Raw genomic sequence first — 55,230 nt, forward strand, 5'->3', positions numbered from 1 at the left:
GAGCGGCGTGATGGCCCGAATGCTATCAGGTACCAGATTTGATCCGGGTCCAGGCGCGGGTCCGGGCTCGCTCGGCATCGCGCGCCAAGGGCTTGAGGGTGTACAGCGTTTGCATCGCCTCAGCCGTCGGGTACAGGTTGGGGTTGTTGCGAATCGCCGCGCTGACCTTCTCGGTAGCGTCTTTATTGGGGTTGGGGTAACCGACAAAGTCGCTGATTGGCGCGATCACTTCCGGGCGCAGCAGGTAGTTGATGAACGCATGCGCGTCATCGGCGTTGGCGGCATTCTTCGGAATCGCCAGCATGTCGAACCAGATCGGCGCGCCTTCTTTCGGCAGGCGCATATCCACGACTACGCCATTGTTGGCTTCCCGGGCACGGTTGGCGGCCTGGGAGAAGCTGCCGGAATAGCCGACCGCGACGCAGATATCGCCATTGGCGATGTCAGCCATGTACTTCGAGGAATGGAAGTAGGTGATATACGGGCGAATCTTAAGCAGCAACGCTTCGGCCTTCTTGTAGTCCTCGGCCTTGTTGCTGTTGGGGTCCAGGCCCAGGTACTTCAGCGCCAGCGGCAGCACCTCGGACGGCGAGTCGAGCACGGCCACGCCGCACTGCTTGAGCTTGGCCAGGTTTTCTTCCTTGAAGATCAGGTCCCAGCTTTCCACCGGCGCGTTGTCGCCCAGCGCTGCCTTGACCTTGGCCGGGTTGAAGCCGATCAGCACGGTGCCATACATATAGGGCACGGCGTACTTGTTGCCGGGGTCATTGGCTTCGATCAGCTTCATCAAGGCCGGGTCGAGGTGCTGCCAGTTGGGCAGTTTGCTGCGGTCCAGCGGCTGGAACACGCCGGCCTCGATCTGCTTGGCCAGGAACACGTTGGACGGCACTACTACGTCATAGCCCGAGTTGCCGGTCAGCAGCTTGGCTTCAAGCGCTTCGTTGGTGTCGAAGATGTCGTAGATCAGTTTGACCTGGCTGTCTTTCTGGAAATCAGTGAGGGTCTGCGGGGTGATGTAGTCGAACCAGTTGTACACGCGCAACGTGCGCTGTTCGGCCTGAGCCTGAATTGTGCTGCTGAGCAGGCCAACGGCGAGCAGCGGGGCGAGCATGTGCTTGAGGGTGATCATGGTCAGGCTCCTGGCTGGGCACGCTGGAAACCTTCCAGCACGTTGACTGCGTTGATGCCGATTTCTTCCACAGCGTAGCCACCTTCCATCACGAACAAGGTCGGCTTGCCCAGCCGTGCAATGTGCTCGCCCATCTCCAGGTAATCCGGGCTGTCGAGTTTGAACTGCGAAATCGGGTCATCCTTGAACGTATCGACGCCAAGCGAGATCACCAGCACATCCGGTGCATAGCGGGCGATGCGCTCGCAGGCCGCCACCAGCGCCTGCTTCCACGCCGTCCAATCACTTCCGGCGGGCAGCGGATAATTGATGTTGCAGCCCTCGCCGGGGCCTTCGCCAAGCTCATCGGCATAGCCGAGGAAGAACGGAAATTCGTCCTGCGGGTCGCCGTGGATCGAGGCGAAGAACACGTCGTCACGCCTGTAGAAGATGTCTTGAGTGCCGTTGCCGTGGTGATAGTCGACGTCAAGGATCGCCACTTTGTTGTGGCCCTGGTCGAGGAATGCCTGGGCGGCGATGGCGGCGTTGTTCAGGTAGCAGTAACCGCCCATGACTTCGCTGGCGGCATGGTGGCCCGGTGGCCGGCACAGCGCAAAGGCGGCATGGGCGCCTTGCTGGATGGCGTCCTGGGCGGTGAGGGCGACCTGCGCAGCGCTGTAGGCGGCCTGCCAGGTGCCGGCGGTAATCGGTGCACCGGCATCGAAGCTGTAGTAACCCAGCTCACCATGCAGCCCCGTCGGTTTGACCTGGCGCAGAGTGCGCGCCGGCCAGGTGAATGGCAGCAGGTCGCCGTCGTGGCCCAGTGCGGCCCAGCGTGCCCAGGCGCCTTCGAAGAAATTCAGGTAGTCGGCGCTGTGGATGCGCTGCAACGGTGCGCGGCCAAAGTCGCGAGGCGCCTGTACCGGGCCAAGATTGCGCGCCTTGACCCGCTCAAGCACATGATCGGCGCGCGAAGGCATCTCGAAGCAGGGCATCAGCTGCCCGTCGATCAGCTCGCAACGGCCGTGGTGCAGGCGGTGATCATCGGAATAGATCGTCAGCATTTTGTTGTTCTCCGAAGTAACTGGCGTGACCCATTGTCAGGGGCGGGCAGCTGAGGGAGAACGGCAGGCATGGCCAAAAGGGGATCAATGTGGCCAAGCTCGCTGGCCACGCTGGGCTAACCGCGAAAGTGGCTCGGCGCTACACCGCTCCAGCGTTGAAAGGCATGGCGGAAACTCGCCGTCTCGCTGAAGCCGAGGGTTTCGGCGATTCGATAGATGGGCATCTGGTCCTCGGCGAGCAATTGCTTGGCACGCTCGAAGCGCAGGTTGTCGAGGATCTGCTGGTAGCTGCTGCCCAGCAATTGCAGGTGCCGGCGCAGGGTCCGCGAGGAGCAGTTCATCTGCCGTGCCAGGCCTTCCAGCCCGGGTGCAGCATCCAGTTGCTGCAGCAACAGCTGGCGAATCCGCCCCAGCCAGGCCTGGCGCCCGGTGAACTCCAGGTTCAGCTGGCGGCAGCGCTCGCTCATGGCCTTGTGGGTAATCGGGTCGGCCAGCGGCAGCGGCGTGTCCAGCCAGCGCCGCTCGAAGGCGAAAGCGTTGTCACGGGCGGCAAAGCCCAGCGGGCAGTCGAAAGTCTCGGCATACAGCCCGTGATAGCCAGGCGCTGGCTGAGCGAAGCGGGCCGCCAGCAACGGCAGCGGCTGGCCGAGCAAGTCTTCGCAGATGGTTTTCAGTGATACCAGGCAGAATTCGGCATTGAAGCTGGCTAAGGCCGGGCTGTCGGCATAGTCACTGGCACTCAGCCACAGCCGCTGGCCATCTTCGATCAGGCGCAGGCTGAACACGGTGCCCAACAACGCCGGGTAGCGCAGCGCCAGGCGCAGGGCGTCACCCAAAGTGGCACTGGAGAGCAAGGCGTAACCGAGCATGCCGTAGCACGACACATGCATGCGCCGGCCGAGCTCCAGGCCGATGTCCTCGCGCCGGGCCACGGCGTTGGCACACACCTGCAATTCCTGCTGGGTGGTGATGCGCGCATCGGCATGGCCAAGGTCGGCCGGGCCAATGCCGCTGCCGGCCAGCAGGCTCGAGGCGTCGTTATGCTCTTCCTGAAAAACCTTGAGGATCAGCGAAACGGCATTGAGGGTGGTCAGGTGGCTGTGCAGCATGCTCGTCTATCCCGTGGCTTGGGAGGGATTAGCGAGCAAGTTGTGTGCCGCACCGCAGGCTGATACCCCGCGGCGGCAAAGCGCAGATAAAAAAAGGGCCCGATGCATGCGCTCGGGCCCTTGAAAGGTCGAGAGGTGTCTAGTCCCTCAAACCTGGTGAGACGGGTTACAGCAGCCGGTTATGCCTTGAGTGGCACCAGGCGTGGAGCAATCATGTTTTCCGGACGCAGGATGTCGTTGAGCATCGCTTCGTCGAGCAGCTTCTCTTCACGCACCAGTTCCAGTACGCCGCGGCCTGTTTCCAAGGCGATGCGGGCGATACGGGTGGCGTTTTCGTAGCCGATGTACGGGTTCAGTGCGGTGACCAGGCCGATCGAGTGCTCGACCAGTTCACGGCAACGTTGTTCGTTGGCAGTGATGTCGACGATGCAGTGCTCGCGCAGCATGTCCATGGCGCGCTGGAGCAGGCGGATCGAGTCGAAGATCTTGTAGGCGATCAGCGGCTCCATCACGTTCAGCTGCAGCTGGCCACCTTCGGCAGCGATGGTCAGGGCGAGGTCGTTGCCCATGATCGCGAAGGCGACCTGGTTGACCGCTTCCGGGATAACCGGGTTGACCTTGCCGGGCATGATCGAGCTGCCTGGCTGACGCGCTGGCAGGTTGATCTCGTTGATGCCGGTACGTGGGCCGCTGGACAGCAGGCGCAGGTCGTTGCAGATCTTCGACAGCTTGACCGCAGTACGCTTGAGCATGCCCGAGAACAGCACGAAGGCGCCCATGTCGGAAGTCGCTTCGATCAGGTCGGCAGCCGGTACCAGTGGCTGGCCGCTGATGGCCGCCAGGCGCTGCACGGCGAGCATCTGGTAGCCCGGGTCGGCGTTGATGCCGGTGCCGATGGCGGTGCCGCCGAGGTTGATTTCGGTGAGCAGCTCAGGTGCCAGCGAGCGCAGACGGTTGAGGTCTTCGGTCATGGTCGTGGCGAAGGCGCGGAATTCCTGACCGAGGGTCATCGGTACGGCGTCCTGCAGCTGGGTGCGGCCCATCTTCAGTACGTGGTTGAATTCCTGACCTTTGGCAGCGAAGGCCTGGATCAGGCTGTCGAGGCTGGCCAGCAGAGCGTCGTGACCCAGCAGCAGACCCAGACGGATCGCAGTCGGGTAGGCGTCGTTGGTCGACTGCGCCATGTTCACGTCGTTGTTCGGGTGCAGGTACTGGTATTCGCCCTTCTGGTGACCCATGGCCTCCAGCGCGATGTTGGCGATGACTTCGTTGGCGTTCATGTTGGTAGAAGTACCAGCACCGCCTTGAATCATGTCGACCACGAACTGCTCGTGGTAGTCACCACGGATCAGGCGGGCGCAAGCCTCGCTGATCGCAGCATGCTTGGCATCGCTCAGGTGCCCCAGCTCACGGTTGGCATCAGCAGCAGCCTGCTTGACCATCGCCAGGCCGACTACCAGTTTCGGGTAGTGCGACAGCGGGACGCCGGAGAGGTGGAAGTTGTTGGCAGCGCGCAAAGTCTGGATGCCGTAGTAGGCATCAGCAGGGACTTCAAGGGTACCAAGCAGATCTTTTTCGACGCGGAACGATGCAGCGGAGGACATGATAGATATCATCTCGAGTTTGACCCGGCACCTGCCGGAATGCCGCCAATCCTAGGCTGGAGCGCATTTGTCGGCCAATGCTGTTAGGCGCTATCCTATGCACAAACGGCATAATGATTGATGTGACGTCAACTGACATTCGAGCGTGTTCCATTTTGGTGCATGCCGGGAGATGGCTGCATGAACCTAGAAAGCAAATGGCTGGAAGATTTCAGCGCGCTGGCCTCGACGCGCAGTTTTTCGCAGGCGGCCGAGCGTCGCTTCGTTACCCAGCCTGCATTCAGCCGGCGCATCCGCAGCCTTGAAGCGGCACTCGGGCTGACCCTGGTAAACCGCTCGCGCACGCCGATCGAGCTGACTGAAGCCGGGCAGCTGTTTCTGGTCACGGCGCGCACTGTTGTCGACCAATTAAGCGAAGTTCTCCGCCATTTGCATCATTTAGAAGGCGGGCAGGGCGAGGTTATCCAGGTGGCTGCGGCGCACTCACTGGCTTCGGGGTTCTTCCCACGCTGGGTGGCCCAGTTGCGCAACGACGGCCTCAACATCGCCACCCGGCTGGTCGCGACCAACGTCGGTGATGCCGTGCACGCCCTGCGCGAAGGCGGCTGTGACCTGATGCTGGCCTTCTACGACCCGGACGCTGCGCTGCAGATGGATGCCGAGATCTTCCCGTCACTGCACATGGGCACCACCGAGATGCTGCCGGTTTGCGCAGTCGGGCCGGATGGTCAGCCACTGTTCGACCTGGAAGGTGAAAACAGCGTGCCGTTGCTGGCCTACAGCGCCGGGGCGTTTCTGGGCCGTTCGGTGAGCCTGCTGCTGCGTCAGCGCAACCTGCGCTACACCACCGTTTATGAAACGGCGATGGCCGACAGCCTCAAGAGCATGGCCCTGGAAGGCATGGGCGTGGCCTGGGTGCCGCGCCTGTCGATGCAGGGTGAGCTGGCCCGCGGCGAGCTGGCGGTATGCGGCAGCAGTGCCTGGCATGTGCCGCTGGAGATCCGCCTGTACCGCTGCGCACTGGTGCGCAAGGCCAACGTAAGGCTGCTGTGGCGCAAACTGGAAGGCGGCACAGTTGACCCGAAAGTCAGCCAAACCCCCGAAAAATAGGCTCGACAGTTGGTCGCCAGGGGTGCCGGGATGCGCTTGCGTTACGTTATACTGCGCGGCCCCTGGACCGGATAGATATTCCGGTCGTGATCAGCATACAAGCCACGCCGGTCGTCCCGCGTGGCTTGTTGTTTTTTGACGCGCCTGCGGGCGCACAAGCGAAGAGGCTCGACGATGAGTGCACTGGTTGGCGTGATCATGGGCTCCAAGTCCGATTGGTCCACCCTTAGCCACACCGCCGATATGCTGGAAAAACTCGGCATTCCCTACGAAGTGAAGGTGGTTTCTGCCCACCGTACTCCGGATCTGCTGTTCCAGTATGCCGATGAGGCCGATGGCCGTGGCATCGAGGTGATCATCGCCGGTGCTGGTGGCGCTGCCCACCTGCCAGGCATGTGCGCCGCCAAGACCCACCTGCCGGTACTCGGCGTGCCGGTCCAGTCGGCCATGCTCTCGGGCGTCGACTCGCTGCTGTCGATCGTGCAGATGCCGGCCGGCGTACCGGTCGCGACCCTGGCCATCGGCAAGGCTGGCGCGATCAACGCCGCGCTGCTGTCGGCGAGCATCCTCGGTGCCAAGTACCCGCAGTTCCACGCAGCGCTCAAGCAGTTCCGCGTAGAGCAGACCGAAACCGTCCTGGACAATCCTGACCCGCGTCAGGTTTGAGGCTTAGCACATGAAGATCGGTGTAATCGGTGGCGGCCAGTTGGGCCGCATGCTGGCCCTGGCGGGTACTCCGCTGGGCATGAACTTCGCATTTCTCGACCCGGCCCCGGACGCCTGCGCCGCGCCGCTCGGCGAGCATCTGCGGGCTGACTATGGCGACCAGGACCACCTGCGCCAGTTGGCCGACGAAGTCGACCTGGTAACCTTCGAGTTCGAAAGCGTCCCGGCCGAAACCGTGGCTTTCCTCTCGCAGTTCGTGCCGGTGTACCCGAGCGCCGAAGCGCTGCGCATCGCACGCGACCGTCTGTTCGAGAAGAGCATGTTCCGCGACCTGGGTATCCCGACCCCAGCCTTCGCCGACATCCTCTCGCAGGCTGACCTCGACGCGGCTGTCGCCAGCATCGGCCTGCCGGCCGTGCTCAAGACCCGTACCCTGGGTTACGACGGCAAGGGCCAGAAGGTGCTGCGCACAGTTGCAGATGTGGTCGGTACCTTTGCCGAGCTGGGCAGCGTGCCGTGCCTGCTCGAGGGCTTCGTGCCGTTCACTGGCGAAGTGTCGCTGGTGGCGGTGCGTGGTCGCGATGGCGAAACGCGCTTCTACCCGCTGGTGCACAACACCCACGACAACGGCATTCTGCGCCTGTCGGTCGCCAGTGAAGACCACCCGTTGCAGTCGCTGGCCGAAGACTACGTTGGCCGCGTGCTCAAGCAGCTCGACTATGTCGGCGTGATGGCGTTCGAGTTCTTCGAAGTCGACGGTGGCCTCAAGGCCAACGAAATCGCCCCGCGCGTGCACAACTCCGGGCACTGGACCATCGAAGGCGCCGAGTGCAGCCAGTTCCAGAACCACCTGCGGGCCATCGCCGGCCTGCCGTTGGGTTCAACTGCCAAGGTCGGTGAGAGCGCCATGCTCAACTTCATCGGTGAAGTGCCGGCGGTGGACAAGATCGTTGCGGTCGACGACTGCCACCTGCATCACTACGGCAAGGCCTTCAAGGCCGGGCGCAAGGTCGGCCACGCCACTCTGCGCTGCGCCGACATGGCCAGCCTGCATGAGAAAATCGCCGAAGTAGAGGCGTTGATCGCAGGCTGAGGGAACCTCTGCCGGTTGCCTGCCCTCTGAGATGGCAACATGCCAAAGCGCTGTCTAGGCTTTGGCATGCCTCATCTTCAAATGCAGAGGGATTGCCATGGGCATCATCGGAACCATTTTCATCGGCCTCATCGTTGGCTTGCTGGCGCGCTTCATCAAGCCAGGCGACGACAGCATGGGCTGGATCATGACCATCCTCCTGGGTATCGCAGGCTCCCTGCTGGCGACCTACGGCGGCCAGGCACTGGGCATCTATCAGGCCGGTCAGGCTGCAGGCTTCTTCGGTGCGCTGGTTGGCGCCGTGGTCCTGCTGGTGATCTACGGCATGATCAAGAAACGCTGATTGCACGGTAGAATGCTCGGCAATTCTCCCCGAGTTGCCGAGCGTTCTCATGCGTGCGTTGTTCCTCCTTCCCCTCCTGCTGGCCAGCACCCTGGCCCATGCCGAGCTGCCCGAAACCGACTGGTTGGAACTGATGCCCAAGTCGGACCAACTGGCGCTGGAGCAGATGCCAGAAATCGACCACGACTCGCCTGAAGCTACCGGTACCTTTACCGACAAGGGCGGCCTCAAGCAGAGCAAAGGCTTGCCGGCAGTGATGTACTCGAGCAAGACCGTGCCGGCCATGAACGGCAAGCAGATTCGCCTCGGTGGTTATCCGGTGCCGCTGGAAAGCGACGCCAAGGGCAATAGCACGTTGTTCTTCCTGGTGCCGTATCCAGGCGCCTGCATCCACGTACCACCGCCACCGCCCAATCAGTTGGTGCTGGTGCGCTATCCGAAAGGTCTGAAGATCGACGATATCTACACACCGCTGTGGGTCAGCGGGCGTCTGCAGGTGGAAAAGGTCAGCAATGATCTGGCGGATGCTGCCTATGCGTTGGAGGCCAAGCAGGTGCGGGTCGTGGAAGATGCGGACCTGTGATGTAGGCCACCAGGATATTTGCAGCACCGCAGAATTTTGGGGCCGCTTCGCAGCCCTTTCGCGACACAAGGCCGCTCCTACAGGGATCGCGCACTACCTGGCAACGCGGTCCCTTGTAGGAGCGGCCTTGTGTCGCGAAATGAGGGCGCAGCCCTCACCGGGGCCAGCAGATCAGAGCGTTTCGCTGGCGATCTGAACGCTCAAGACATTGCGCTCACCAGGCTTGAGCTCAACAACGTCATCCCAGACATTCGCCGTCTCGATGCACAGCATGCGCTGCCAGCCATCGTCTGCCATGTCCGGCAATTCGCGGGCGCGGTCGGTCCAGGGGTTCCAGATCACCGCCGAGCGCGAGCCGCTGCTGGTCAGGCTAATCCGTCGCTGCCAGTGCGGGTCGACAATGCTTAGCTGCTCAGGGCTATCGAGGTAGATGCGGTCGGTTTCGCCGCTGAACGCCAGCGCGCCCTGCTGCGTGCGCTGCTCCCAGTCAGCCAGGGTTTCGATGTAGCTCAGCCCTGCAACACCCTCGACCTGCGCCTGGCGCACATCGCTTACGGCAAAGTAGCTGTGCAAGGCCTGGCTGATGGTGACGCTGTCATCCCCGAGGTTGTGACTGGTGAGGGTGACACTGAGCTGCGCGCCAACTTCGATCAGCAGTTTGAGCTCGACCTTGTGCGGCCAGCCCGGCAGTTCGCCGTTGGCAGCCTCAGGCAGCGAGAATTGGATCTGGACCGTTTCGCCAACCTGCTCGATGCCCAGCAACTGCCAGTCCCGGCCACGCACCAGCCCATGAGCCGGGGCCTCTGTGCCGCTGTACATTTTTTGAACAGGCTGTGGGTTACGTTGCAGGTTGCCAAACCACGGCCAGCATACCGGAACCCCGGCACGCACCGATTTGCCCTGACGAAACAGCGCTTGTTCACTCAACCACAGCAGCGGCGGTTGGCCGATGCGCTGGTAGCTGAGAATCTGCGCGCCTTGCTGAGCAATCAGCAGTTCCGCCTGCGGGCAGCTGACGCGCCAGCAAGCAAGCTCGCCGTGGGTTTCGGTTTCGACCTGAAAGTTAGCCATACGCTCATCTCGTTGTTTGCACCTGGGTTTTCGACCCTGTGCTGTGCAACGAGTTTAACCCCGGCGTGGCTCAGCGACGAGGGACCGAGCGGGTGCGGCCACTGCCATCGATGGCGACGAACACGAACACCGCCTCGGTGACCTTGCGCCATTCGCTGGACAGCGGGTCGTCGCTCCACACTTCGACCATCATCTGGATCGAGCTGCGGCCGATTTCCACCGTTTGGGTGTAGAACGACAGTTGCGCGCCAACCGCCACCGGGACCAGAAAGGCCATGCGGTCGATAGCTACGGTTGCCACCCGGCCACCGGCAACGCGGCTGGCCATGGCGGTACCGGCGAGGTCCATCTGCGCGACCAGCCAGCCGCCGAAGATATCGCCAAAGCCATTGGTTTCGCGGGGCAACGCGGTGATCTGCAGAGCCAAATCGCCTTGCGGAATAGGATCTTCTTGTTCGAGCTCAATCATGCCGTGGGGCCTCTGACCCGTGACGCTTCGTTGGTTGGCGCAATCAAGGTCGCCGTGAAAACGATCAGCTCATACTACGCTGATTTCGTTTTGGAGGGCGGCCGCAGGGAAACTCTGCGAAACCGCCTGAGCATAATGACCGGCGTTTTCGCACAACATCCCACAACGGGAGCATTCTTTTCATTCGAATGGGCAGTATATAGACGCCTGCCGCCAGGCACGACCATGCATTGATGAATATCGAGAGAGTTTTTCTGCCGCTATGAGCGCCGGCAGGCAATTTGTTATCTTCCTCCCTCAACTATCCAGAAGCCGCGTTACAAGCGGCCTGCACGTCCTACAAGAGACCTCCGATGACCTCCGTGCCGAGCAGTATCGAGCAGCCTTCGCGGCCGCTGACCCGCAGTGACTACAAGACGCTCTCGCTGTCCGCCCTGGGCGGGGCGCTGGAGTTCTACGATTTCATCATCTTCGTGTTCTTTGCCACCGTGGTCGGCAAGCTGTTCTTTCCGCCGGACATGCCCGAATGGCTGCGTCTGATGCAGACCTTCGGCATCTTTGCCGCGGGTTACCTGGCCCGGCCCTTGGGCGGCATCATCATGGCGCACTTCGGTGACCTGCTCGGGCGCAAGAAGATGTTCACCCTGAGCATCTTCATGATGGCTCTGCCGACGCTGATCATGGGCCTGCTGCCGACCTACGCGCAGATCGGCCTGTGGGCGCCGATCCTGTTGCTGCTGATGCGGGTGATCCAGGGCGCGGCGATTGGCGGGGAAGTGCCCGGCGCCTGGGTGTTCGTCTCCGAGCACGTGCCGGCGCGCAATACCGGCTACGCTTGCGGCACCCTGACCGCCGGGCTGACCGCGGGCATCTTGCTCGGCTCGCTGGTGGCAACCCTGATCAACACCGTCTACACCCCGGTGGAAGTGGCCGATTACGCCTGGCGCATCCCGTTCCTGGTCGGCGGTGTATTCGGCCTGTTCTCGGTGTACCTGCGCCGCTGGCTGCACGAAACCCCGGTGTTCGCCGAGATGCAGCAACGCAAGGCCCTCGCCGAAGAGCTGCCGCTGCGGGCAGTGCTGCGTGACCACCGTGGCGCGATCGTGCTGTCGATGCTGCTGACCTGGCTGCTGTCGGCAGGCATCGTGGTCGTCATCCTGATGACCCCGGCGCTGCTGCAGACGCTGTACCAGGTCAGCGCGCTGGATTCGCTCAAGGCCAACAGCGTGGCCATCGTCCTGCTCAGCCTGGGTTGCATTGCCGCCGGTAGCCTGGCCGACCGCTTCGGTGCCGGGCGTGTGTTGGTGATCGGCAGCCTGGCGCTGCTGGCCAGCTCGTGGAGCTTCTACCACAGCCTGCCCAACCACCCCGAGCTGCTGTTCCCGCTGTATGCGGTCACCGGTCTGTGCGTGGGCGTGATTGGCGCGGTGCCGTATGTGATGGTCAAGGCGTTTCCAGCGGCGGTGCGCTTCAGCGGCTTGTCGTTCTCCTACAATGTCGCCTATGCGATCTTCGGCGGGCTGACGCCGATGGCGGTGACCGGTCTGTTGAAGATCAGCCCGATGGCGCCGGCTTACTACGTGGCGGTGCTGTGCACGGTCGGCCTGCTGGTGGGCTTGTATCTGCTGGCGAAAAAACGCTGACAAAGGCGTTTCAACTCGAGCAAAAGTGAAAGGCCATCTCGCGGGTGCGATGATGGCCTTTCATCCAATTGTCACATTGAAGTCATAGAGTGTTCATGCGCCCTGCAGATACTGGGGCCCGTTCCATCCAGCACACCCCCTATTCCTGCTAGGAGCAAGGCATGAAACTGAAGCGTTTGATGGCGGCCCTCACGTTCGTCGCCGCTGGCGTTGCAACCGCCAACGCGGTGGCCGCTGTCGACCCAGCGATCCCGACTTACACCAAGACCACCGGTGTATCGGGCAACCTCTCCAGCGTCGGTTCCGATACTTTGGCGAACCTGATGACTCTGTGGGCCGAGGCCTACAAGAAGGAATACCCCAACGTAAACATCCAGATTCAGGCTGCCGGCTCCTCGACTGCGCCACCCGCGCTGACCGAAGGCACCGCCAACCTCGGCCCGATGAGCCGCAAGATGAAGGACGTCGAGCTGCAGGCCTTCGAGCAGAAGTACGGCTACAAGCCAACTGCTATCCCAGTCGCGGTCGACGCCCTGGCAGTCTTCGTGCACAAGGACAACCCGATCAAGGGCCTGACCATGGCGCAGGTCGATGCGGTGTTCTCGTCGACGCGCCTGTGCGGTGCCAAGGCCGACGTGAAAACCTGGGGCGACCTCGGTGTGACCGGCGACCTGGCCAACAAGCCGGTGCAGCTGTTCGGTCGCAACTCGGTATCCGGCACCTACGGCTACTTCAAGGAAGAAGCCCTGTGCAAAGGCGACTTCAAGCCTAACGTCAATGAGCAGCCTGGTTCGGCTTCGGTGGTACAGTCGATCAGCAGCTCGCTGAACGGCATTGGCTACTCGGGCATCGGCTACAAGACTGCCAGCGTCAAGACCGTGCCGCTGGCCAAGAAAGAAGGTGGCGAGTTCATCGAAGACAACGAAGAGAACGCCCTCAACGGCAAGTACCCGCTGTCGCGCTTCCTCTACGTCTATGTCAACAAGGCGCCGAACAAGCCGCTGGCTCCGCTCGACGCCGAGTTCATCAAGCTGGTGCTGTCGCAAGCAGGCCAGCAGGTTGTAGTAAAAGATGGCTACATCCCGCTGCCGGCCAAGGTAGCTGCCAAGGCGCTGGCTGATCTGGGCCTGTCGCATGCCGGCAACGTTGCCAAGCATTAAGTAACACTGGACGGGGTTGGCCTGCGGGCCGGCCCTGTCAGCTATTTTCGGTCCGGCGCCAGGCTTACTGTGCGGCGGGCTTTGTTGCGTCAACGCACTGTCATGTTTTTGTAATATGGGACCGCTAGGGTGTGCGCATGAATGATCTGGCCAACTCCACCATGAGCGACAAGGCTCCGCCGGTGCGCATTGACTTCAATACGCCCGAGTTGCAACGCAAGCGCCGCATGCGCGCCCTCAAAGATCGCCTGACCCGCTGGTATGTACTGGTGGGCGGGCTTGCCGTGCTTGCGGCGATCACCTTGATCTTCTTCTATCTGGCTTACGTGGTGCTGCCGCTGTTCCAGGGCGCCGAGCTGACCCGCAAGCAGGCGTTGCAGCCCACCTGGCTGCAGCAGGATGCCGGCAAGCCGCTGTTGATCGCGCTTGAAGAACAAAACCTGGTTGGCCTGCGCGTGTCCGACCAAGGTCAGGCGTTGTTCTTCGACAGCAAGACCGGTGCCGAGCTGAAACGTGTTGACCTGCCAGTCCCGGCCGCTGCGCACGTGACCTCGATCAGCGCTGATCAACCGGGCAGCCCGCTGATCGTGCTGGGTCTGTCCAACGGTCAGGCACTGGTGTTCAGTCACACCTACAAGGTCACCTACCCGGACAACAAGAAGACCATCAACCCGGGCATCGACTTCCCTTACGGCGAGACGCCATTCGTGCTCGATAGCGCAGGCCGCGCGCTGGAACATGTCAACGTCAGTCTCAATGGTGAGTCGCTGATCCTGGCCGGCTCGCACGGCTCGCAGTTGCTGGTCAGCCAGCTGACCCGCGAAGAAAACATGATGACCGGCGAGGTCAGCAGCGAGCAGACCAGCATCGACCTGCCGCAGATGACCGAAACGGTCAAAGCGATCTATGTCGACCCGCGTCAGCAGTGGCTGTATGTGGTCAACGGTCGCGCCCAGGCCGATGTGTTCAGCCTGCGCGACAAGAATCTCAACGGTCGCTACAAGCTGCTCGAAGACGGCCAGGCAGAAATCACCGCGAGCACCCAGCTGGTGGGCGGTATCTCGCTGATCTTTGGTGATTCCAAGGGTGGCCTGAGCCAGTGGTTCATGGCCCGCGACCCGGATGGCGAGTCGCGCTTGAAACTGATCCGCAGCTTCCAGCTCGGTACCGCGCCTGTGGTGCAGATCGACGCCGAAGAGCGCCGCAAGGGCTTCATTGCTCTGGACAGCGCCGGCCAGCTGGGCGTGTTCCACAGCACCGCGCACCGCACCTTGCTGGTCGAGCCAGTTGCCGATGGCGCAGGCATTCTGGCCCTGTCGCCGCGCGCCAACCGCATCATCATCGAGCAAGGCGGCAAACTGCTGCCGTTGAGCCTGAAGAACCCGCACCCGGAAGTGTCCTGGAGCGCGCTGTGGGGCAAGGTCTGGTACGAGAACTACGAGGAGCCGAAGTACGTCTGGCAGTCGACTGCCTCGAACACCGACTTCGAGCCCAAGCTGAGCCTGTCGCCACTGACCTTCGGCACCCTCAAGGCAGCCTTCTACGCGATGATTCTGGCGGCACCGCTGGCCATCGCTGCTGCGATCTACACCGCCTACTTCATGGCTCCGGGCATGCGCCGCAAGGTCAAGCCGGTGATCGAGTTGATGGAGGCGATGCCGACGGTGATTCTCGGCTTCTTCGCCGGTCTGTTCCTCGCGCCGTACCTGGAAGCGCACTTGCCGGGCGTGTTCAGCCTGTTCCTGCTGATGCCATTGGGTATTCTTCTGGCCGGCTTTGGCTGGAGCCGCCTGCCTGAGTCGATCCGCCTGCGCGTGCCGGACGGCTGGGAAGCCGCGATCCTGCTGCCGGTGATCCTCTTCACTGGCTGGCTGTCGCTGTCCATGAGCCCGTTCCTCGAGAGCTGGTTCTTCGGCGGCGACATGCGCCTGTGGATCAGCAATGACCTGGGCATCACCTACGACCAGCGCAACGCCCTGGTGGTCGGTATCGCGATGGGCTTTGCGGTCATCCCGAACATCTACTCGATCGCCGAAGACGCCGTGTTCAGCGTGCCGCGCAGCCTGACCCTGGGTTCGCTGGCGCTGGGCGCAACGCCCTGGCAGACCCTCACCCGAGTGGTGATTCTGACGGCCAGCCCGGGGATCTTCTCGGCGCTGATGATCGGCATGGGCCGCGCAGTCGGCGAAACCATGATCGTGCTGATGGCCACCGGCAACACGCCGGTGATGGAGATGAACCTGTTCGAAGGCATGCGCACCCTCGCGGCCAACGTCGCGGTGGAAATGCCGGAGTCGGAAGTCGGCGGCAGCCACTACCGGGTACTGTTCCTCGCCGCGCTGGTGCTGCTGATGTTCACCTTTGTGATGAACACCCTGGCCGAGCTGATTCGTCAGCGTCTGCGCAAGAAATACTCGTCGCTTTGATAGAAAGGTAGAGATCCGTGAAAAAGGATTCCCTCAAAGGCTGGTTCAAGAGCGGCGCTCCCGGCGTTTGGATCAGCGGTGGCGCCGTCGCCATCGCCGTGATCATGACCGTTGGCCTGCTGGCGGTGATCGCCGTGCGCGGCCTTGGCCACTTCTGGCCGGCCGACGTGATCCAGGCCACCTACAAGGTGCCAGGGCAGGCCGAGCACATCGTCGTCGGCGAAGTAGTGCAGCAGGAACAGGTACCCCTGGCGCGGCTCAAGGGCGCTGGCCTGCCAGTGCCGGACAACGGCCCGGAATTCATGACTCGGGAGCTGATCAAGGTCGGCAACCGCGACATCAATGGCAGCGACTTCACCTGGGTGGTCGGCGACTGGCTGGTCGATCAGACCGCCCCGGCGGACTTGATCGCCTTGGAGCGCCGCGAGTGGGGCAACTTCTATGGCTACCTGGTTAGCGTCAAGCAGGACGGCCAGGTAGTGGCCCAGGGCGATGCGGCCTGGGGCGAACTGCAAGCCCGCCTGAAACGCGCGAGCGACCTTGCCGGCGAGCTTCAAGACCTTGAGAAGAAAGACATCGGTGCCATCAACCATGGCCTTGAACGCTTGCGCCTGCAGAGCCGCAAGCTGGAGCTGGCGGGCAAGCTGGACGCCACCGCGCAGGCCGACCTTGAGTCCGAGCGTGCCGAGCTGAACAGCCGCTACAAGGCCATCGAAGAACGCCTCGGCGCGCTGCACCGCGATTTCAGCCGGGACAGCCTGGTGGTGCGCGATGGCAATGGCCGCGAGCTGGAGATCAACCTCGACAAGGTCGTGCATGCCTATCAGCCGAACGGCATGGGCATCGTTACCAAGCTGGGCACCTATTTCGCCAAAGTGTGGGAATTCCTCAGCGACGACCCGCGTGAGGCAAACACCGAGGGCGGGATCTTCCCGGCCATCTTCGGCACGGTGATGATGACCCTGATCATGGCCATCATCGTCACCCCGTTCGGTGTGCTCGCGGCGGTCTATCTGCGTGAATACGCCCGGCAGGGCCCGGTCACCCGGCTGATCCGCATCGCCGTGAACAACCTCGCCGGCGTCCCGGCGATCGTCTACGGCGTGTTTGGCCTGGGCTTCTTTGTCTACGTGCTGGGCGGCTCGATCGACCGGCTGTTCTTCCCGGAAGCGTTGCCAGCGCCGACCTTGGGTACCCCGGGCCTGCTCTGGGCATCGCTGACCCTGGCGTTGCTGGCCGTGCCGGTAGTGATCGTGGCCACTGAAGAAGGCTTGGCGCGAATCCCGCGGACCCTGCGCGAAGGCTCGCTGGCGCTCGGTGCGACCAAATCCGAGACGCTGTGGAAGATCGTGCTGCCGATGGCCAGCCCGGCGATGATGACCGGCATGATCCTCGCCGTCGCCCGCGCCGCTGGCGAAGTTGCGCCGCTGATGCTGGTGGGGGTGGTCAAGCTGGCGCCGACGCTGCCGGTCAACGGCAACTACCCTTATCTGCACCTTGATCAGAAGATCATGCACCTGGGCTTCCACATCTACGACGTCGGCTTCCAGAGCCCCAACGTCGAAGCCGCGCGGCCGCTGGTGTACGCCACCGCGTTGCTGCTGGTGCTGGTGATTGCCACGCTCAACCTGTCGGCGGTGTGGATGCGTAACCACCTGCGCGAGAAGTACAAGGCGCTCGACCACTGATTCAGCTTCACGCCACAAGCGCCGGGCTCAGCAGCCAGGCGCTTTTGCCCAGACCGCAGCTTGCAGCTCGAAGCCGGTAGCTACAAACGGAGTGAAACCATGCAACATGAAACTCAAGCTCATGGCATCGACATGTCGGCCCTGGGTCGCAACAAGCAGAGCCTGCGCCTGGCTGAAGAAGCTGTGGCCATCGAAGTGCCCGGCCTGTCCCTGTACTACGGCGACAAGCAGGCGCTGTTCGACGTCAGCCTGAATATCCCCAAGCAGCGCGTGACCGCCTTCATTGGCCCGTCCGGCTGCGGCAAGTCGACCTTGCTGCGCACCTTCAACCGGATGAACGACCTGGTTGACGGTTGCCGCGTAGAAGGCGAAATCAACCTCTACGGCACCAACATCTACCGCAAGGGCGAAGACGTAGCCGAGCTGCGTCGTCGGGTTGGCATGGTGTTTCAGAAGCCCAACCCATTCCCCAAGACCATCTATGAGAACGTGGTCTATGGCCTGCGCATCCAGGGCATCAACAAGAAGCGCACCCTCGACGAAGCGGTCGAATGGGCGCTACGCGGCGCGGCCTTGTGGGATGAGGTCAAAGACCGCCTGCACGAGTCGGCTCTGGGCCTGTCCGGTGGTCAGCAGCAACGTCTGGTGATTGCCCGCACGATTGCCGTCGAGCCAGAAGTGCTGCTGCTCGATGAGCCGTGCTCGGCGCTCGACCCGATTTCCACGCTCAAGGTCGAAGAACTGATCTACGAGTTGAAATCCAAGTACACCATCGTCATCGTCACCCACAACATGCAGCAGGCGGCGCGCGTTTCCGACTACACCGCGTTCATGTACATGGGCAAACTGATCGAGTATGGGGACACCGATACGCTGTTCACCAACCCGGCCAAGAAGCAGACCGAAGACTACATCACCGGTCGTTACGGCTAGTAGCCGCTGCCGGCTTCACGCCGTCACCGACCCGAATACCTTGAAGCTTGCAGCAGCTGGCTTCTGCGCGGAGCGAACGCATGATCAACAAAGAAAGCCTTACCCATCACATCTCCCAGCAGTTCAATGCCGAGCTCGAAGAAGTGCGCAGCCACCTGCTGGCCATGGGCGGGCTGGTCGAGAAGCAGGTCAACGATGCGGTCACCGCGCTGATCGAGGCTGACTCGGGCCTGGCCCAGCAAGTGCGCGAAGTCGATGAGCAGATCAACCAGATGGAGCGCAACATCGACGAAGAATGCGTGCGCATTCTGGCCCGTCGACAGCCGGCGGCTTCTGACCTGCGCCTGATCATCAGCATTTCCAAATCGGTAATCGACCTTGAGCGCATCGGCGACGAGTCGACCAAGATCGCTCGCCGCGCCATCCAGCTGTGTGAAGAAGGCGAGTCGCCGCGTGGTTACGTCGAAGTGCGCCACATCGGCGACCAAGTGCGCAACATGGTCCGCGACGCACTGGACGCATTTGCCCGCTTCGACGCCGAGCTGGCGCTGTCGGTAGCGCAGTACGACAAGACCATCGACCGCGAATACAAGACTGCGCTGCGCGAGCTGGTCACCTACATGATGGAAGACCCACGCTCGATCTCGAGGGTACTCAGCGTGATCTGGGCATTGCGTTCGCTGGAGCGGATCGGCGACCACGCGCGCAACATCGCCGAACTGGTGATCTACCTGGTGCGCGGCACCGACGTGCGCCACATGGGCTTGAAGCGGATGAAAGCCGAGGTCGAAGGCACCGCAGGCCGCGAGGCTGAAATCGCTAATGTTTTGGCTGAATCGGACGATAAATAGGATTGCTCCCGAGCCTCAACGCCCGGCCCAGTGCCGGGCGTTCTCGTTTGCGGTCGAGCAGCCAGCAGGCACCCGCGAACAGTGTGCGACGCCCCGACCTGATTCGCTGCTTGGCAAATGGCCATCAGTGAGCGTTATGCTAGTCGGGATCAAGAGGAGTATCGATGAGTAAAGTCAATGTGCTAGTTGTGGATGACGCCCCGTTCATTCGCGATCTGGTAAAGAAGTGCCTGCGCAACGCCTTCCCGGGTATGGTCATCGAAGATGCAGTGAACGGCCGCAAAGCCATGGCATTGCTCGGTAAGGAGCATTTCGACCTGGTCCTGTGCGACTGGGAAATGCCGGAAATGTCGGGCCTGGAATTGCTCACCTGGTGCCGTCAGCAGCCTGAGATGAAAGCCCTGCAGTTCATCATGGTGACCAGCCGTGGCGACAAGGAAAACGTGATTCAGGCGATTCAGGCCGGGGTGTCCGATTTTGTCGGCAAGCCGTTCACCAACGAACAGCTGCTGACCAAGGTGAAAAAATCCCTGAGCAAGATCGGCAAGCTCGACAGCCTGATGTCGGGCGGCGTGGCCAAGGTCAATTCGGCGTTTGCCAATGACTCGCTGAGCGCCTTGACCGGTGGTCGCCCGGAGGCTGTCAGAGCCGCTCCGGTAGCCGCCGAGGCTGCCCGGCCGCTGGTCGCCGCAGCAGCACCGAAGGCCGCGCCAAGTGCCGCACCGGCCGGTCGTGGCCAAGGCCAATTGCGCCTCGCCAGCGGCGCGCAAGCCTGTGTGATCAAAGCCCTGAGCCTGAAGGAAGCGCTGCTGGTGGTGCGTCGCAGCGCCAACCTGCCGCAGGTGCTTGAAGGCGCGGTGCTCGACCTTGAGCAGGGTGACAACGCTGAAGTCGCGCGTCTGAACGGCTATCTGCATGCAGTGGCGGCGATGGAGCCGAAGCCGGACAGCGACTGGCTGCAGCTGACCTTCAAGTTTGTCGACCAAGACGCGCAGAAGCTCGACTACCTGTCGCGCTTGATTGCCCGCGGCACTACTCAGAAGCACTTCACTCCCGGCGCGTGAGGCGCTGTCCGACGCAGCCGCGGCCCCTGTCAGCACGGGCCGCGGCTGCGCCGACCAACTGCCATACCCAATGGCAATCCGCCTGCTAGGCTTCGACAGAACCCAACTGTCATAAAGCCACCATCCATGCCCAGCCGCCTGCTGCTGTTCTGTGCCTTGCTCACGGCTTCGGCGTCGAGTGTGGCCATGACGTTGTATCGAACCACTGATGCCTACGGTGTTGTGTCGTACTCCGATCACGACAGCGAGGGCGCCAAGGCCTATGTGATCTTTCGCGAGCCGATCGTCGAGCGCCTCGACGGCCAGGTGCGGCTGTACAGCGAGGTGATTACCGGCGGGATGCGCTTCAGCGCGCACAACGAGCTGTTCGCGCCGGTCGAGGTCGAGTTGCGCCTGCAAGGGCTGAGCAATGCTCAGGGGGGCAACGCGCCGCGGATCGTGCGCAAGGTGCTGCCAGCACGCTCGACCCAGTTGCTCAGCGTGGTCATGGCCCAGCCCGGCAAGCAACTGGGTTATCAAAGCAAACTCGACTACGCCCTCGGCAGCCCGCTGCAGCGGCCGCAGGCATTTCGCTACCCGTTCCCCTGGCGTGGCGGGCCGTTTCGTTTGAGTCAGGGGCCGAACGGGCGCTACAGCCACTTCGGCGCCAAGGGCCGCTATGCGATGGACATCGCCATGCCTGAAGGCACACCGATCGTCGCTGCGCGCGGCGGGGTGGTGATCAAGACCGAGAACAGCCAGAACGGCCGCGGTACCAATGCCTCAGGCAACTTTGTGCGCATTCTTCATAGCGATGGCACCATGGGCGTCTACCTGCACCTGATGCAGGGCTCGGTGGTGGTCGGCGAGGGGCAGCGGGTCAGCGTAGGGGATGCGCTGGCCAAGTCGGGCAATACCGGCAACAGCACCGGGCCGCATCTACACTTTGTGGTGCAGCGCAATGTCGGCCTGGCACTGGAGTCGATCCCCTATCAGTTCGACCGGCCCCTTGGCGGGTTGCCTAATTTCACGGCGGGCAATCCCTGAAATTGGGGCCGCTGCGCGGCCCTTTCGCGACACAAGGCCGCTCCTACAGTTGACCGCGCATGACGTGCTTGCGCGGACCCTGTAGGAGCGGCCTTGTGTCGCGAAAGGGCTGCGCAGCAGCCCCAAAGATGTGGCAGACCGCTGGTTATTCCAGCTTGAGCACCTTAGCCAGAACGATCTTGGGCCCTTTCATCTTCTTGATGATGATGCGCAGGCCTTCGACTTCGAGCAGTTCCTCTTCTTCAGGCACCCGATTCAGCGTCTCGTAGACCAGCCCTGCAAGGGTTTCGGCCTCGATGTGGTCAAGGTCAACGCCCAGCAGCCGCTCGACCTTGAACAGCGGAGTATCGCCTCGCACCAGCAGCTTGCCTGGCTGGTAGGCGAGGATGCCGCGCTCGGTCTTGCGGTGCTCGTCCTGAATATCACCGACCAGCACTTCCAGCACGTCTTCCATGGTCAGGTAGCCGATCACCTTGCCATCGGCTTCTTCAACCAGCACAAAGTGCGCGCCGCCCTTGCGGAATTGCTCGAGCAGCTGCGACAGCGGCATGTGCCGGGACACCCGCTCGAGTGGCCGGGTCAGGTCGTCCAGGTCGACGCTGCCGGGGATATGGTCGAGGTCGGCCAGCTCCAGCAACAGGTCCTTGATGTGCAGCAAACCGGTGAATTCCTCACGCTCGGCATCGTACACCGGGTAGCGGCTGAATTTGTGCCGGCGGAACATCGCCAGGATTTCCTTGAGCGGCGCCTTGGCGTCGAGGCTGATCATGTCCTCGCGCGAGTTGGCCCAGTCGACCACCTCCAGCTCACCCATCTCGACCGCCGACGCCAGTACGCGCATGCCCTGATCACTCGGGTCCTGGCCACGGCTGGAGTGCAGGATCAGCTTGAGCTCTTCGCGGCTGTAATGGTGCTCATGGTGCGGCCCCGGCTCGCCCTGGCCAGCCACCCGCAGGATGGCGTTGGCGCTGGCGTTGAGCAGGTAGATGGCCGGGTACATGGCCCAGTAGAACAGGTACAGCGGCACCGCCGTCCACAGCGACAACAGCTCGGGTTTGCGGATCGCCCACGACTTGGGCGCCAGCTCACCGACAACGATGTGCAGGTACGAGATAACGAAGAAGGCGATGAAGAACGACACGCCCTTGATCAGCTCCGGCGAGTCGACGCCAAAGTACGCCAGCAACGGCTCGAGCAGGTGGGCGAAGGCCGGCTCACCGACCCAGCCCAGGCCTAGCGAGGCGAGGGTGATACCCAGCTGACAGGCAGACAGGTAGGCATCGAGCTGGTTGTGCACCTTGCGCAGAATGCTGCCGCGCCAGCCGTGCAGCTCGGCGATCGAATCGACCCGGGTCGAGCGCAGTTTGACCATGGCGAACTCGGCGGCAACGAAGAAGCCGTTGAGCAAGACCAGGAACAGTGCAAAAAGAATCATGCCGAAGTCGGCAAACAGGGAGGTGACGCTGATACCAGGGGAAGGGTCCATGATGGGGTTTTACGGGGTCCGTCTGCGAAAATGATGATAAAAAGCCGCCAGCTGTGCCGGCGCAGGACAGCCAATGTAGCGGCTGAGGCGGCAAAAGCAAAGGGGGGGCAGGGCGGCGTCGGTCAGTGCCAGCCACCCGCTGTGGCTATCTGCCCTTGCCGATATCCATCTGCACAGCGGCAAAATGGCAGGTAAAGGTGCTGCCGTGGCCGGGCACGCTGCTGATCTCCAGCCGCGCGCGGTGGCGCAGCAGCACGTGCTTGACGATCGCCAGGCCCAGGCCGGTGCCGCCGGTGTGGGAGTTGCGGCTGGAGTCCACCCGGTAGAAGCGTTCGGTCAGGCGCGGCAGGTGCTTGGCCTCGATCCCCATCCCCGAGTCCTGCACCGACAGGTGCGCGCCCTGTTCATCGGCCCACCAGCGGATGCGGATGTTGCCGCCGTCCTGGGTGTACTTGACGGCGTTGAACACCAGATTGGAGAACGCACTGCGCAGCTCCGACTCGCTGCCCTTGAGGTAGACCCCAGGGCTGGCCTCGAGGCTGATGTTCTGCTGGCGCGGGCCAGACAGCGCCTGCGCATCGGCCTTGATCGCGGTGAGCAACGCATCGACTGCCACGGGCTGGTTGTCCGAGGGGTAATCGGTGGCTTCGAGCTTGGCCAGCAACAGCAGGTCGTTGAGCAGCGTCTGCATGCGCGACCCTTGCTGGCTCATCTGCTGCAGGGCGCGGGTCCAGCGTGGATTGACGTCTTCGACGTTATCCAAGAGGGTTTCCAGGTAGCCGCTGATCACCGTCAACGGCGTGCGCAGTTCGTGCGAGACGTTGGCGACGAAGTCTTTGCGCATCTGCTCGAGCAGGTGAATGCGGGTGACGTCGCGCACCAGCATCAGGTGCTCGTTGTTGCCATAGCGGGTGATGTGCAGCTGCACCCGCATGCGGTCGTTGATCGGCGAGGGGATTTCCAGCGGCTCAAGGTAGTTTTCTGCTTCGAAGTATTCTTTGAAGCGTGGGTGGCGGACCAGGTTGGTTACCTGCTGGCCGCCATCCTGCGGGGTCTTGAAGCCGAGCAGGGTTTCCGCTGCGCGGTTCCACCATTCCAGATTGCCGTCGCTGTCGAGCATGATCACCGCGTCACGCAGGGCAGCCGTTGACTCCTGGACTCGGTCGATCACTGCCTGCAAGCGCCCGCGCACGCGCTGATCGCGGCGTTGCAGGTGGTAGATGCTGTCGAACACCTCGCCCCACAGGCCGTAGCCGTCGGGTGGTGCTTCGTCGGGTTGATGGTTGCGCAGCCAGTCGTGCAGGCGCAGCAACTGCTTGAGGGTCCAGCCCAGGTACAGCGCCAGGCCGATGGCAAAGCTCCAGCCATAGTAGCCGCTGACCAGGCCGCCAATGATGCAGACGGTGATCAACAGCAGCAGGTGGCGAATCAGGGTCGCATGCCAGTTCTGGTTCAATTGTTACGGTCCTTGTACAACAGTGTGCAGCCAGCTGCGCAGGCGTCGCTCAGCTTTTGGTCGAGAAACGATAGCCAGTGCCGCGCACGGTTTGTACCAGATTTTCGTAGGCCTCACCCAGCGCCTTGCGCAGGCGGCGGATGTGCACATCGACGGTACGCTCTTCGACGTAGACGTTGCCGCCCCAGACCTGATCGAGCAACTGGCCACGAGTGTAGGCGCGCTCCTGGTGGGTCATGAAGAACTGCAGCAGGCGGTATTCGGTTGGGCCCATCTCGGCTGGCTTGCCGTCGATGGTGACGCGGTGGCTGATCGGGTCGAGCAGCAGGCCGCCGATCTCGATTGGCGACTCGCTGTCGCTCGGGCCGGTGCGGCGCAGCACGGCTTTCAGCCTGGCGACCAGTTCCCGCGGCGAGAACGGTTTGGTGATGTAGTCGTCGGCGCCGACTTCCAGGCCCTGGATCTTGTTGTCCTCTTCGCCCTTGGCGGTGAGCATGATGATCGGGATGTCGCCGGTCAGTTCATCACGCTTGAGGCGGCGCGCCAGCTCGATGCCCGAGGTGCCCGGGAGCATCCAGTCGAGCAGGATCAGGTCCGGCTTGCGGTCGACGATAATCGCGTGGGCCTGCTGCGAGTTCTCCGCCTCGAGGCAGTCATAGCCGGCCATTTCCAACGCAACGGCGATCATCTCGCGAATGGGCGCTTCGTCGTCGACGATCAGAATGTTCCTGCCAACCATGCTCTCAACCTCTCCTGAATTGGATGTCTTGGCCCGCATTAGATAACGGAATTATTGCAGTCGTGTGACAAGTCGTGGGCTGCCACTGCAAGTATCGACGGCTGAGCTAGGCTGTAAATCCCAACCCCCGAATAAATACGGTGAAATCCAATGACACGATCAACGCTGAACTGGATGGCCTTCTGCGCGGTTTTGGCGCTGCCGGGGGTAGCCCTCGCCGAGCATGGCGGCATGGGCATGGCCAAGGGCGGCATGCTGGTGGATGACAAGGGCATGACCTTGTACACCTTCGACAAGGACAGCGACGGCAAGTCGATGTGCAACGGCGACTGTGCCAAGAACTGGCCGCCGCTGATGGTCAAGGAAGATGACAAGGCTGCGGCAGGCAAGTGGACCCACATCAAGCGCGACGACGGCAGCATGCAGTGGGCCTACGATGGCAAGCCGCTGTACACCTTCGTCAAGGACACCGAAGCCGGCAAGACCACCGGCGATGGCATGAAGGACGTCTGGCATGTAGCCAAGCCCTGACGGCATCGCCGCGCCCTGCGCGAGCGCCTGACAGCGCTGGCACAGGGCGCGCAGTCAGCCCAGGGCGTAATCCAGCACCACGCCGATAAAGATCAGCAAGCCTGCCCAGTGGTTATGCAGAAACGCCTTGAAGCACGCGTCGCGATCCAGCTTGCGCGTCGACCAGAACTCCCAGGCAAAGCACACCAACGCACCCACCAAGCCGAGGTGGAACCAGCCGCCCAGACCGAACTTGATGCCCGCCAGCAGCAGGCAGGCCAACGACAGCAGCTGCAAGCCAAGAATGATCGCCCGGTCGGCCTCGCCAAACAGGATCGCGGTGGATTTGACCCCGATCTTCAAATCGTCATCGCGGTCGACCATGGCGTAGTAGGTGTCATAGCCCACCGTCCACAGCAGGTTGGCGATGTACAGCAGCCAGGCGCTGGCAGGCAGATCGCCGCCGGCGGCGGTGAAGGCCATCGGGATACCCCACGAATACGCTGCGCCCAGGACCACCTGTGGGTAATAGGTGTAGCGCTTCATGAACGGATAGCAGAACGCCAGGGCGACCGCACCGAACGACAACCAAACCGTCTGGGCGTTGGTGCACAGCACCAGCAGGAAACTCGCCGCCACCAGCACGGCGAACAGCACCAGCGCCTCGCGTGGCTTGACCCGACCGCTGGCCAGCGGCCGGTCGGCGGTGCGTTTGACGTGGCCATCGACCTTGCGGTCGGCGAAGTCGTTGATGCAGCAGCCGGCCGCGCGCATCAGCACTACGCCTAGGCCAAAGATCAGCACATTGGCCACCGTCGGCGCGCCCTGGCCGGCAATCCACACCGCAGTCAGGGTCGGCCACAGCAACAGGTAGATGCCGATCGGCCGATCCATGCGGCTCAGCTGGACGAAGTCCCAGGCGCGCGGGTGCAGGTGGTTGAGTGATTTCAGCAGTTGCAGGTACATCAGCCGGTTACCTCGCTGGAGGCTTGCCACAAGGCCGGCAGAAACACCTCGGCCACCAGTAGTTGCAGGCCATCACGCTCGAAGCGCGAGCGCCGGCCCCACAGATTCGCAGCAGCGACTTCAATCGGTAGCCAGTGCTGCGGGTAGCTGCACACCTCGATAGGGTGGCGCACAAAGGCCTGATCGCAGAACAGCAGCTCACCCAGCGAACGGCTGCCCAGGGTTTCCAGGTCCAGCCCACCGCGCTCCAGCGCGCTGCGCCCGGCCACGCTGCGGGCGAATACCCAAGGCTGGCCATGGCCACGCAGGTAGACCTCACGGACCCAGCCTTGCGCACCAGGCTCAAGGCCAAGCGCCAGGCATTCGTCATCGCGCAGCGGCTGCCAGCCCTGGAATAACGGGGTGACACTGAAATGATCAGCAGACAGGGCAGTCAGGCGGCGGGTCAGCGAGCCTTCATCGAACAGCCAGTCGAGGGTCGGCTGGGCAAGCGTGGTTGCCAGCTGTGGATACGGCAGCCACGCAACAGCGGCTGCTAGCGGGGATTCGTACGACACGTCGGTATGCTTGTTACAGCCAGAGAGGCGCCGAGCTTAGCATGATTGCCTGCGCTGCTTGCATACTGCAGGCTGGGCCAGTAAAAAGCCCGTGGCAGCCGCACGAGCCATAACTCAGCCTGTTGCGTGCAACAGTGCGATAAGCGGCAAGGCCAAGCCTGAACCTGGATGAGGAGCTGTTGATGAAGAAGTGGCAATGCATTGTATGTGGCCTGATCTACAACGAAGCCGAGGGCTGGCCGGATGACGGTATCGCGCCGGGCACCCAATGGCAGGATGTCCCTGAAGACTGGCTGTGCCCGGATTGTGGCGTAGGCAAAAGCGACTTTGAAATGATCGAAATCGCCTGATAGCAACCCTTGGCAACGTAAAAGGAATACGGCATGACCTCCCCAGTAGTGATCATCGGCACCGGCCTTGCGGGCTACAACCTGGCCCGTGAGTTTCGCAAGCTCGACGGCGAAACGCCGCTGCTGTTGATCAGCGCTGATGACGGCCGTTCCTATTCCAAGCCAATGCTGTCCACTGGCTTCGCCAAGAACAAGGACGCCGACGGCCTGTGCATGGCAGAGCCGGGGGCCATGGCCGATCAGCTCAAGGCGGAGATCCGTACGCACACGCGCATCAGCGGCATTGATCCTGGGCACAAGCGGCTGTGGATCGGTGAAGAGGTGGTCGAGTACCGTGACTTGATTCTCGCGCTGGGCGCACAGACAGTACAGCTGCCGCTGCAGGGCGACGCGAGCGATGCGGTGTTTGCGATCAACGACCTTGTCGACTACGCCCGCTTTCGCCGCGCTGCGGCAGGCAAGCAGCGCGTGCTGATTCTCGGCGCCGGGCTGATCGGCTGCGAGTTTGCCAACGACATGAGCCTCGGTGGTTTCCAGGTCGATGTGGTTGCCCCTTGTGAGCAACTGATGCCGACCCTGATCCCGGCTGCCGCCGCAGGCGCGGTGCAGGCAGGCCTGGAGAGCCTTGGCGTGCGCTTCCACCTAGGCCCCGTGCTGGACCGCCTACAGCGCGATGGCGCTAGCTTGCAGGCGCACTTGTCCGACGGCCGCGTGATCGCCTGCGACCTGGTGGTCTCGGCCATTGGCCTGCGCCCGCGCACCGAACTGGCCGCCGCGGCCGGGCTGGCGGTCAATCGTGGGGTAGTGGTGGACCGTCAGTTGCGCACCTCGCACGCCAATATCTACGCCCTGGGCGATTGCGCCGAGGTCGATGGCATCAACCTGTTGTACGTGATGCCGTTGATGAGCTGCGTACGCGCGCTGGCGCAGACCTTGGCCGGCAATCCGCAGGCGGTGGCATACGGGCCGATGCCGATCACCGTGAAGACCCCCGCTTGCCCACTGGTGGTCGCGCCACCGCCGCATGGCCGCATGGGCGTGTGGCAAGTGGAAGGTGACGGCGCCGATCTCAAGCTGACCTGCCACGATGAGGCGGGTGCGCTGCTCGGCTATGCCCTGACAGGCAGCGCCGTCATGGAAAAACTCGCTCTAAATCGGCAGCTTCCGGCGCTTATGGCGTAAATGGCTGGCGTTCTGTCGCTTATGCCGTTGGCTTACCGACACAATGGCCGTGCTGATACTGGCGCGGTCCCGGTTGGCGTGCCATTCTCACTCGCGTCTGCCGCAGTTTAGAGCCTGCGGCGCCTTGAGCGCTGCCTCCCCTGGCAGCACGGCAATAACAACAAGAATTCCCGTCCAAGAGGCTTCACTATGCGCAAACCAGAACTCGCCGCTGTCATCGCTGAAAAGGCCGATTTGACCAAGGAAAAGGCCAATGAAGTACTTAATGCGATCCTCGACAGCATCACCGGGGCCCTCGATAAGGATACCGTTACCCTGGTTGGCTTCGGCACTTTCGAGAAGCGTCACCGTGGCGCCCGCACTGGCAAAAACCCGCAGACTGGCGAGCCAGTGAAGATCAAGGCCAGCAACACCGTTGCGTTCAAGCCAGGCAAGGGTCTCAAGGACACGGTCAACCCGACCGGCAAAGCGGCAGCACCGGCCAAGGCCGCTGCCAAACCCGCTGCCAAGGCTGCCGCGAAGAAAAAGTAAGCGGCTCGTTGCTAGCGGTTGCAGAGCCAATCAACGGGCGCCTTTATGGCGTCCGTTTTGCTTTCCATAGGGTAACGGTGGCGGGCTTGTATAAAGTGTTCTGAAAGAGGATAAACTCAGCGCTTTCAGTCACATTACAGTCGAGTCTTGCCGATGAAGTTCCGTTTTATTCTGTGGGCCATGGGCTTGTTGATGGCCCGTGCCAGCCGCAACAATCCGGCGTTCCAGCAGCAGCTGCGGGACAAGGATCTGGTGTTCCAGATGCAGACCCTGGATGGCAAGGTCGCCCGTCACTTCATCGTCAGCAACGAGCGCATCAGCAGCAAGGCCGGGCAACATGCGCAGCCAGCCTTCGCGATTGCGTTCAAGGACGCCGCCTACGGCTTCGCCACCCTGCAGGCCAGCAACAAACAGCTGGCGTTCATGCAGGGGATTCAGGACAAGAACATCCAGATCAAGGGCAATCCGGCGCTGGTGATCTGGTTCCAGGGCCTGATGAAGTACCTGAAACCGCGCAAGCGCAAAGCCTGAGCGAGCGGGGCGCCTGACGCCCCGGTGCTGGTCAGCTCAATGCGGAGGGTGGAACTGCGAGGCCAGTTCGCGCAGCAGCGCTTCTGCTTCGAGCACCTTGCTGACGACATCGTCGGCCTTTTCGCGGCTCAGCCCCAAGCGCTCGAGCAGGGCATCGGGGATTTCTTCCTGCGGCCCTGAGCCAATCCCGCGCGAACGCAGCAGGCTGGTCGCCAGGCAGACCAGATTGGGGAACACCGCCAGTTCGCCATCGTAGCCAGGATCGTGCTGGAAGCGCAGCGCGTTGGACAGCTCTTCAGGCATGTCCCACAGCTTCATCAGCCACGCGCCGATCTGCTCACGACTGATGCCGAGCAGATGCTGTTCGATGTAGGTATGGCTCAGGTGCGGGTTGACCTCCAGGTGGCGGCAGATCAGCGAGAAGTGCGGCGGGAACACGTGCGCCAGCAGCAGGTAGCCAAAGTTGTGCAGCAGCCCGGCGAGGTAGGTCAGGCCAGCTTCCGGGCGCTCGGCGCGGGGCATGGCGCGGGTCAGGCCCTCGATCACGGCAGCGGTGTAGATCGACTGCTGCCAGTACGGCGTGGCCTGCTGCGGGTGGTCCTTGGGCAGGCTCAGGGTCTTGCCCAAGGCCAGGCCCAGTGCCAGGTTGATCACCAGATCAAAGCCGAGCACACGCACGATGGCGTCTTCTACCGAACGGATCTTGCCAGGTGAGGCGTAGTACGGCGAACCGGCCCAACTGACCACTTGCGCGGCCAGCGCCGGGTCGGTTTCGACCACACCGGTGATGTCGTCGATGCTGGCGTTGGGGTCGACCCGCAGCTTGATGATCTTTTGCGCCGTGTCGGCCAGTGGTGGAATTTCGATGGTTTCTTCCAGGCGCTTCTGGATCCGCCGCGCGGTGAACGCCTGCACCGCCTGGGTGATCTCGTGGGGATCATCGTCAGGACGGTTGAGGTTGGGCTGGATGTCCGCCACGGTCTGGCCGAATTTGCCTGCGCTGGCCTTGCTCAGCATGCGCTTGAACGCGCCGCGCTCGATCTGCAGCAGCAGGCCGCGTTCGCCCGACTGGATCAACAGCGCCTCGGCCTCGAGCAGGCGTTCGTCATACAGGCAGGGCGAGCTGGTCAGGGCCGGTAGGGCAGGCAGCGCTTTGAGTTTGTGCTTGTCGAGCATCTGGTTCAGGCGCGTCAGCGGCACGGCGTGCAGCTTGCGCCCGGTCAGCTCGGCGAGGCGATTGAGGTCCAGCAACTGAGTGTGCGGGAACAGCACCAGCAGCGCGCCGATTTCGTCATCGAGCAGCACCGCTTGAACACGCGAGGCTGCAGGCAGGGACGGATGCTCCGGCACCTCCTTGTAAGCTACGCCGAGCTTGTCCAGCAGTTGGCGGATAACAGACGGTGCTTGCGGGGATGCGGCGTCCAGGGCTGCTTCAGTCATGAGCTGGATCCAATAGTTTCTTTAAACGCGAAGTATAACCAGTCTGAACGGCAGGCTGGTTGCGTAGTGGGACTTGTGTCACACCTGGCCATATTGCTGGCCATGGCGCAGCCAGCGATCGAGCAACGGGCTGACGTGTGCCGGCCAACGCGTAAGCAGCGCCTGGGCGGCGTCGCGCACGGCTGGCAGCAAGTCGGCGTCGCGCATCAGGTCAGCGACCTTGAACTGGAGCAGGCCGGTCTGGCGCGTCCCGAGCATTTCGCCAGGGCCGCGCAGTTCGAGGTCTTTCTCGGCGATGACGAAACCGTCGTTGGTCTCGCGCATGATGCCCAGACGCTCGCGGCCGACCTGCGACAACGGCGGGTGATAGAGCAACACGCAGTGGCTGGCGGCGCTACCGCGGCCGACCCGCCCGCGCAGCTGGTGCAGCTGGGCCAGACCAAGCCGCTCGGGGTTTTCGATGATCATCAGGCTCGCGTTGGGCACGTCGACGCCGACTTCGATCACCGTGGTCGCCACCAGCAACTGCAGGTTGCCGGCTTTGAACTCGGCCATCACTGCAGCTTTTTCGGCTGGCTTCATGCGCCCGTGGATCAAGCCCACGCGCAACTCGCCCAGGGCCGCGCCGAGGTCTTCGAAGGTGCTTTCGGCGGCCTGGCAGGTCAGCTCTTCGGATTCTTCGATCAGGGTGCAGACCCAGTACGCCTGGCGCCCTTCGGCGCAGGCGGCGCGGACCCGTTCGACCACCTCGAAGCGGCGGCTGTCGACTACCAGTACGGTATTCACCGGGGTGCGGCCGGGCGGCAGCTCATCGAGCACCGAGGTGTCGAGGTCAGCGTAGGCGCTCATGGCCAGCGTCCGCGGGATTGGTGTGGCGGTCATGATCAGCTGATGCGGGCATTGCTCGCCGGCCACGCCTTTCTTGCGCAAGGCCAGCCGTTGCTGAACGCCAAAGCGGTGCTGTTCGTCGATGATCGCCAGCGCCAGATGCTTGAACTTGACCTCGTCCTGGAACAGCGCGTGGGTACCGACCACCATCGGCGCGCCGCCGGCGATCTGCTCCAGGGCGCTGACCCGGGCCTTGCCCTTGAGCTTGCCGGCGAGCCAGGCGACTTCGATGCCGAGCGGCTCCAGCCAGCGCTTGAAGGTGATGAAGTGCTGCTCGGCGAGGATCTCGGTGGGTGCCATCAGGGCGACCTGGTAACCGGCTTCCAGCGCTTGCAGGGCAGCCAGGGCGGCTACCACGGTCTTGCCCGCGCCGACGTCGCCCTGGACCAGGCGCAGCATCGGCTCGGGTTGGCTAAGGTCGTAGGCGATCTCGTTGCCGACCCTTTGCTGGGCACCGGTGGGGTTGAACCCCAGGTTGGCCAGGTACTGCGCAGGCAGCCGGCTGGCTTTGGGCAATGCCGGCGCGCGCAGGCTGCGTAAGCTCTCGCGCAGGCGCTGCTGGGACAGCTGGTGAGTCAGCAGCTCTTCGAAGGCGAGGCGGTGCTGGGCCCAGTGATGACCCACCGCCAGCTCTTCCAGATCAGCATCGGCGGGCGGGTTGTGCAGGTAGCGGATCGCCTCGTCGAGCGGCGCCAGCTGATAATCGTTGGCCAGCTCCGGCGGCAGCCAGTCTGGCAGGCTGCGCGGGCCGAGCATGGCCAGGCTTTGCTGGCACAGCTGGCGCAGGCGCTGCTGGGTCAGGCCTTCGGTGGACGGGTAGATCGGGGTCAAGGTCTGCTCGACCGGCGGCGCCGGCTCGCTGCCGTTGAGGGCGCGGTATTCCGGGTGGTAGATCTCCAGCCCCGAAGCACCTGGGCGAGCCTCGCCGTAGCAACGTACATGAGTGCCGCGCTTGAGGGCTTCTTTCTGCGCATTGCTGAAGTGGTAGAAGCGCAGGCTCAGCACGCCGGTGCCGTCGCCCAAGCGCACCACCAGGCTTCGGCGCTTGCCCATGGTCACGTCGGCGCCACTGACCACGCCTTCGATGACCGCGTCCTGGCCTGGGCGCAACTGGCCGATTGGCACTACGCGGGTACGGTCCTGATAACGCAGGGGCAGGTGGAACAGTACGTCCTGCAGGTTCTCCAGGCCGACCTTGGCAAGCTTTTCAGCCATTGCCTCGCCGACGCCCTTGAGTTCAGTGACCGGCACCTTGGACAGCTCGCTCATGACTCAGGCCGACTGTTCCACGGGTGGCTTGACCACCGAACACAGCCGGATCGAGTCGGCCAGGATCTCGATCGCCTTGGGCCGCGGGAAGCTCGCGCGCCAGGCAATCGCCACCGTGCGGAAGGGCGTCGGTGCGGTCAGCGGGCGCACTTCGATGATGCCTGGTGCGTAGTGATGGCTGTGCACTGCCGACAGCGGCAGGATCGAGATGCCCAAGCCCGAGGCGACCATGTGGCGGATGGTTTCCAGCGAGCTGGATTCGACCGTGGTGTGCTTGGAGCCGTCGTTGCCTTTGGCCAGGGTCGGGCAGGCTTCGAGCACCTGGTCGCGGAAGCAGTGGCCTTCACCGAGCAGCAGCAGGCTCTTGTCGTTGAGCATGGCCGGGTCGATGGTCTTGCGTGCGGTCCACGGGTGATCTGCCGGCATCAGCGCGCAGAACGGCTCGTCGTACAGCGGCAGGGTCAGCACGTCGGCCTCGTTGAACGGCAGGGCGATGATCACTGCGTCCAGTTCGCCGTTGCGCAGTTTCTCGCGCAGTACGTGGGTGAAGTTTTCTTCGATATACAGCGGCATCTGCGGGGCGACCCGGTGCAGCTGTGGAATCAGATGCGGGAACAGGTACGGGCCGACGGTGTAGATCGCGCCGACCTTGAGTGGTGCGGTCAGCTGGTTCTTGCCGGCCTGGGCCAGTTCACGGATGCCTTGCGCCTGCTCCAGGACCTTCTGCGCCTGGGCGACGATGGTTTCACCGACCGGAGTCAGGCGAACCGCGCTCTTGCTGCGTTCGAAGATCAACACGCCAAGCTCGTCCTCGAGCTTCTTTACCCCGACCGACAGGGTCGGCTGGCTGACGTGGCAACGCTCGGCAGCATGGCCGAAGTGCTGCTCTTGGGCGAGGGTGACGATGTAGCGGAGTTCAGTGAGGGTCATAACGTGCGTCCATGAAGTTGCAGCCCCAGCATAGCGGCTGCAATTGATAGACGCACGTTATCAGACTTGCGCTTTTGTGACAGAAACAAAGTGTCAGCGTTTATCCAGCGAGTAGACGAAGGGTGCTACCACTTCGATCGAGCCATTGGTCAGCAGCTCTGCCGGCGGCTTGGGCAGCGAGCCCGCACGGCGGATCATTTCCATGGTCGCTCGGTCCAGTGCTGCGCTGCCTGAACCACCGGCCAGCGAGTAGGACAACACCTTGCCGTCGGCGTCGACCACGAAGCGCAACCGGTTGATGCCTTGCAGGCCACGCCGGCGGGCGTCTTCAGGGTACCGCTTGTACTTGGCCAGGTGACGCAACAGATCGCTCTGCCAGGTCGGCAAGGCCTTACTGTTGGAGGCGATGCTTGGCGCTGGCGCTGCCGATTTCTGCGGTGGCGTATTGCTCGGCGGCGTATCGACTACCTGCTCATCGGCGGGTGGCGCTTCCTTGGGCGGCTCAGGCTTCTTCTCGGGCTTGGGCGGCTGCGGTTTGGCCTTCGGCTTGGGCGGCTTGGCAATCGCGATTTTCGGTTTTGGAGCCTCCAACCAACTTCGGTAGCGGCGGCTCTTCGACCGGAGTCGGAGGCTGCGGAGCGACCTTGGGCGGTGGTGGTGGCGCTGGCTCAGGCAGCGGTGCCAGCTCGACCATCATCGCTGCCGGGGGCAGTTCGATGGCCTGAGGCACCGACCAATTGAGCGTCAGCAGCACAGCGATGGCATGGACACCCAGCACGATCGCCAAGCTGCCGCTGTAACGCGCCAGTTTGTGCCGCGTCTTGATCATTTTTTGGCTGCCGTCTCGAGACCTACCAGACCGACCTTGAGGTAGCCGGCCGCGCGCATGTTGTTCATCACTTCCATCAGGTCGCCGTAGTCCACGCCTTTATCGGCCTGGAAGAAGATGGTGGTCTCCTTGTCGCCCTTGGTCTTGGCGTCGAGCATCGGGCCAAGCTGGCTGGGCTGAGCAACCATATCGTCGCCGACGTACAGCTTCTGGTCGGCCTTGACGCTGACAAACACCGGTTTCTCCGGCCTCGGCGCCGGTTTGGCGGTCGAGGCGGGCAGGTCGACCTTGATGTCGACGGTGGCCAGGGGAGCTGCGACCATGAAGATGATCAGCAGCACCAACATCACGTCGATGAACGGCGTAACGTTGATTTCGTGGTTTTCGGCGAGGTCATCGCCACCTTCGTTAAGATGCAGGCCCATGGCTTACCCCACTTTCACCATGTGCGGGGCGACGCGTTCGCCACCCTGGTGGTCGAGGTCGCGGCTGACCAGCAGCAGGACTTGCGCCGAAGCGTCGGACACCTGTGCGCGGTAGCCAGCGATGGAACGCGCGAAGACGTTGTAGATGACCACTGCCGGGATGGCCGCTACCAGGCCCAGAGCGGTCGCCAGCAGTGCTTCGGCGATGCCGGGTGCAACTACTGCGAGGTTGGTGGTCTGGGTCTTGGCGATGCCGATGAAGCTGTTCATGATGCCCCATACGGTACCGAACAGACCTACGAACGGCGCGGTCGAACCAATGGTGGCGAGCACGCCGGTACCGCTGCTCATGTTACGACCGCTGGCGGCAACCAGGCGCTCGAGGCGGAAGCTGACGCGCTCCTTGATGCCTTCTTTTTCGCGAGCGTTGGCCGACAGGCGCATTTCTTCGAGGGCGTCATGCACCAGGGTGTGGGCCAGGGTGCCTTCCTTGTTGGACGCTTCAGCAGCTTCCTTGAGGGTGGAGACGCGCTTGAGCGCTGCAATTTCGCCGCGCAGGCGGCGCTTGGCGCCCATCAGCTCGAAGCCTTTGGCGATCCAGATGGTCCAGGTGATGATCGAGGCGATGGCCAGGCCGATCATCACGATTTTCACGACGATGTCGGCGTTCTTGTACATGCCCCATGGCGACAGGTCGTGGGCCATGCCCAGCGAGGTGTCTTCGACCAGCGGCTGCACGTTGTCTTCGGCAGGTGCCTGAACTTGCCCTTCGGCAGGTGCGGCGGCTGGGGCCTGGCCTTCAGCGGCGGGCGCGGCAGGCGCGGTAGCGGCAGCTGGGGTGGTGGCAGCGGTGGCGTTTGGCTCATCGGCCATGGCGACCGGGGCCAGCACCAGGCTGAACATCAGCGCGGCAATGGCGCGCCAGGCGCGCGACTGGGTTGGCGAAGCGGAGGGTTGAGTACGAGTCATGCTGGCCGGACCTGATGAGTAGAATGAGTTGACGTTCATCACGGCCCCGAGGCAGGCCGAGAACAGATAGGTCGCCATTATTGCAATTAATTCTTGTTAACAAAAGTAATACAGTATCTTTTTTTTACCTTTGTCTAGCCGTTGATCGCGCAATCCGGCTAGCCTGATCCTTTATCAGTGGAGCTGAATGATGTCGGAATTGTCTGCTTTGATCGTCGGCTGCGGCGATGTCGGCGGCCGACTGGCCCTGCAACTGCTTACCAGTGGCTGGCATGTGAGCGGCCTGCGGCGTTCGATCGATCAATTGCCGGAAGGCGTCCAGCCCGTCGCAGCTGACCTCACTGATGCGCAGATTCCTGCGGCCTGGCCTGAGCGTGCACCTGACTATCTGGTGTACTGCGTGGCTGCCAGTCAACATGACGAAGCCGGTTATAAGGCGGCTTACGTCGATGGCCTGCGTAATGTGCTCAGCTGGTTGCAGGCGCGCGGGCAACAACCGCGGCGGCTGCTGTTTGTTTCCAGCAGTAGTGTGTTTGCTCAGCAGGATGGCCAGTGGGTCGACGAAACGGCGCCGACCGAGCCTACGGGTTATTCCGGAAAAATCATGCTTGAAGCCGAGCAAGTGGCGTTGAAAAGCGGCATTCCCGCCAGCGTGGTGCGCCTGACCGGCATCTACGGGCCGGGCCGTGAGTGGCTGCTGAGCCAGGTTCGCCAGGGCTACCGGGTTGCCCAGCAGCCGCCACTGTATGGCAACCGGATTCACGCTGAGGACGCAGCGAGCCTGCTGGCCTATCTGCTCGCCGCGGATGTCCGTGGCGTTACCTTGGAAGACTGCTATATCGGCGTCGACGACGACCCGGCGCCGCTAGCCGATGTGGTCGCCTGGTTGCGCGAGTACCTTGGCGTTACCCAGTGGTCGGACGAACAGCGCGTGCGCCGCACCGGCAGCAAGCGCTGCAGCAATGCCCGGGCGCGAGCATTGGGTTGGGCGCCGGTGTATCCGAGTTACAAGGAAGGCTATGCGGCGATTTTGCGGGGGGGCAGCCAAGCCTTAGGGTGGACCCAGTAATCGCTGGGGCCGCAATGCGGCCCCAACGCCACCTACTATCAGCTACGTTCCAGCAACCACTGCCGCGGCCCGGGCGCCAGCTGCGGCATCTCGTCCGGCTGGGCACGGTTGATAGCCTGGAAAATCTCCAGTTGGTCACCGCTGTGCTTGAAGATAAACGGCGCGCCACGTTGATCGCGCTCCAGCCACAGGCTGTCGTTGGCACCGCCCATGGTCGCGCAATCGCCGCCCAGGCACAGCGCATAGCGATTCGGCCCGGGCAGCCCGGTTACGCTGCCGGTGTCGCTGAACTGCACGGTCTCACCTTTGCCGGTGCCTTCGATGATCTTCCAGTTGCCACCCAGATACGCGCCATATAGCGCCTTCTCGAAGGTGCTACCGACCGGTGTATCGGCAGCGGCTGGCGTCAGCGCCTTGCTGAATGCCTGCTCTTTGCCGCTTTCGGTAACGGTAACCAGCTCCTTGCCTTTGAGCTGCAGTGGCGCGCTTGGGCCGCCGTCGAAGTCGACTTGCCATTGCTTGTCGCTCAGGCGCAGGCGGCCGTTGACGTTCTCGTAGCCGTTATAGAGGTAGCTAGCCTGTTGGCTGGCGACGTCGACACGGACTTCCGACACCGGGCCGTTGGCTGCCAGCGCCTGGCGCAGGCTGCCACCTTTGGCGGCGGCGTCGATGGCTGCCTGGTTGATCCAGGTGCCGTTGTAGTCTTCAGGTTTGTGGCTGGAGCAGCCGCCCAGAATCAGGGCTGCCAGCGCGAGGGGCAGGGCGTGACGCATGGTGGGGAGACCTTCAGGCAGAGGAGGGTGACGGGCAGGGCGCCCGTCACCTCAGGCATCACTCGATGACGAGGATGGCGTCCATTTCGACCTGGGCGCCCTTGGGCAGAGCTGCCACGCCGATGGCGGCACGCGCCGGGTAAGGCTGCTCGAAGTAGCGGCCCATGACTTCGTTGACCTTGGCGAAGTGGCTCAGGTCGGTCAGGAAGATGTTCAGCTTGACGATGTCCTTGAACGAACCACCGGCAGCTTCAGCCACCGACTTGAGGTTCTCGAACACCTGAACGGTCTGCGCTTCGAAACCTTCGACCAGCTCCATGGTGGTCGGATCCAGCGGGATCTGGCCAGACATGTAGACAGTGTTGCCGGCCTTGATCGCCTGGGAGTAAGTACCGATGGCGGCGGGGGCCTTGTCGCTGGTGATGACGGTCTTGGTCATGGTGACTCCTTGCGGTTGGCGGATTTACGCACGCATGCGGGTGATGCGGACCACGCCGGTCAGGGTGCGCAACTTCTTGATCACACGAGCCAGGTGCACGCGGTCGTGCACGCTGACCACCAGCTGGACCACGCTGATGCGGCCATCGCGTTCGTCCATGCTGATTTTCTCGATGTTGCCGTCGGCGGCGTTGACGCTGCTGGCGAGCAAGGCAATCAGGCCGCGCTGGTGCTCAAGCTCGACGCGCAGCTCGACGTTGAATTCGCCGGTGACATCCTTGGCCCAGGACAGCTGCAGGCACTTCTCCGGGTTGTGGCGGATTTCACTGATGTTGCGGCAGTCTTCCAGGTGCACGACCATGCCTTTGCCGGCCGACAGATGGCCAACGATCGGGTCGCCCGGGATCGGTGTGCAGCATTTGGCGTAGCTCAGCACCAGGCCTTCGGTGCCGCGGATGGCCAGCGGGCCTTCCGGGCTTGGCAGCTGTTCGCCTTCAGCCGAGAGCAGCCGACGGGCGACCACGTAGGCCATGCGATTGCCCAGGCCGATGTCTTCGAGCAGGTCTTCGATGACTTCCAGGCGATACTCGTTGAGGATCGGCTGGACACGTTCCTGCGGGATCTTTTCCAGGCTGCTGTCGAAGCCGGTCAATACCTTGTTCAGCAGGCGCTCGCCAAGGTTGATCGACTCGGAGCGGCGCTGCTGCTTGAGCGCGTGGCGGATGTGCGTGCGCGCCTTGCCGGTGACCACGAAGTTGAGCCAGGCCGGGTTCGGCCGTGCGCCCGGGGCACTGACGATTTCCACCGTCGAGCCGCTCTGCAAGGGCTCGGACAATGGCGCCAGGCGGCGGTTGATGCGGCAGGCAATGCAGCTGTTGCCGACGTCGGTGTGCACCGCGTAGGCAAAGTCGACAGCGGTGGAGCCTTTGGGCAGCTCCATGATTCGCCCTTTCGGGGTGAACACGTAGACCTCGTCCGGGAACAGGTCGATCTTCACGCTCTCGATGAATTCCAACGAGTTGCCGGCACGTTGCTGCAGCTCGAGGATGCCTTTGACCCACTGACGGGCGCGGGCGTGGCTGCCCTTGGGCTGCTCTTCCTCGTTGGACTTGTACAGCCAGTGCGCAGCGATGCCGTTGTTGGCCAGCTCTTCCATTTCGCGGGTGCGAATCTGGATTTCGATGGGGACGCCGTGCATGCCGAACAGGGTCGTGTGCAACGACTGGTAGCCGTTGGCCTTGGGGATCGCGATGTAATCCTTGAAGCGCCCCGGCAGCGGTTTGTACAGGTTGTGCACAGCGCCGAGCACGCGGTAGCAGGTGTCGACCTTGTCGACGACGATGCGAAACGCGTACACGTCCATGATCTCGTTGAAGGCGCGACGCTTGCCGCGCATCTTCCGGTAGATGCCATAGAGGTGTTTCTGGCGGCCGCTGATCTCGCCCTGGATGCCGTCGCTGCCGAGGCAATTGGCCAGGGACTGTTCGATCTTGGCGACGATTTCCTTGCGGTTGCCGCGGGCGCGCTTGACTGCCTGGTGGATGCGCGCCGAGCGCATCGGGTGCATCGCCTTGAAGCCAAGGTCTTCGAACTCTACGCGCACATTGTGCATGCCCAGGCGGTTGGCAATCGGAGCGTAGATCTCGAGGGTTTCCTTGGCAATGCGTCGGCGTTTTTCGCCCGACAGCACTTCCAGGGTGCGCATGTTGTGCAGGCGGTCGGCGAGCTTGACCAGGATCACGCGGATATCCCGCGCCATGGCCATGGCCATCTTCTGGAAGTTTTCGGCCTGCGCCTCGGCCTTGGTCTCGAAGTTCATCTGGGTCAGTTTGCTGACCCCATCGACCAGCTCGGCCACCGTCTCGCCAAACTGCTGGCTGAGGGCTTCCTTGGCGATGCCGGTGTCTTCGATCACATCGTGCAGCATGGCCGCCATCAGGCTTTGATGGTCCATGTGCATGTCGGCGAGGATGCCGGCAACTGCCAGCGGGTGAGTCACGTAGGGTTCGCCACTGCGGCGGCGCTGCCCATCGTGCGCCTGTTCGGCGTAGAAATAGGCTCGCCGAACCAGGTTGACCTGGTCCGGACCGAGGTAGGTCGATAGCCGTTCGGCGAGGGTGTCTATGCTCGGCATGGGTATACCTCCTGCCGAGGAAGAAGTCCGGTTGCCGCGCGACGTCGACCTGGCATCAATCAGACAGCCTCGTTGGACTCGTCCTCGAACGCGGCGAATACCGGATCTTCGGTGACGATCTCTTCGGCAGCCAAGAATTCGTTGGTGATGATGCCTTCAGCGATTTCGCGCAGGGCAACAACGGTAGGCTTGTCGTTTTCCCATGCAACGCGTGGCTCTTTACCACCGGTGGCCAGCTGACGGGCGCGCTTGGTGGAGAGCATGACCAGCTCAAAGCGGTTATCCACGTGTTCCAGGCAGTCTTCTACAGTTACGCGGGCCATGGTCTTCCTCAGTAGCAATGCGGTAGGGCGTACAGCCCATAATGGGCGGTGGACTGGGTAGTTTAAAAAATCACCAGCCAATAGGGAAGGGCTGTTTTATAGCCAGCCTTGCCCGTCAGTCCTGAAACCGCCTCGATCATGCCGCTTTGGCCTGGCCCGCAAAGGCCGGCCCGCAGCGCGAAAGCACCGTTTCAGACGCCTCGATAGCGCTGACGATAACGGTTTCCGGGGCTGCAATACAACAGCCGCAAACGGCTTATCGCAACAATGCTGCGCGCAAATGTGGGGTCAGCTCCTCAAACAGCGTCTGCACTGAGCGCAGCGCACGGCAATCGGGGCGTGTCAGCAGCCACAACTGCGTGTCGCAGCCTGCCAGCGGTGCGCTCAGCGCCTCGACATCAGGCATGTCGTGGACCATGTAATCGGGCAGCGCCGCCACGCCCAGGCCGGTGCTCACCAGCTGCGCGATGGTCGACATGCCGCTGCATTGGTAGCGCGGGTTCAGGCCGGGATACTGCTGGTTGCGCCAGACCACCGTGGGGTGGTCCTGCATCGAGTCATCCGGCGCGATCCAGGCCACGCTGCTGACCGACTGCTCGAGCCGCTCGCGCAGGGCGGCATGGCCGCAGATAACGTAGGAGGTCGAGCCCAGGCAGCGTCCGACCAGATGCTCCGGCGGGTTGTTGGTCAGGCGCAGGGCGATGTCGGCGTCGCGCCGGCTGAGGTTGGCGAAAGTGTTCGAGGTGCCCAGCTCCAGCGACAGCGCCGGGTAATTGGGCATGAACGTCGCCAGTGCCGGCAGCAGCAGGCTGTGCAAAACGGCCTCGGTACAGGTCAGGCGCACCGTGCCGCTGACCACCTGCTCACCGCTGGTCAGGGCAATCCTTGCCGCTTCCAGTGCCAGCTCGGCACGTTCAGCCTGCTCGGCCAGGGCCTGGGCAGTGTCGGTGGGCAGGTAGCCTTTGCGGCTTTTGACGAACAGCGCGGTGCCCAACGCCGACTCCAGGCGGCGAATCGAGCGGAACACCGTCGAAACGTCGACTTTGAGTAGCTCTGCGGCCTTGGCCAGCGAGCGACCGCGCTCAAGTGCCAAGACTAGCGAAAGGTCGGCATGAGTTATCTGATATTGCATTGGTGCACGCTCTGCTTGCCGAAATGCCAATGTCTGTTGCGTTGAGGCCATTTTATAGTGAAACGGCCTGCGGGAATCAATGCACCCCGTCGGGCCGACAATCCCCACGATGGGACAGTGAAAAGAACAACAGCAGCATCCATCGTCGCCCATGAGGCGCCAGCCGTATCTCTCCACATCGCCGCTCCACACCCAAAGGATGTACACCATGACGTCGGTAAACCCGCGCGCCAGCACTTCCAGCGAGATGTCCGACTTTCTCAAGGCGCATCCGGACATCCAGTACGTTGATCTGCTGATCTCCGACATGAATGGCGTGGTTCGCGGCAAGCGTATCGAGCGTGCCAGCCTGCACAAGGTCTACGAGCGTGGCATCAATTTGCCGGCGTCGCTGTTCGCCCTCGATATCAACGGCTCGACCGTGGAGAGCACCGGCCTGGGCCTGGACATCGGCGACGCCGACCGGGTCTGCTATCCGATCCCTGGCACCCTGTGCTACGAGCCATGGCAGAAGCGCCCGACCGCGCAGTTGCTGATGACCATGCACGAAATCGAAGGCGAGCCGTTTTTCGCCGACCCCCGTGATGTGCTGCGCAAGGTAGTGAGCAAGTTCGACGATCTGGGCCTGGATATCTGCGCCGCGTTCGAGCTGGAGTTCTACCTGATCGATCAGGACAACCTCAACGGCCGGCCGCAGCCGCCACGCTCACCGATCTCCGGCAAGCGCCCGCAATCGACCCAGGTATACCTGATCGACGACCTCGATGAGTACGTCGACTGCCTGCAGGACATGCTCGAAGCCGCCCGCGAGCAAGGCATCCCGGCCGACGCCATCGTCAAGGAAAGCGCCCCGGCGCAGTTCGAGGTCAACCTGCATCACGTTGCTGATCCGATGAAGGCCTGTGACTACGCGATCCTGCTCAAGCGCCTGATCAAGAACGTCGCCTATGACCATGAGATGGACACCACCTTCATGGCCAAGCCCTATCCAGGCCAGGCCGGCAACGGCCTGCACGTGCACATCTCGCTGCTCGACAAAAAGACCGGCAAGAACATCTTCACCAGCGAAGACCCGCTCGAAAGCGCGCCGCTGCGCCACGCCATTGCCGGCGTGCTGGAAACCATGCCAGCGTCGATGGCGTTTCTCTGCCCGAACGTCAACTCGTACCGCCGTTTCGGCGCGCAGTTCTATGTACCCAATGCACCGAGCTGGGGCCTGGACAACCGCACCGTGGCCGTGCGCGTGCCGACCGGCAGCAGTGACGCAGTGCGCCTCGAACACCGCGTCGCCGGTGCCGATGCCAACCCGTACCTGATGATGGCGTCGATCCTGGCCGGCATTCACCACGGCCTGACCAACCAGCTCGAGCCGGGTGAGCCGATCGAGGGCAACTCCTACGAGCAGCTCGAACAGAGCCTGCCGAACAACCTGCGCGACGCCCTGCGTGCGCTGGATGACAGCGAGATCCTCAACCAATACATCAGCCCGGACTACATCGACATCTTCGTCGCCTGCAAGGAAAGCGAGCAGGCCGAGTTCGAGGTGTCGATTTCCGACCTCGAGTACAACTGGTACCTGCACACGGTGTAAGCCCATGAGCGCAAACGTGGTCCCTCTGATCGGTGTCAGCGCCTGCCGCCAGCAGGTCGGCAAGAATGCTTCGCACACCGTTGGCGACAAGTACGTGGAGGCGGCCGGCTATGCCGGGATCCCGTTGATCCTGCCTGCGCGCGATGTCGGCAGCGACCCGCTGGCACTGCTGTCGATCCTCAATGGCATCGTTTTCACCGGCTCGCCTTCCAATGTCGAGCCGCACCACTACAATGGCGCCGCCAGCGTTGCCGGCACCCGCCATGATCAGGCGCGTGATCGCCTGACCCTGCCTTTGCTGCGCGCAGCCATCGCCGCCGGCGTGCCGGTGCTGTGTATCTGCCGCGGCTTTCAGGAATTGAATGTGGCCCTGGGCGGCAGCCTGCACCAGCGCGTGCAGGAGCTGCCCGGTTACCTCGACCACCGCGAACCGCAGGACGCGCCGCTGGAGGAGCAATACGGCCCTCGGCATCTGGTGCGCACTGAGGCGGGCGGGCTGTTCGAGCGTTTTGGCCTGCCTGAGCAGTTCGAGGTCAACTCACTGCACAGTCAGGGGATCGACCGTCTGGCCGCTGGCCTGCGTGTCGAAGCACGGGCCCCGGATGGCCTGATCGAAGCGGTGTCGATGCTGGACGCGCCGGGCCTGGTGCTCGGCGTGCAGTGGCACCCGGAGTGGCGTTTCGCCGAAAACCCGGTCTCGCTGCGCCTGTTCAAGGCGTTTCGCGAGGCCTGCAAGGCCCATGCTGTGCGGGAGGTTTCACGCCAGAAAACAGTCTGACGTCAGCCGAAGGTCTCGGATGACTCACCCCCGACAGCAAGCTTTCAATGAGTGAAAGCGGACCCTCAGCGGTCTGTGAAAACAATACCAATATCGACGGCGAATACTCATGAGCGAAAACACAGACAACGGCCGCCCGCCCGGTGCGGCGGCCGCTTCAGACGGCAGCGCCCCTCGCGCCAGCAAAGGCCTGGCCAAGGGCCGGCTGGGCTTGCTGGCCAGCGTGGTGCTGGGCATTTCCACCATTGCCCCGGTCTACACCCTGACCGGCGCGCTTGGCCCGACCGTGCGTGAGGTCGGCGCACACCTGCCAGCAGTGTTCATTGTCGGCTTCCTGCCAATGCTGTTGGTTGCCCTCGGCTACCGTGAGCTGAACGCGGCAGAACCCGACAGCGGCACCTCGTTCACCTGGTCGGCCCGTGCGTTCGGTCCGATGATCGGCTGGATCGGCGGCTGGGGCCTGGTGGTGGCGACCACCATTGTGCTGTCCAACCTGGCCGGTGTGGCGGTGGACTTCTTCTATCTGTTCCTCGCGCAGATCACTGGCGATCAATCGCTGGCGGCGTTGGCCGACAATCTGCTGATCAACATCATCACCTGTTGCGTGTTCATTGCACTGGCGGTATGGATCTGTTGTCGCGGCATGGGCACCACCATGACAGTGCAGTACGGCCTGGTGGCCTTGCAGTTGCTGGTGCTGATCGGTTTCGCCTTTGCTGCCTTCGGCGAAACCACCGCGCCGCCACCACTGGCGTTTGACCTGGCCTGGTTCAACCCTTTCGGCGTCGAGTCGTTCTCGGCGTTCGCTGCGGGCTTGTCGTTGTCGATCTTCATCTTCTGGGGCTGGGACGTATGCCTGACCGTCAGTGAAGAGTCGATCGGCAGCGATGAAGTGCCGGGCAAGGCAGCGACCTGGACGGTGCTGTTGATTCTCTGCCTGTATCTGCTCACCGCCATCGCCACGCTGCAGTTCGCCGGGATCAGTGATGTCGGCCTGGGCCTGGGTAATCCGCGCATTCAGGAAAACGTCTTCGCTCACCTGGCCGGCCCGGTCATGGGCCCGTTGGCGATCCTCATGTCGATTGCGGTGTTGGCCAGTACTGCAGCGTCGTTGCAGTCAACGTTCGTTTCGCCGGCGCGCACGTTGCTGGCGATGGGTTACTACGGCGCGGTACCAAAGCGTTTCGCCAAGGTCTGCCCGCGTTCGCAGACGCCACGCTACGCCACCATTTGCGCGGGCATTGCCGCAGCACTGTTCTACGTGACCATGCGTACCCTCAGCGAGAACGTGCTGGCCGACACCATCACCGCGCTGGGCATGATGATCTGCTTCTATTACTCGCTGACTGCCTTTGCCTGCGTCTGGTACTTCCGCCGCAGCCTGTTCAGCAGCCTGCGGCACTTCCTCATGCGCGGCGTCTGCCCGTTGCTGGGTGGCGCAATCCTGTCGGTGATCTTCGTGCGCACGGCAATCGACAGCGCTTCGCCAGATTTTGGCAGCGGCTCGCATGTGGGTGGGCTGGGGCTGGTGTTCGTGATTGCGGCGATCATCTCGCTGCTGGGCATCTGCCTGATGCTGCTGTCGCGGCTGCGCCTGCCGGCGTTCTTCCTCGGCGCCACCTTGCAGCAGCAGGCCAAGCTGCAACTGCAGGAGTGAAGTGATTTGGGGCCGCTATCGGCCCCAAGACAGATCAGCCAACCAATTGCTCGAGCAGCGCACCATGGCGCTGCTTTTGCTTTGCAAGCAGCAGGCGATTGGAGCGGAATACCGCTTTGATGTCCGCCAGCGCCGCATCGAAATCATCATTGATGATCACGTAGTCGTACTCGTCGTAGTGAACCATCTCGTTGACCGCTTCCTTCATGCGCCCTTCGATGATCTCTTCGCTGTCCTGGCCGCGCCCGGTCAGGCGTTGGCGCAGCGCATCCTGGCTCGGCGGCAGGATGAAGATCGACAGGGCATCAGGCATCAGTTCGCGCACTTGCTGGGCGCCTTGCCAGTCGATTTCCAGAATCAGGTCAAAGCCCTCATCCAGGGTGGATTGCAGGGCGCTGCGGGAGGTGCCGTAAAAGTTGCCGAACACCTCGGCGTGCTCGATGAAGTCACCCTTGTCGATCAGGCTCTGGAACTGCTCGCGGTCGACAAAGTGATAGTTGACCCCGTCTTTTTCGCCCGGTCGCATTGAACGGGTGGTGTGCGAGACCGATACGCGGATATGCGTGTCTTCCCGAGTGATCGCCGTGAGTTCGGTAACCAGGCTGGTCTTACCCGCGCCAGATGGCGCCGAGATGATATAGAGAGTGCCGCTGCAGTGGTTCATGGTCGGGATGGCCTTACTCGATGTTCTGTACTTGTTCACGCATCTGCTCGATCAACACCTTGAGGTTGACCGCCGCCTGCGTACTGCGCGGGTCGAATGCCTTGGAGCCAAGGGTGTTGGCTTCGCGGTTGAGTTCCTGCATGAGGAAATCCAGGCGTCGACCTGCAGCACCACCGGACTTGAGCACCCGGCGCACTTCAGTGATGTGGGTGTTGAGGCGATCCAGCTCCTCGGCGACGTCGCTTTTTTGCGCGAGCAGGACCATCTCCTGCTCCAGTCGCTGCGGGTCGAGTTCGGCCTGCATGTCATGAAAGCGATCGAGGATCTTCTGCCGCTGCACCGCCAGCATCTGCGGCACCAGCGCGCGTAGGGTAGTCACTTCACTGGTCATGCCGTCGAGGCGCTCGTTGATCAGCCGGGCCAGCTCCTGGCCTTCGCGCTGGCGACCGGCCTTGAGCTCCTGCACCGCTTCGTCGAACAAGGCGATGGCTTCGGCATTGAGGGCCTGCGGATCGCTGGCATCGGCCACCAGCACGCCGGGCCAGGCCAGCACTTCCAGCGGGTTCAGCGGCGCGGGCTGCTTGATCAGGCTGGCGACGGTTTCGGCGGCGGCGACCAGTTGCGCGGCGCGCTCGCGGTCGACCTGCAGCGGCTTGCCGGTGCTGTCTTCATTGAGGCGCAGGGTACATTCGACCTTGCCCCGTGACAGCCCTTGGCGCAGGCCTTCGCGCACCGCGCTTTCAAGCTCGCGCAGGGCTTCTGGCAGGCGCAGATGCGGCTCCAGGTAGCGGTGGTTGACCGAGCGCAGCTCCCAGACCAGAGTGCCTTGGCTGCCGGCGCGCTCGACGCGAGCAAAAGCGGTCATGCTGTGCACCATGGCGGACTACCTCGCATAAGAATGATGGGGCAGCCGGGTCAGGCTGCAAGGCGCGCGATTGTAACGCAGAGTGGGCTGCGCGCCCAATTTCGGCCGTGTCATCGATCGCCTTGGCCGCAGCTAGGAGTAGTCGACAGGCTGGCGCCTGCGACGATAGGCATGTCCTCGCCGGGCTGCGGGCTTTATAATGCTCGGCAGATTCGAATCCCAGTACAGGTATCCCAAATGAAACGTCCAAGTGGTCGCGCCGCCGATCAGCTCCGCTCGATCCGCATCACCCGCAACTACACCAAGCACGCCGAGGGCTCCGTACTGGTCGAGTTCGGTGACACCAAGGTCATCTGCACGGTCAGCGTCGAAAACGGCGTGCCGCGCTTCCTCAAAGGCCAGGGCCAGGGTTGGTTGACTGCCGAGTACGGCATGCTGCCGCGTGCGACCGGTGAGCGTAACCAGCGCGAAGCCAGCCGTGGCAAGCAGGGTGGTCGCACCCTCGAAATCCAGCGCCTGATCGGCCGCTCGCTGCGCGCTGCGCTGGACATGAGCAAGCTCGGCGATGTCACCCTGTACGTCGACTGCGACGTGATCCAGGCTGACGGTGGTACCCGCACCGCTTCGATCACTGGTGCCATGGTTGCGCTGGTCGACGCCCTGGCGGTGATCAAGAAGCGCGGCGGCCTCAAGGGCGGCAACCCGCTCAAGCACATGATCGCTGCTGTATCGGTAGGCATGTATCAGGGCGAAGCAGTGCTTGACCTGGATTACCTGGAAGACTCCGCGGCCGAGACCGACCTCAACGTGGTCATGACCAGCGCGGGTGGCTTCATCGAAGTGCAGGGTACCGCTGAAGGTGCACCGTTCCAGCCGGAAGACTTCAACGCCATGCTGGCGCTGGCGCAGAAAGGCATGAACGAAATCTACGACCTGCAGAATGCGGCTTTGGCTGACTGATTGCAGTTGTAACCGCTGGGGCCGCAAAGCGGCCCCAGTGTATGTCAGATCGTCAGAGTCCAGTCATAGTCCACAATCAGTGGCGCATGCTGGGAGAACCGCGGCTGACGCGGCAGGCGGGCACTGCGCACAAAGCGGCGCAAGCCTGGCGTGAGGATCTGGTAGTCGAAGCGATAACCCAGGTTGAGCATCTCGGCCTGTTCGTTATCGGGCCACCAGCTGTACTGATCGCCTTCGCGGCTGACTTCACGCAGCGCGTCGACATAACCCATGTCACCCACGATCGAATCCATCCACGCCCGCTCGGGCGGCAGGAAACCAGGTGACTGCTGGCTGTCGCGCCAGTTTTTGATGTCGAGCTTCTGCTGCGCCACGTAGAACGAGCCGCAATAGATGTATTCACGACGCTTGCGCCGCTGTTTGTCCAGGTACTTGCCGAAATCGTCCATCAACTTGAATTTCTGGTTCAAGTCTTCGTCGCCGTTCATGCCCGAAGGCAGCAACAGGCTGGCAATACTGACTTTGTCGAAATCTGCTTGCAGGTAACGTCCGTAGCGGTCGGCTGTCTCGAAGCCCAGGCCGGTGATGACTGCCTTGGGCTGCATCCGCGAATAGAGCGCCACACCACCTTGGGCGGGCACCTCTGCATCGCAGGCATAAAGGAAATAGCCATCGAGCTGGAAAGCTGGGTCGTCGAGTTCAAAGGCCGAGGCGCGGGTATCCTGAAGGCAGATGACGTCGGCATTCTGGGCTTGTAGCCAACTGAGCAAACCACGCTCGGCTGCAGCCTGAATGCCATTAACGTTCACACTGATGATCCGCATAAATGGCCCCAAAAATCTCGTGCGTGTATGATACCCGAGCTCAACTCATTTAGCTAAATCCGTGGTGTCTGGGACTTTTTCATGCAGCCGTATCAGCGCGACTTCATCCGTTTTGCCATCGATCGCGGCGTTCTGCGCTTCGGTGAATTCACCCTGAAATCGGGGCGTACCAGCCCGTACTTCTTCAATGCGGGGCTGTTCAACAGCGGCTCGGCACTGGCGCAGTTGGGACGTTGCTATGCGGCGGCCATCGTCGACAGCAAAATCCCCTTCGACGTGCTGTTTGGCCCGGCCTACAAAGGCATCCCGCTGGCTTCGGCCACTGCGGTCGCCCTGGCCGACCAGCATCAGCTGGACGTGCCGTGGTGCTTCAACCGCAAAGAGGCCAAGGCCCATGGCGAGGGCGGTAGCCTGGTCGGCGCACCGCTGGAAGGCAATGTACTGATCATCGATGACGTGATCACCGCCGGTACCGCGATCCGTGAAGTGATGCAGATCATCAGCGCGCAGCAGGCCAAAGCCGCCGGCGTACTGATCGCGCTCAACCGCGAAGAGCGTGGCAACGGCGAGCTGTCGGCGATCCAGGAAGTGGAGCGCGACTTCGGTATCCCGGTGGTCAGCATCGTTTCGCTGACCCAGGTGCTCGAGTTCCTCGCTGACGATCCGCAGCTCAAGCAGCACTTGCCAGCGGTCGAGGCGTACCGCGCGCAATACGGGATCTGATCCCGCAGCAGGGCCCGTGCTTGCGCGGGCCACTGGTTATGCTGGTAGAATGAGACCAATTCTCATTCGCGCTTGTCATATCCTGTGCATCCTAATTCAGCGGCGATTCATACTCAGCATCAGGCCATCGATCAACTTTACAGCCATCATCACAGTTGGCTGCAGGGCTGGTTGCGCCGACGCCTGGGCAATGCCGCCGACGCTGCCGACCTGGCGCAGGATACCTTCCTGCGGCTGCTGCGCAGCGGCACTGGCGAGCCGTCGTGCGTCACCGCTCCGCGTGCGTATCTGGCGACCATCGCCAACCGCCTGAGCCTCAACCTGTACCGCCGGCGTTCGCTGGAGCAGGCCTACCTGGACGCTCTGGCGCTGACGCCGGAAGCGTTGTCGCCGTCGCTGGAGCATCAGGCGCTGGTGCTCGAAGCCCTCGACGAAATCGATCAAGTGCTCGCCGTGTTGCCGGGCAAGACCCGCCAGGCGTTCCTGATGTCGCAGCTTGAAGGGTATACCCAGGAAGAGATCGCCAGCCGGCTCGACCTCAGCTTGCGCTCGGTGCAGCGCTATCTGGCGCGCGCATTCGAAGAGTGCATCGTGCTCGCCAGTGAAAACCTGCCGTATGAATAACACACCGATCGACCGGCGCATCGCTCGCGAAGCTGCCAGCTGGTTTGTGCGCCTGCAGCACAGCGCTGCCGGGCCCGCCGAGCACGCCGCTGGCGCGGAGTGGCGTGCGCGTCATGCCGACCATGAGCGTGCCTGGCAACTGGCCGCGCGCTTCAGTGCCCAAGCGCAGTTGCTCGCCGGTGATGCCGAGCGCACCGCCCTGGAGCGGCCACGAGCGGTCGAGCGCCGCCAGGTGCTCAAGACCTTGGCATTGCTGATCGTTGCGGCTCCGCTGGGCGTTACCGCTTACCGCAGTCTGCCCTGGCGCGAGTGGCAGGCGGACCAGCGCACCGCCAGTGGTGAGCAGCGCAATGTGCCCTTGCCCGACGGTGGCCAGATCCAGCTCAACACCGCCAGCGCCATCAATATCGACTACGACGAGAGCGTGCGCCGGGTACGCCTGATCGCCGGCGAAATACTCATCGAACTGCCCCGCCAGCCGTCCAGTCGGCTGTTCATTGTCGAGACCAGCGAAGCGCAGTTGGAGCTGCTTGGCAGCCGCTTTGTACTGCGCCAGTACCCGCAAAGCACCTATCTCGCTGCGCTGGATGGCGCCGCGCTAGTGCGCCCGAAGTTATCCCGAGGTGAGGAAGGCCGGTTGCGACTGGCTGCCGGCCAGCAGACCTACATCAGCGCACTGGCTGCGCAACCCGCGACGGCGCTGGCGCAGAACCATCTGGACTGGCTCAGTGGCACGCTGCGTGTAGAAAAAATGCGCCTGGACGACTTCATCAACGAGCTGGGCCGCTATCGCTCCGGCCTCCTGCGCTGTGATCCGGCAGTCGCTGGGCTGCTGATCTCGGGTACGTTTCAGCTGCGCGACACCGACCAGATCCTGCGCGGCCTGAGCCAGACTCTGCCGGTCAGCGTGACTTACCGAACGGCCTACTGGGTCACCGTCACGGCACGTGCGAACGTTTAGCAAATCGCTGGCGGGTTTTTCTCAGGCTGCGTGTCCCTCCCATAACTACATCACTTTTGCAGGGCAGGGACGGACACATGGCGACGACGCAGGGCACGCAACCACTGGCGCGGGCAGTACACGCGGCTGCATTGGGTTTGATCATCGCGGGCAGCGGCCTGACTGCTGCGGCGCTGCAGGCTGCTGAGCAGGCTGCCCAGCAGCAGCGCACGTACAAGGTGCCAGCCGGTAACCTGAGCAATGCCCTGTCTGACTTCGCCAGCCAGGCCGGTATCACGCTGCCCATTGAGCCGGGGCTGGTGGAAGGCTTGCGCAGCCCGGGCCTGAATGCCGCCGCCAGTGTGCAGGGCGGCCTGCAGCAACTGCTGCAAGGGACCGGCCTGCAAGCCGCGCCGCAGGGTAATGGCCTGTATCTGCTGAGCCCACAGAAAGCTGGCAGCGGCCTTGAGCTGGGCGCTACCAGTATCCATGGCCAAGGCCTGGGCGAGACCACCGAGAACAGCGGTTCTTACACTACAGGCGCCATGCAGACAGCCACCAAGCTGCCACTGACCCTACGCGAGACGCCGCAATCGGTCAGTGTGGTTACTCGCAAGCGCATGGACGACAAGGCCATGACCAGCATCAGCGATGTGGTCAAAAGTGCGCCGGGATTGTTTTTGAACAACTCTGGCGGCCCGGGCCGGCCCAGCTTCAGTGCGCGCGGCTTTGACGTCGACAACGTCCTCTACGATGGTTTTCCCACCAGCTTGCTGACCTACGTGCCCAGCGGCGAGGCCAACCTGGCCATGTATGACCGGGTCGAGATCGTCCGTGGTGCTGCCGGCTTGACCCAGGGTGCGGGCAACCCTGCGGGCGCGATCAATCTGGTACGCAAGCGCCCGACCCATCAGTTTCAGGCCACCCTTACCGGCACCGCCGGTAGCTGGGACGACTACGGCGGTACGCTGGACGTCGGCGGCCCATTGAATGAGAACGGTACCCTGCGCGCGCGCACCGTGGTATCGCGACAGGACTCAAAAAGCTTTCGCGACTCGGTAGAGAGCGATCATGACCTTTTCTACGGCGTGGTAGACGCCGATATCAGCGACAGCACCACCCTGACCGTTGGCGCCTACCGGCAGAAAAACCACACCAACTACATTTGGGGCGGCTTGCCCATGGCCCGTGGCGGCGGCCATCTGGGGCTACCCCGCGACACCTTCCTGGGGCACGACTGGGAATACTCGGACGACCGCACTACCGGTTATTTCGCCACTCTCGAGCAGGGGCTGGGCGATGACTGGACGCTGCGCATGGCCGCGATGCAGGCGACCACCGAAACTGAAGTGTTGGCCTCTTCGGTGTGGGCCTACAATCGCCACTATCTGTGGGCGGAAGACATGCAGCAAAAGGAAACCGGCTATGATCTGGCGCTCAATGGCCCCTTCCAGTTGCTCGGCCAGAGCCATGACCTGACCTTTGGGGTCAGCAAGCGCAAGCTGGATTATCGCTCAACCACGCCCTGGGGCATTTTTCTTGACTCGGGCACCAACCTGTTTGCCTGGAATCCACGCGGGCATGTCAAACCGGACTTCGATACTGGCGCCTACGGCCGTCCCGAAACCACCACTCAGGACAGCGTCTACGCCAGCACCCGTCTGCGTCTGACCGAGCCGCTGTCGTTGATTGTTGGCGGCCGTGTCGACTGGTACGAATTCGAGGACAGCAAAAACAGCGAAGCGAGCTACAAGGTCACCCGCAATCTGACCCGCTATGCCGGGCTCGTCTACGATCTGGACGTCCACCATTCGGTGTACGTCAGCTACACCGATATCTTCAAGCCGCAGAGCAGCAAGGGCCTGGACCGGAAGGTGCTTACACCGGTGGTGGGCGAGAATTACGAGATTGGCATCAAGGGCGAGTACTTCGAGGGGGCGCTGAACGCCAGCATGGCGCTGTTCCAGATCGACCAGAAAAACCGTGGCCAGGAACTGCCCGACGCCAAAGGCTGCGGCGCAGGTGCCGCCAGTGCCTGCTATGAAGCGTCAGGGTTGGTCCGCAGCCGTGGTATCGACCTGGAAGTGCAGGGCGCATTGACCGACAACTGGCAGCTTGCCGCCGGTTATACGTATACCCAGACCAAATATGTCAGTGATGCCAATCCAGCTCGCGAAGGCGAGGACTTTGATCGGACCAAGCCGCGTCAGCTGTTCAAGCTGTCGACCATCTACACCCTGCCGGGTGAGTTGCAGCGCTGGCGGGTGGGGGGAGATGTCTACCAGCAGAGCCGCATTCGTACCGCGGGCGGCACGGGTAGCACGGCGTGGGAGAACCAGCAGGGATCCTACACCGTGGTCGGTCTGGTGGCGGGTTACCAAGCCAGCGAGCAGCTGGATCTGCAGGTCAACCTCAACAACCTGTTCGACCGCACCTACTACAGCAGTGTGGCCAATGGCGCTTACAGCCCGTATGACATCTACGGCGATCCACGCAACGTCAAACTGACGGCCCGTTACAGCTTCTGATCAAGTTGGGATTGCTGGGGGCGCTTTCGCGCCCCTTCGCAAGACAATGGATTCAGTCTGTACCGTACTTGGGCGAGCGCGGGCCATACAGAATGCCGCCGTTCGGATACGGTGACAGCAACCGCGCGCTGGTCATGCCGGCAATCGGGTAGCCGGCGTCATCCTGCACGCTGCTGATGACCTGGTTGACCGCCGCCATCACCAACATGCCGATCAGGCCACCCTGGTTCTGCCGACCTTCCTCACTGGACGCTGTGGCGCTACCGGTCCACAGCGTGGTGCCGGTCTTCAGGTCGACCAGCTTGGCGCTGGCGGTAACGATGGTCGCGCTGCTGAGCACCATGTAGCGGGTGCCGTAGTCACTCACGGTCACGTACAGGCCGGCATCGGCGCCGAAGATTTCCTGCAACTTGCTGGTCGGCAGCTCATGGATATCCGACGGCGTAGTCATGCCGTTCTGGCGGAAGGTCTCGTCGACCAGCGCCACCGGCATTACGTAATAACCCGCTTCGGCCAGCGGATAGGTCACCTGCGCAAGCATGCTGTAGGTGGCCTTGACGTCCGGCGACTGGTTCAGCGGCGGCAGAATCAGGATCGACTTGGGCCGCGCCTGCTTGTACGCCGAGTAGTCCACGCTGCGGCGCTCGGCGCAACCGGCGAACAAGGCCAGCACGCAGGCGCCGACGATCAGTTGGGTGATCCGCTTGATCATTGCTTGGCTCCTTTGCGCGCGTTGTTCATGAGAAAGTCCATGTACTTGGCCGACTCAGGGAACAAGGCCTTTTCAGTCTGGAACTGCTGAATCATCTGGTCGTCCTTGCCCAGGCTGGAATAGATCAGCCCCAGCTGCGCGTGGTAACCCGGCGGCACGGCGCCATTCTTGGCCTTGATCTTCTCCAGGTCGCGCTCAAGGGCGATGGCCTGTTCTTCCTTGGCCTGGCCCTTGAAGTACTCGTTGACCTGCGGCTGGTAGCTTTCCCACTGATACAGTGGTTTGTGCGGGGTGCCGCAGCCGGTCAGCAGAACGCTGCCCAGCACAACGCCGGCGACCAGGCGCCAGCCTTGAGAGATGATGCTCATGAAGGTGTCTTCCTTGTTGTGCTGCTCAGCTTATCGGACTTGAGGCTTCCATTGGCCG

General features: G+C 62.7%; 54 protein-coding genes and 1 pseudogene (1 of these 55 only partly in view). 27 read left to right on the forward strand and 28 right to left on the reverse strand.

Annotated elements, in window-relative coordinates; genetic code table 11:
- Positions 1 to 25: 25 nt before the first annotated feature.
- The 4 genes from IDM28_RS23010 to aspA form a co-directional block, all read right to left on the reverse strand.
- On the reverse strand, positions 26 to 1,129 hold the full coding sequence (locus tag IDM28_RS23010; RefSeq protein ID WP_188036941.1) for a polyamine ABC transporter substrate-binding protein: 1,104 nt from the start codon (positions 1,127 to 1,129) through the stop codon (positions 26 to 28).
- Positions 1,130 to 1,131: 2 nt separating this feature from the next.
- Positions 1,132 to 2,172, reverse strand: a complete 1,041-nt coding sequence (locus IDM28_RS23015) for a histone deacetylase family protein (RefSeq protein WP_101322837.1) — start codon at positions 2,170 to 2,172, stop codon at positions 1,132 to 1,134.
- Between the two features lie 116 nt (positions 2,173 to 2,288).
- On the reverse strand, positions 2,289 to 3,281 hold the full coding sequence (locus tag IDM28_RS23020; protein WP_188036942.1) for an AraC family transcriptional regulator: 993 nt from the start codon (positions 3,279 to 3,281) through the stop codon (positions 2,289 to 2,291).
- A 179-nt stretch (positions 3,282 to 3,460) separates the two neighbouring features.
- Positions 3,461 to 4,885 (reverse strand): aspartate ammonia-lyase, encoded by a 1,425-nt coding sequence (gene aspA / locus IDM28_RS23025; protein WP_101322839.1) that lies wholly within the window; start codon positions 4,883 to 4,885, stop codon positions 3,461 to 3,463.
- A gap of 180 nt (positions 4,886 to 5,065) precedes the next feature.
- Between aspA and IDM28_RS23030 the strand changes: the two genes are divergently transcribed.
- From IDM28_RS23030 to IDM28_RS23050, 5 genes are all read left to right on the forward strand, one after another.
- Entirely contained in the window at positions 5,066 to 5,995 is a 930-nt protein-coding gene (locus tag IDM28_RS23030) for a LysR substrate-binding domain-containing protein (protein WP_101322840.1), read from the forward strand.
- Between the two features lie 174 nt (positions 5,996 to 6,169).
- Complete coding sequence (purE, locus tag IDM28_RS23035; protein ID WP_101322841.1) at positions 6,170 to 6,661, forward strand: 5-(carboxyamino)imidazole ribonucleotide mutase; 492 nt, start codon at positions 6,170 to 6,172, stop codon at positions 6,659 to 6,661.
- Positions 6,662 to 6,671: 10 nt separating this feature from the next.
- Entirely contained in the window at positions 6,672 to 7,754 is a 1,083-nt protein-coding gene (locus IDM28_RS23040) for a 5-(carboxyamino)imidazole ribonucleotide synthase (protein WP_188036943.1), read from the forward strand.
- 97 nt (positions 7,755 to 7,851) lie between these two features.
- Positions 7,852 to 8,097: a GlsB/YeaQ/YmgE family stress response membrane protein gene (locus tag IDM28_RS23045; protein WP_101322843.1), complete on the forward strand. Its 246-nt coding sequence runs from the start codon at positions 7,852 to 7,854 to the stop codon at positions 8,095 to 8,097.
- A gap of 49 nt (positions 8,098 to 8,146) precedes the next feature.
- A complete protein-coding gene (locus IDM28_RS23050) occupies positions 8,147 to 8,680 on the forward strand; it encodes a DUF3299 domain-containing protein (protein WP_181088500.1) in 534 nt (177 codons plus the stop codon).
- Between the two features lie 171 nt (positions 8,681 to 8,851).
- Here the strand turns inward: IDM28_RS23050 and IDM28_RS23055 are convergent, their stop codons facing one another.
- Together IDM28_RS23055 and IDM28_RS23060 are read right to left on the reverse strand one after the other, a co-directional pair.
- Positions 8,852 to 9,751: a D-hexose-6-phosphate mutarotase gene (locus IDM28_RS23055; protein ID WP_188036944.1), complete on the reverse strand. Its 900-nt coding sequence runs from the start codon at positions 9,749 to 9,751 to the stop codon at positions 8,852 to 8,854.
- A 70-nt stretch (positions 9,752 to 9,821) separates the two neighbouring features.
- Positions 9,822 to 10,220, reverse strand: a complete 399-nt coding sequence (locus tag IDM28_RS23060; protein ID WP_101322846.1) for an acyl-CoA thioesterase — start codon at positions 10,218 to 10,220, stop codon at positions 9,822 to 9,824.
- A 353-nt stretch (positions 10,221 to 10,573) separates the two neighbouring features.
- On the opposite strand from IDM28_RS23060, the gene IDM28_RS23065 reads away from it, so the two are divergent.
- From IDM28_RS23065 to IDM28_RS23100, 8 genes are all read left to right on the forward strand, one after another.
- Positions 10,574 to 11,863: an MFS transporter gene (locus tag IDM28_RS23065; protein WP_150570346.1), complete on the forward strand. Its 1,290-nt coding sequence runs from the start codon at positions 10,574 to 10,576 to the stop codon at positions 11,861 to 11,863.
- A 161-nt stretch (positions 11,864 to 12,024) separates the two neighbouring features.
- Entirely contained in the window at positions 12,025 to 13,023 is a 999-nt protein-coding gene (locus IDM28_RS23070; RefSeq protein WP_150573458.1) for a phosphate ABC transporter substrate-binding protein PstS, read from the forward strand.
- 137 nt (positions 13,024 to 13,160) lie between these two features.
- On the forward strand, positions 13,161 to 15,449 hold the full coding sequence (locus tag IDM28_RS23075) for an ABC transporter permease subunit (RefSeq protein ID WP_262500194.1): 2,289 nt from the start codon (positions 13,161 to 13,163) through the stop codon (positions 15,447 to 15,449).
- A 17-nt stretch (positions 15,450 to 15,466) separates the two neighbouring features.
- Positions 15,467 to 17,137, forward strand: a complete 1,671-nt coding sequence (pstA, locus tag IDM28_RS23080) for a phosphate ABC transporter permease PstA (protein ID WP_188036945.1) — start codon at positions 15,467 to 15,469, stop codon at positions 17,135 to 17,137.
- 99 nt (positions 17,138 to 17,236) lie between these two features.
- Positions 17,237 to 18,070 (forward strand): phosphate ABC transporter ATP-binding protein PstB, encoded by an 834-nt coding sequence (gene pstB, locus IDM28_RS23085; RefSeq protein WP_101322851.1) that lies wholly within the window; start codon positions 17,237 to 17,239, stop codon positions 18,068 to 18,070.
- An 80-nt stretch (positions 18,071 to 18,150) separates the two neighbouring features.
- The gene (gene phoU, locus IDM28_RS23090; RefSeq protein ID WP_103435538.1) at positions 18,151 to 18,921 is read left to right on the forward strand and encodes a phosphate signaling complex protein PhoU; all 771 of its coding nucleotides are present in this window, start codon (positions 18,151 to 18,153) and stop codon (positions 18,919 to 18,921) included.
- 164 nt (positions 18,922 to 19,085) lie between these two features.
- The gene (locus IDM28_RS23095; RefSeq protein WP_101322853.1) at positions 19,086 to 19,985 is read left to right on the forward strand and encodes a response regulator; all 900 of its coding nucleotides are present in this window, start codon (positions 19,086 to 19,088) and stop codon (positions 19,983 to 19,985) included.
- Between the two features lie 126 nt (positions 19,986 to 20,111).
- The gene (locus tag IDM28_RS23100) at positions 20,112 to 21,011 is read left to right on the forward strand and encodes a peptidoglycan DD-metalloendopeptidase family protein (protein WP_181105904.1); all 900 of its coding nucleotides are present in this window, start codon (positions 20,112 to 20,114) and stop codon (positions 21,009 to 21,011) included.
- A gap of 145 nt (positions 21,012 to 21,156) precedes the next feature.
- On the opposite strand, the gene IDM28_RS23105 is transcribed toward IDM28_RS23100, so the two are convergent.
- From IDM28_RS23105 to phoB, 3 genes are all read right to left on the reverse strand, one after another.
- Positions 21,157 to 22,497 (reverse strand): hemolysin family protein, encoded by a 1,341-nt coding sequence (locus IDM28_RS23105; protein ID WP_101322855.1) that lies wholly within the window; start codon positions 22,495 to 22,497, stop codon positions 21,157 to 21,159.
- Between the two features lie 145 nt (positions 22,498 to 22,642).
- On the reverse strand, positions 22,643 to 23,953 hold the full coding sequence (gene phoR, locus IDM28_RS23110; protein ID WP_101322856.1) for a phosphate regulon sensor histidine kinase PhoR: 1,311 nt from the start codon (positions 23,951 to 23,953) through the stop codon (positions 22,643 to 22,645).
- 49 nt (positions 23,954 to 24,002) lie between these two features.
- The gene (gene phoB, locus IDM28_RS23115) at positions 24,003 to 24,692 is read right to left on the reverse strand and encodes a phosphate regulon transcriptional regulator PhoB (protein WP_103435541.1); all 690 of its coding nucleotides are present in this window, start codon (positions 24,690 to 24,692) and stop codon (positions 24,003 to 24,005) included.
- Positions 24,693 to 24,842: 150 nt separating this feature from the next.
- Between phoB and IDM28_RS23120 the strand changes: the two genes are divergently transcribed.
- Positions 24,843 to 25,223 (forward strand): hypothetical protein, encoded by a 381-nt coding sequence (locus IDM28_RS23120; protein ID WP_101322858.1) that lies wholly within the window; start codon positions 24,843 to 24,845, stop codon positions 25,221 to 25,223.
- A 54-nt stretch (positions 25,224 to 25,277) separates the two neighbouring features.
- Here the strand turns inward: IDM28_RS23120 and ubiA are convergent, their stop codons facing one another.
- A complete protein-coding gene (gene ubiA, locus IDM28_RS23125; protein WP_150572479.1) occupies positions 25,278 to 26,168 on the reverse strand; it encodes a 4-hydroxybenzoate octaprenyltransferase in 891 nt (296 codons plus the stop codon).
- Positions 26,168 to 26,725, reverse strand: coding sequence for a chorismate--pyruvate lyase family protein (locus IDM28_RS23130; protein ID WP_101322860.1), 558 nt, complete (start codon positions 26,723 to 26,725; stop codon positions 26,168 to 26,170). Before IDM28_RS23130 ends, ubiA begins: the two co-directional genes overlap by 1 nt.
- Before the next feature lie 182 nt (positions 26,726 to 26,907).
- Here IDM28_RS23130 and IDM28_RS23135 point away from each other — a divergent pair, with 182 nt between their 5' ends.
- From IDM28_RS23135 to IDM28_RS23150, 4 genes are all read left to right on the forward strand, one after another.
- A complete protein-coding gene (locus tag IDM28_RS23135) occupies positions 26,908 to 27,075 on the forward strand; it encodes a rubredoxin (protein ID WP_101322861.1) in 168 nt (55 codons plus the stop codon).
- Between the two features lie 33 nt (positions 27,076 to 27,108).
- Positions 27,109 to 28,257, forward strand: coding sequence for an NAD(P)/FAD-dependent oxidoreductase (locus tag IDM28_RS23140; protein ID WP_188036946.1), 1,149 nt, complete (start codon positions 27,109 to 27,111; stop codon positions 28,255 to 28,257).
- 189 nt (positions 28,258 to 28,446) lie between these two features.
- Positions 28,447 to 28,788 carry an HU family DNA-binding protein gene (locus IDM28_RS23145; protein ID WP_101322863.1) on the forward strand — a complete coding sequence of 114 codons (342 nt, stop codon included), beginning with the start codon at positions 28,447 to 28,449 and terminating at the stop codon, positions 28,786 to 28,788.
- 153 nt (positions 28,789 to 28,941) lie between these two features.
- Positions 28,942 to 29,319, forward strand: a complete 378-nt coding sequence (locus IDM28_RS23150; RefSeq protein ID WP_101322864.1) for a helicase — start codon at positions 28,942 to 28,944, stop codon at positions 29,317 to 29,319.
- Positions 29,320 to 29,355: 36 nt separating this feature from the next.
- Here IDM28_RS23150 and IDM28_RS23155 read toward each other — a convergent pair whose 3' ends face one another.
- The 6 genes and pseudogenes from IDM28_RS23155 to exbB form a co-directional block, all read right to left on the reverse strand.
- The gene (locus IDM28_RS23155; protein ID WP_188036947.1) at positions 29,356 to 30,759 is read right to left on the reverse strand and encodes an aminoacyl-tRNA deacylase and HDOD domain-containing protein; all 1,404 of its coding nucleotides are present in this window, start codon (positions 30,757 to 30,759) and stop codon (positions 29,356 to 29,358) included.
- Between the two features lie 78 nt (positions 30,760 to 30,837).
- Positions 30,838 to 32,916 carry an ATP-dependent DNA helicase RecG gene (gene recG, locus IDM28_RS23160; RefSeq protein ID WP_101322866.1) on the reverse strand — a complete coding sequence of 693 codons (2,079 nt, stop codon included), beginning with the start codon at positions 32,914 to 32,916 and terminating at the stop codon, positions 30,838 to 30,840.
- Positions 32,917 to 32,919: 3 nt separating this feature from the next.
- Positions 32,920 to 33,846, reverse strand: coding sequence for a hydrogen peroxide-inducible genes activator (locus tag IDM28_RS23165; RefSeq protein ID WP_101322867.1), 927 nt, complete (start codon positions 33,844 to 33,846; stop codon positions 32,920 to 32,922).
- Positions 33,847 to 33,939: 93 nt separating this feature from the next.
- Positions 33,940 to 34,675, reverse strand: a pseudogene (locus IDM28_RS23170) (energy transducer TonB).
- Positions 34,672 to 35,100 carry a TonB system transport protein ExbD gene (gene exbD, locus IDM28_RS23175; protein ID WP_101322869.1) on the reverse strand — a complete coding sequence of 143 codons (429 nt, stop codon included), beginning with the start codon at positions 35,098 to 35,100 and terminating at the stop codon, positions 34,672 to 34,674. The pseudogene IDM28_RS23170 and the gene exbD overlap by 4 nt, the downstream one beginning before the upstream one ends.
- A 3-nt stretch (positions 35,101 to 35,103) precedes the next feature.
- On the reverse strand, positions 35,104 to 36,069 hold the full coding sequence (gene exbB / locus IDM28_RS23180) for a tonB-system energizer ExbB (RefSeq protein WP_188036948.1): 966 nt from the start codon (positions 36,067 to 36,069) through the stop codon (positions 35,104 to 35,106).
- A gap of 190 nt (positions 36,070 to 36,259) precedes the next feature.
- Between exbB and IDM28_RS23185 the strand changes: the two genes are divergently transcribed.
- Positions 36,260 to 37,138: an NAD-dependent epimerase/dehydratase family protein gene (locus IDM28_RS23185; RefSeq protein WP_188036949.1), complete on the forward strand. Its 879-nt coding sequence runs from the start codon at positions 36,260 to 36,262 to the stop codon at positions 37,136 to 37,138.
- A gap of 38 nt (positions 37,139 to 37,176) precedes the next feature.
- Here IDM28_RS23185 and IDM28_RS23190 read toward each other — a convergent pair whose 3' ends face one another.
- The 5 genes from IDM28_RS23190 to IDM28_RS23210 all read right to left on the reverse strand — a co-directional run bounded on the left by IDM28_RS23190 (position 37,177) and on the right by IDM28_RS23210 (position 41,938).
- Positions 37,177 to 37,911, reverse strand: a complete 735-nt coding sequence (locus IDM28_RS23190) for a hypothetical protein (RefSeq protein WP_150571442.1) — start codon at positions 37,909 to 37,911, stop codon at positions 37,177 to 37,179.
- Between the two features lie 58 nt (positions 37,912 to 37,969).
- Entirely contained in the window at positions 37,970 to 38,350 is a 381-nt protein-coding gene (locus tag IDM28_RS23195; protein ID WP_101322872.1) for a RidA family protein, read from the reverse strand.
- Between the two features lie 24 nt (positions 38,351 to 38,374).
- A complete protein-coding gene (spoT, locus tag IDM28_RS23200) occupies positions 38,375 to 40,483 on the reverse strand; it encodes a bifunctional GTP diphosphokinase/guanosine-3',5'-bis pyrophosphate 3'-pyrophosphohydrolase (RefSeq protein WP_188036950.1) in 2,109 nt (702 codons plus the stop codon).
- 59 nt (positions 40,484 to 40,542) lie between these two features.
- The gene (rpoZ, locus tag IDM28_RS23205; RefSeq protein ID WP_101322874.1) at positions 40,543 to 40,806 is read right to left on the reverse strand and encodes a DNA-directed RNA polymerase subunit omega; all 264 of its coding nucleotides are present in this window, start codon (positions 40,804 to 40,806) and stop codon (positions 40,543 to 40,545) included.
- A gap of 256 nt (positions 40,807 to 41,062) precedes the next feature.
- The gene (locus tag IDM28_RS23210; protein WP_188036951.1) at positions 41,063 to 41,938 is read right to left on the reverse strand and encodes a LysR family transcriptional regulator; all 876 of its coding nucleotides are present in this window, start codon (positions 41,936 to 41,938) and stop codon (positions 41,063 to 41,065) included.
- Positions 41,939 to 42,146: 208 nt separating this feature from the next.
- Here IDM28_RS23210 and IDM28_RS23215 point away from each other — a divergent pair, with 208 nt between their 5' ends.
- The 3 genes from IDM28_RS23215 to IDM28_RS23225 all read left to right on the forward strand — a co-directional run bounded on the left by IDM28_RS23215 (position 42,147) and on the right by IDM28_RS23225 (position 45,964).
- Positions 42,147 to 43,529 (forward strand): glutamine synthetase family protein, encoded by a 1,383-nt coding sequence (locus tag IDM28_RS23215; protein WP_188036952.1) that lies wholly within the window; start codon positions 42,147 to 42,149, stop codon positions 43,527 to 43,529.
- A gap of 4 nt (positions 43,530 to 43,533) precedes the next feature.
- Positions 43,534 to 44,307: a gamma-glutamyl-gamma-aminobutyrate hydrolase family protein gene (locus IDM28_RS23220; protein WP_101322877.1), complete on the forward strand. Its 774-nt coding sequence runs from the start codon at positions 43,534 to 43,536 to the stop codon at positions 44,305 to 44,307.
- Between the two features lie 109 nt (positions 44,308 to 44,416).
- Entirely contained in the window at positions 44,417 to 45,964 is a 1,548-nt protein-coding gene (locus IDM28_RS23225; RefSeq protein WP_101322878.1) for an APC family permease, read from the forward strand.
- Between the two features lie 34 nt (positions 45,965 to 45,998).
- On the opposite strand, the gene gmk is transcribed toward IDM28_RS23225, so the two are convergent.
- Together gmk and IDM28_RS23235 are read right to left on the reverse strand one after the other, a co-directional pair.
- A complete protein-coding gene (gmk, locus tag IDM28_RS23230) occupies positions 45,999 to 46,628 on the reverse strand; it encodes a guanylate kinase (RefSeq protein ID WP_188036953.1) in 630 nt (209 codons plus the stop codon).
- Between the two features lie 13 nt (positions 46,629 to 46,641).
- Positions 46,642 to 47,505: a YicC/YloC family endoribonuclease gene (locus tag IDM28_RS23235; RefSeq protein WP_150571444.1), complete on the reverse strand. Its 864-nt coding sequence runs from the start codon at positions 47,503 to 47,505 to the stop codon at positions 46,642 to 46,644.
- A gap of 225 nt (positions 47,506 to 47,730) precedes the next feature.
- Between IDM28_RS23235 and rph the strand changes: the two genes are divergently transcribed.
- The gene (gene rph, locus IDM28_RS23240) at positions 47,731 to 48,453 is read left to right on the forward strand and encodes a ribonuclease PH (protein ID WP_101322881.1); all 723 of its coding nucleotides are present in this window, start codon (positions 47,731 to 47,733) and stop codon (positions 48,451 to 48,453) included.
- 44 nt (positions 48,454 to 48,497) lie between these two features.
- Here the strand turns inward: rph and IDM28_RS23245 are convergent, their stop codons facing one another.
- Positions 48,498 to 49,277 (reverse strand): exodeoxyribonuclease III, encoded by a 780-nt coding sequence (locus IDM28_RS23245; protein ID WP_101322882.1) that lies wholly within the window; start codon positions 49,275 to 49,277, stop codon positions 48,498 to 48,500.
- Between the two features lie 81 nt (positions 49,278 to 49,358).
- Here IDM28_RS23245 and pyrE point away from each other — a divergent pair, with 81 nt between their 5' ends.
- The 4 genes from pyrE (at position 49,359) to IDM28_RS23265 (ending at position 54,092) form a co-directional block, all read left to right on the forward strand.
- Positions 49,359 to 50,000: an orotate phosphoribosyltransferase gene (pyrE, locus tag IDM28_RS23250; protein ID WP_101322883.1), complete on the forward strand. Its 642-nt coding sequence runs from the start codon at positions 49,359 to 49,361 to the stop codon at positions 49,998 to 50,000.
- 105 nt (positions 50,001 to 50,105) lie between these two features.
- A complete protein-coding gene (locus tag IDM28_RS23255; protein WP_150571455.1) occupies positions 50,106 to 50,624 on the forward strand; it encodes a sigma-70 family RNA polymerase sigma factor in 519 nt (172 codons plus the stop codon).
- Complete coding sequence (locus IDM28_RS23260; RefSeq protein WP_150571445.1) at positions 50,617 to 51,585, forward strand: FecR domain-containing protein; 969 nt, start codon at positions 50,617 to 50,619, stop codon at positions 51,583 to 51,585. Before IDM28_RS23255 ends, IDM28_RS23260 begins: the two co-directional genes overlap by 8 nt.
- Before the next feature lie 77 nt (positions 51,586 to 51,662).
- On the forward strand, positions 51,663 to 54,092 hold the full coding sequence (locus IDM28_RS23265; RefSeq protein WP_188036954.1) for a TonB-dependent siderophore receptor: 2,430 nt from the start codon (positions 51,663 to 51,665) through the stop codon (positions 54,090 to 54,092).
- A 52-nt stretch (positions 54,093 to 54,144) separates the two neighbouring features.
- Here IDM28_RS23265 and IDM28_RS23270 read toward each other — a convergent pair whose 3' ends face one another.
- The 3 genes in view from IDM28_RS23270 to IDM28_RS23280 are tightly spaced (at most 30 nt apart) and all read right to left on the reverse strand, a layout consistent with a single transcriptional unit that may run on beyond the window.
- Positions 54,145 to 54,804 (reverse strand): DUF799 domain-containing protein, encoded by a 660-nt coding sequence (locus IDM28_RS23270; RefSeq protein WP_101322884.1) that lies wholly within the window; start codon positions 54,802 to 54,804, stop codon positions 54,145 to 54,147.
- Positions 54,801 to 55,172 carry a DUF4810 domain-containing protein gene (locus tag IDM28_RS23275; RefSeq protein ID WP_188036955.1) on the reverse strand — a complete coding sequence of 124 codons (372 nt, stop codon included), beginning with the start codon at positions 55,170 to 55,172 and terminating at the stop codon, positions 54,801 to 54,803. Before IDM28_RS23275 ends, IDM28_RS23270 begins: the two co-directional genes overlap by 4 nt.
- A gap of 30 nt (positions 55,173 to 55,202) precedes the next feature.
- Positions 55,203 to 55,230, reverse strand: partial view of a CsgG/HfaB family protein gene (locus IDM28_RS23280; RefSeq protein ID WP_188036956.1) — the final stretch only. It continues 653 nt past the right edge of the window; the window shows 28 of its 681 coding nt (coding positions 654-681); its start codon lies beyond the right edge, outside the window; it ends in the stop codon at positions 55,203 to 55,205.

It is taken from the genome of Pseudomonas sp. EZ-C24 (assembly GCF_014525325.1).
Taxonomy (GTDB): domain Bacteria; phylum Pseudomonadota; class Gammaproteobacteria; order Pseudomonadales; family Pseudomonadaceae; genus Aquipseudomonas; species Aquipseudomonas shirazensis.

Excerpts from the sequence above, each read along its gene's own strand:
- IDM28_RS23010 (WP_188036941.1), bottom strand. The coding sequence starts at position 1,129 with ATGATCACCCTCAAGCACATGCTCGCCCCGCTGCTCGCCGTTGGCCTG.
- IDM28_RS23015 (WP_101322837.1), bottom strand. The coding sequence starts at position 2,172 with ATGCTGACGATCTATTCCGATGATCACCGCCTGCACCACGGCCGTTGC.
- IDM28_RS23020 (WP_188036942.1), bottom strand. The coding sequence starts at position 3,281 with ATGCTGCACAGCCACCTGACCACCCTCAATGCCGTTTCGCTGATCCTC.
- aspA (WP_101322839.1), bottom strand. The coding sequence starts at position 4,885 with ATGTCCTCCGCTGCATCGTTCCGCGTCGAAAAAGATCTGCTTGGTACC.
- IDM28_RS23030 (WP_101322840.1), top strand. The coding sequence starts at position 5,066 with ATGAACCTAGAAAGCAAATGGCTGGAAGATTTCAGCGCGCTGGCCTCG.
- purE (WP_101322841.1), top strand. The coding sequence starts at position 6,170 with ATGAGTGCACTGGTTGGCGTGATCATGGGCTCCAAGTCCGATTGGTCC.
- IDM28_RS23040 (WP_188036943.1), top strand. The coding sequence starts at position 6,672 with ATGAAGATCGGTGTAATCGGTGGCGGCCAGTTGGGCCGCATGCTGGCC.
- IDM28_RS23045 (WP_101322843.1), top strand. The coding sequence starts at position 7,852 with ATGGGCATCATCGGAACCATTTTCATCGGCCTCATCGTTGGCTTGCTG.
- IDM28_RS23050 (WP_181088500.1), top strand. The coding sequence starts at position 8,147 with ATGCGTGCGTTGTTCCTCCTTCCCCTCCTGCTGGCCAGCACCCTGGCC.
- IDM28_RS23055 (WP_188036944.1), bottom strand. The coding sequence starts at position 9,751 with ATGGCTAACTTTCAGGTCGAAACCGAAACCCACGGCGAGCTTGCTTGC.
- IDM28_RS23060 (WP_101322846.1), bottom strand. The coding sequence starts at position 10,220 with ATGATTGAGCTCGAACAAGAAGATCCTATTCCGCAAGGCGATTTGGCT.
- IDM28_RS23065 (WP_150570346.1), top strand. The coding sequence starts at position 10,574 with ATGACCTCCGTGCCGAGCAGTATCGAGCAGCCTTCGCGGCCGCTGACC.
- IDM28_RS23070 (WP_150573458.1), top strand. The coding sequence starts at position 12,025 with ATGAAACTGAAGCGTTTGATGGCGGCCCTCACGTTCGTCGCCGCTGGC.
- IDM28_RS23075 (WP_262500194.1), top strand. The coding sequence starts at position 13,161 with ATGAATGATCTGGCCAACTCCACCATGAGCGACAAGGCTCCGCCGGTG.
- pstB (WP_101322851.1), top strand. The coding sequence starts at position 17,237 with ATGCAACATGAAACTCAAGCTCATGGCATCGACATGTCGGCCCTGGGT.
- phoU (WP_103435538.1), top strand. The coding sequence starts at position 18,151 with ATGATCAACAAAGAAAGCCTTACCCATCACATCTCCCAGCAGTTCAAT.
- IDM28_RS23095 (WP_101322853.1), top strand. The coding sequence starts at position 19,086 with ATGAGTAAAGTCAATGTGCTAGTTGTGGATGACGCCCCGTTCATTCGC.
- IDM28_RS23100 (WP_181105904.1), top strand. The coding sequence starts at position 20,112 with ATGCCCAGCCGCCTGCTGCTGTTCTGTGCCTTGCTCACGGCTTCGGCG.
- IDM28_RS23105 (WP_101322855.1), bottom strand. The coding sequence starts at position 22,497 with ATGGACCCTTCCCCTGGTATCAGCGTCACCTCCCTGTTTGCCGACTTC.
- phoB (WP_103435541.1), bottom strand. The coding sequence starts at position 24,692 with ATGGTTGGCAGGAACATTCTGATCGTCGACGACGAAGCGCCCATTCGC.
- IDM28_RS23120 (WP_101322858.1), top strand. The coding sequence starts at position 24,843 with ATGACACGATCAACGCTGAACTGGATGGCCTTCTGCGCGGTTTTGGCG.
- ubiA (WP_150572479.1), bottom strand. The coding sequence starts at position 26,168 with ATGTACCTGCAACTGCTGAAATCACTCAACCACCTGCACCCGCGCGCC.
- IDM28_RS23135 (WP_101322861.1), top strand. The coding sequence starts at position 26,908 with ATGAAGAAGTGGCAATGCATTGTATGTGGCCTGATCTACAACGAAGCC.
- IDM28_RS23140 (WP_188036946.1), top strand. The coding sequence starts at position 27,109 with ATGACCTCCCCAGTAGTGATCATCGGCACCGGCCTTGCGGGCTACAAC.
- IDM28_RS23145 (WP_101322863.1), top strand. The coding sequence starts at position 28,447 with ATGCGCAAACCAGAACTCGCCGCTGTCATCGCTGAAAAGGCCGATTTG.
- IDM28_RS23150 (WP_101322864.1), top strand. The coding sequence starts at position 28,942 with ATGAAGTTCCGTTTTATTCTGTGGGCCATGGGCTTGTTGATGGCCCGT.
- IDM28_RS23155 (WP_188036947.1), bottom strand. The coding sequence starts at position 30,759 with ATGACTGAAGCAGCCCTGGACGCCGCATCCCCGCAAGCACCGTCTGTT.
- recG (WP_101322866.1), bottom strand. The coding sequence starts at position 32,916 with ATGAGCGAGCTGTCCAAGGTGCCGGTCACTGAACTCAAGGGCGTCGGC.
- IDM28_RS23165 (WP_101322867.1), bottom strand. The coding sequence starts at position 33,846 with ATGACCCTCACTGAACTCCGCTACATCGTCACCCTCGCCCAAGAGCAG.
- exbD (WP_101322869.1), bottom strand. The coding sequence starts at position 35,100 with ATGGGCCTGCATCTTAACGAAGGTGGCGATGACCTCGCCGAAAACCAC.
- exbB (WP_188036948.1), bottom strand. The coding sequence starts at position 36,069 with ATGACTCGTACTCAACCCTCCGCTTCGCCAACCCAGTCGCGCGCCTGG.
- IDM28_RS23185 (WP_188036949.1), top strand. The coding sequence starts at position 36,260 with ATGTCGGAATTGTCTGCTTTGATCGTCGGCTGCGGCGATGTCGGCGGC.
- IDM28_RS23190 (WP_150571442.1), bottom strand. The coding sequence starts at position 37,911 with ATGCGTCACGCCCTGCCCCTCGCGCTGGCAGCCCTGATTCTGGGCGGC.
- IDM28_RS23195 (WP_101322872.1), bottom strand. The coding sequence starts at position 38,350 with ATGACCAAGACCGTCATCACCAGCGACAAGGCCCCCGCCGCCATCGGT.
- spoT (WP_188036950.1), bottom strand. The coding sequence starts at position 40,483 with ATGCCGAGCATAGACACCCTCGCCGAACGGCTATCGACCTACCTCGGT.
- rpoZ (WP_101322874.1), bottom strand. The coding sequence starts at position 40,806 with ATGGCCCGCGTAACTGTAGAAGACTGCCTGGAACACGTGGATAACCGC.
- IDM28_RS23210 (WP_188036951.1), bottom strand. The coding sequence starts at position 41,938 with ATGCAATATCAGATAACTCATGCCGACCTTTCGCTAGTCTTGGCACTT.
- IDM28_RS23215 (WP_188036952.1), top strand. The coding sequence starts at position 42,147 with ATGACGTCGGTAAACCCGCGCGCCAGCACTTCCAGCGAGATGTCCGAC.
- IDM28_RS23220 (WP_101322877.1), top strand. The coding sequence starts at position 43,534 with ATGAGCGCAAACGTGGTCCCTCTGATCGGTGTCAGCGCCTGCCGCCAG.
- IDM28_RS23225 (WP_101322878.1), top strand. The coding sequence starts at position 44,417 with ATGAGCGAAAACACAGACAACGGCCGCCCGCCCGGTGCGGCGGCCGCT.
- gmk (WP_188036953.1), bottom strand. The coding sequence starts at position 46,628 with ATGAACCACTGCAGCGGCACTCTCTATATCATCTCGGCGCCATCTGGC.
- IDM28_RS23235 (WP_150571444.1), bottom strand. The coding sequence starts at position 47,505 with ATGGTGCACAGCATGACCGCTTTTGCTCGCGTCGAGCGCGCCGGCAGC.
- rph (WP_101322881.1), top strand. The coding sequence starts at position 47,731 with ATGAAACGTCCAAGTGGTCGCGCCGCCGATCAGCTCCGCTCGATCCGC.
- IDM28_RS23245 (WP_101322882.1), bottom strand. The coding sequence starts at position 49,277 with ATGCGGATCATCAGTGTGAACGTTAATGGCATTCAGGCTGCAGCCGAG.
- pyrE (WP_101322883.1), top strand. The coding sequence starts at position 49,359 with ATGCAGCCGTATCAGCGCGACTTCATCCGTTTTGCCATCGATCGCGGC.
- IDM28_RS23260 (WP_150571445.1), top strand. The coding sequence starts at position 50,617 with ATGAATAACACACCGATCGACCGGCGCATCGCTCGCGAAGCTGCCAGC.
- IDM28_RS23265 (WP_188036954.1), top strand. The coding sequence starts at position 51,663 with ATGGCGACGACGCAGGGCACGCAACCACTGGCGCGGGCAGTACACGCG.
- IDM28_RS23270 (WP_101322884.1), bottom strand. The coding sequence starts at position 54,804 with ATGATCAAGCGGATCACCCAACTGATCGTCGGCGCCTGCGTGCTGGCC.
- IDM28_RS23275 (WP_188036955.1), bottom strand. The coding sequence starts at position 55,172 with ATGAGCATCATCTCTCAAGGCTGGCGCCTGGTCGCCGGCGTTGTGCTG.